The organism is Kosakonia sp. MUSA4 (assembly GCF_013085925.1).
Taxonomy (GTDB): Bacteria; Pseudomonadota; Gammaproteobacteria; order Enterobacterales; family Enterobacteriaceae; genus Kosakonia; species Kosakonia sacchari_B.
On the sequence record NZ_CP025697.1, the window covers coordinates 3,237,529 to 3,295,199 of the forward strand.

A 57,671-nucleotide genomic window follows, 5' to 3' on the forward strand; every position below is an offset into this window, starting at 1 on the left:
GAATACTTCTCAGAAGTTAACATATCTCCTTTTGAACGTTTCTTTCTAGTAGAGATAGGTGTGGCTTCCTACGCTCGATACGAACTCAAGAATCTTTTATTTGAGCTTTCAAGGAAGTGGTCAAAATTGTCGAAGCGAGAGCCTTCTCCGTTCTGTCCGTACATTTATGTGCAAGGGGTATCAGACAGTGAGTTACTTGCACTAAAAAATGAACTCAGTAGCGAAGGATTTAAGGTCATTGATGGTCACGACTTCCATGGTGCTGAGTTTAATTGTCAATCGATTATGCTGAAAGCAACGCATGGCAATGGTATCCAACTTAAGATTCTGAATACTCTTCAAAACGTTAGAGATACGATTGATACCATTACTAAAACTCGACGTATTTACCAATTTCACATAGGCCCTAGCTTCTTTGAATACGACAAACCTGCAGTCCAGCACGTCAAAATTCAGATACAACAACTTTCAGACATTGAATCAATAATCTAGTTGAAGGAAAATGAAAATGGATCACAGACAAAAAGAACAGATCAATGCCCAAGTCATTGCCGTTTTCCCAGATAAAGTACGTATTGTTGTAGATGACCTAGAAAACTTTAAGATAGCGGAAGAATCATTGAAAGTTGGCTCTTACGTTAAAATTGCTGACAACGAAAATGCAGTCCTCATCGCAATCATTGAAAACTTCCAGATTGCAGTTAGCGCTGATGGAAAGCGGGATCACATCATTGAAGCTTTTCCTTTAGGTATCTTAAGAAATGGTAAGTTTGAACGAGGTGGTGATTCTCTAGCTATTCCGCCAAAAGAAGTTCAGCCAGCAACCATCGCTGACATAAAGAAAATCTATGAAGATTCAGTCCCGAAAGAGGCGTCTTTCCGTTTTGCTACATTATCCTCAAACATCAGTGTTCCTGTTCCCGTCAACGGAAACAAATTTTTCAATAAGCATATTGCAGTTGTCGGTTCCACCGGTTCCGGAAAATCACATACTTTAGCGACTATTATTCAGAAAGCTGTTTCAGAAAAAGGAGGGAATTTCTCACTAAATAATTCACATATAATTATCTTCGACATTCACTCCGAGTATAAATCAGCATTTCCTTCTGCAAATCACATTGATATATCCAATTTAGCCTTACCATATTGGATGCTGAACAGTGAAGAACTGGAAGAATTTTTCCTCGATACAGAGGCCAATGATCACAATCAGAGAAATATTTTTAAAGAAGCCATAGTAAAAGACCGGCTTGCGAAATTCTCTGGTTCAGATGTTGAAAAACAAAGTATCCACCTTGACACTCCTATTCTGTTCGATATTCGGGAAGTACTTGCGTACACGATCGCAAAAAATGAAGAAATGATTGATACTGGAGAAGTTTACGCGGCAAGCAATAAAGAAAAAGCGGGACAGCCAAAATATACACAGGGGAGTCTCCATGGAAAGTTGACGAACTTTGTGAATCGGCTTGAGAACAAACTTAATGATAGTAGATTAAATTTTTTTCTTGGTGAAAAATCCATGAAAACCACATTTGAAGAAACCCTCCAGCAGCTGCTTGGATATTCTTCAAAAAGTGAATCGAACGTAACCGTCATTGACCTAAGTGGAGTTCCGTTCGAAGTTTTAAGCATAACAGTATCCCTTATTTCACGCCTCGTCTTCGAATACGGTTACATATACAAGCGTATGCGTTGTGCCAGAAACCCTAATGAGAAAATCAATAATGACATCCCGATTCTATTAGTTTATGAAGAAGCACACAAATATGTCCCTAATAGTGACCTGTCGAAATATCGTTCTTCAAAAGTAGCCATAGAGCGAATTGCAAAAGAGGGGAGAAAATACGGTGTGACGCTGCTGCTAGCAAGTCAACGTCCGTCCGAGATATCCGAAACAATCTTTTCACAGTGCAGCAACTTTATTGCTATGCGGTTAACCAACCCGGCGGATCAAGGGTATGTTAAGAAGTTACTTCCAGATTCACTCGGTTCTTTGATCGATAAAATGACATCTTTCCGTCAAGGGGAAGCATTATTAGTTGGTGAATCTATAATTCTCCCCTCAATCGTCCAAATTGAACCATGTAGTCACTCTCCATCTTCAAATGATATTCCTTATTGGCAACTCTGGAAGGAGGAATGGAAATTGATGGACTTTGCTGCCATTAAGGCAGAGTGGTATAAATAATTATAACATGTCCTATTATCATGTTAATTCCATGTGTTTGTAGTTTGAGTCGGTTTGTCCAGAATCGACTCAAACTATAAGTGCTGATGTCTAGTTTTAGTTTAAATAACATCTTTAACCTACTCTCACGTGGTAGAATGTCTGATAGATTTTATTGGTCTATATCCTCTGAGCTCCTCCCCATTGGTTCACATGCAATACTGTTATTAATGCCTACCTAGTTGCAGTGAATGCGTGGAGGATATATAATTTCAGGGCCTGATTACAGGTCTACTTTCAAAACATCACTATTGTTGGATAAAATCACATACATCGGTGCCGAGCATATTAATGACTAGTATTGTAATATCAATAGCAGAGTGTAAAAATGCGTCTAACAAAAAGGGATAGAAATGCGTGATTATTCACTTCTTATTGGAAATGGCATAAACAACATTATAAATGGAAACTCTTGGCTTGATGTGTTAAATAGTCTTGGGGATACATATGAAATCAAAATTGACACAAATGGCAAACCATTTCCACTAGCCTATGAAGAGATTTATTTTAATATTTCAAATAAGAACGCAAATGGGTTTTCAGAAAGTAAGATAAAAGACTCCATTGCATCAAAGATAAAATTAATACAGCCAAATGAAATTCATAAAAAAATAATAGAGTTAGAATGCAATAACATTTTAACAACAAACTATGACTTGGCATTTGAATATTGCTTGGATAACAGCGTCAGGCCTGAGGATTTAAAAAACGAAGGTATAATAAAAGAAAGTAAATATAATATCTTCAGGCATTATAAGATGAAAAACAAAAAAATATGGCATATACATGGAGCTTTGAATAACCCAAGCTCAATAATCCTTGGCTATGAACATTACAGCGGTTATTTGCAAAGCATGCGGGGTTATACAACTACCGGAAGTCAGTATTCCAATGAATCGTTCAACGAACCGCTTACAAAACGGTTGGAAAGAAATGATGTTGGTAATAGTTGGATCGATGATTTTTTTACTAAGAATGTATATATCTTAGGCTTGAACTTGGATTTTGTTGAGATTGATCTTTGGTGGTTGCTTACATTCAGAGAAAGAAATCGAATTACAAAGAAAATAAACTTACAACATGAAGTAATATATTATATCCCTCGTTATTATTATGAAGACCCTGCTTCCAAACCAAAAATCGATCTTTTAAAAAGCGTTGGAGTTATAATCAATCATGAGTTCGGATTAGTGTTCAAAGAGAAGGAGAAAGAGTATTACCTCGATGTAATCAATGACATCCATGATAAAACTAATAGATAATGGTTTCTCTGTAATAAAGCGGTTAAAGAAAAATATTCTTTGACCGCAGGGATAAGTATTTAGTCCGCTCCTCGCTCTTAACTGCCCATTAAGACCTGCACTAGGGTAACTCTGTGCAAGAAGCGAATGTTGCTAGCTAACGTAACTATCGGCTCAATTTTAGCCGCTAACTCTTTTTTTGACGATAGTGAATCCACTTTTTCATCAACTATGTTGATGGGCAATATTAAGCAATCGTTATTAAAGTATATAATGCAAAGTGTTATCATTATGGAGGAATGTGATGAAATTCAATGAACATACTGGTGTCATGGACGATGAGTTCGTTTCCATGGGGCTTGAATGGCTATGCCAAGTGCAAGACGATAGCGATGCATTCCTATCACGCCTTGAAAAGGCACAATGTAAATATATTTCTTCGACAAATGCCCCTACCAATTTTGGCAAGGATTTTGACATCAAGCTTTATGGGCATGATATTGTCGCGAGCTTCTTTGCTCAGGCCAAATCATTACTCGACAATCGGAGAGTTTACGACATCAGTATAGCTTCTAATATTATCCCCTGGGTCAAGCAACTTGGAAGAAACTGCCACCTTATTGAGGCCATACCAGGTGCCAAGGAGCGTGCCAAGAGAATGTTAGAAGACGAAACGGTCTACCCCGACACGGCCTTGTTTGAGCTGGTTGTGGCTGGTAATTATGCTGACAGGGGATTTCAAGTAGAATTTATACCCGAGCAGAAAGGAATTGCTAAAACTCCGGATCTCAAATACAAAAATCAAGACGGTCAGGATTTTTATATTGAGTGTAAAAGGCTACAAAAAGGAAAGTACGAGACTATTGAAAAACAAAATCATCGGGAAATTATAAACCATGAACAAACAATGAGAATCCTCGAGGAATTCAATTTATGGATGGACATTACTTATAAATCCGAGGTGAAAGATATTCCCCATGATTATATATATGAGCACCTCAAACACTATAAAGGAAACCTCTACACTTGGAATGATATTTATGGTCAGGGTGTAGTGAGACCCATAAGCCTTGCCCCTCTGCTTACAGACATTCTGATTAATGGATCCATCATGTTCAATACCAAGTTTGCTCGTTTGATTAAGGGAGATGTGCTGCGCGACGAATATTATAATATCTATGCACGGGGAAAACCAGATGACCGCGACAATCGATTCGTTGAGTTTGTTCACCAAGCAGCGCTTGTGACTTGGCGGTGCGTAAATGAAGCCTCTTTTGAGGGACGTTCGAAACATGTAACTTCACTTCTGAAAACAATCGATGATCAGCTTTTGAATTTTGGACCCGGCATTGCCCACATTGCCATTGATGTGGATGTGCAAGGTGATGTTGCCGACAAGCGTCGCCAGAAAAATATAGAAGCCATCTCTCGCTTTAAGCCTGATTCCAGACTATGCCGAACAATGGTGCATTACATGGTTCCCAGAATTGATGAAGATTCGGCCTGGATGGTCGATGAAACATCAGATGAATTACTGAGTTACCCACCTGAACTTGGTATCACACCTCGAGTTGCTATTTTTACGGACTCCGAAACCCTTGATAATGACCGGCTAGGATGGCGCCAATAACCGCTATCTGAGCAGATATGGCTGACCATTATAGTGAAATATTCACCCGCGTTGTACCCGGTAATAGACACCAATTCACAAGATAATTAACGCGGTGGAAGTGTGCCTCCACCGCATTTAATTAAACCACCGCACTATATCTTGTATCAGTATTTTTAGTTTTTAACTTCCCTTCCTCGCTCGTTGCCGACTGTCAGCTTGAATCGTGCTCTAACATAGAACACAGCCAGATCAAGTCTGAGCCAATACATCTAAAGGATTGACGGGCTCTTTGCCGCCCTGCAGACTGCGAATTTTCCTGACATCCGGTGCCAGGAAAATTCGCAGTGGATTTATACCCCCTAACACCACAGCTACTCCGCCCACGGCTATGGTTAAAGCCACATTCCTTTGCGGCTTCTTGCTCCTGCCCTCAGGCTTTATCCATTAAATAACGATGCGCTTTTGATGCCGCACTTGCAGCTTTGAAAATATAGCGTTTGTCGTTTTTCAGTGCTTTCAGCCAGGAAGCAATATAGCTTTCATGCTGTACCTCTCCGACAATCCCCAAATCCGCCATCAGAAAAGCACTTCCCAGCTCCGCTACTAATTCCTCCTCCGCATAATCAGCACTGCCAAATTTTCCTTTCATTTCACGATTAAGTCGTTTTTTACCACCACTCCAGTGAACCAACTCATGCAGGCCGGTAGCGTAGAAATTAGCTGCATCTGAAAACAGATGGCGCTCCGGTAGCCAGACTTCATCAGTTGAGGGTCTGAAAAAGGCGTTTTGCCCTTTCTCAATGATGTTTGCGCCGCTCTTCTGGAACAGATTTTCAGCCTCCGGCAAAGGGTCAAAGTTTGCTTCTGGGCTAACTGTTTCAGTTGTCAGCGGAAGACCATCAATTTGTTCAAGATTGAACACATTGAAGGTTTTCAGCATCGGGATCTGGTCGATTTTGCCGTCTTCGTTTTCCTTCTCTAAGGTTGTGTAGAAAATGGCTGTCGTGCCGTGCTCGCCTTTGCGAACCAGCCCACCGACTGCCTGTGCTTGTTTGTAGGTCATCCAGCGTGAATCACCGAAGCCCTGTTCTGACGCACTACACCACAACAGCATGATATTCATTCCGCTATACGCGATACCGGTTGCGAAGTTGGAAGGCAACCCAGACATACCCAGCACTCGTTGCCACGGACAAGACCACGGTTTTACACCGGCTTCAAGCGCTGCAATGATGTTGTCGGTGACGGTCTGATAAATATCTGTTCTGGTTTGAGAAAATTTCGTTTTTGAGGAGCCTGACTGCTCCAGCGGGGATACGCTGGTCGCCGCTGAGGTGTTAGGGGCGCTAGTCTGGGTATGCAGGGAAATCGTCATGGTTTTTTCTCCGTCAGTGGTTTGATTTTCGTCTTCGCATCGCCTGACGGTTCGCTTTCCCGGCATCGTTCCGACACGCAAGGGCGCAGAATGCGTGCCATTTACCCTTGCGGGGCGGGTTGTGTTGGGAAACGATTAGCCGGAAGCTGATACGGGAACGGAAATCACGCGGGAGAAAAAACTGACCCTGTATAGGCAGGCGTAGCGCCCTTTACTCAGTAGCGGTGAAATGAATTTGGGGCTACCGCCGTTAAAAACGGTATTTTCAGAGATGATCCTCCTCTCGATTCTCCAATTTTTGGGATATAACGAGCATATCTAAGTCCCCCACTCGAAAGCTCCTCGACCGAGCCTTGTACCACATACGTTAATGGTTATACTAAAACCAACCGTCAGAGAACTGACGATTATCCCGACAAAAAAGTCACAATAGAATTCATTGTTAGATAGGCTTGCGTGCATCATCGTCAACTTCATGGTTTATTAATTTTAATTAAGGCTTTTGACAATGTGGGCAGACAACGAAACAGAAAAGGACTTTCTTAATTTTTCCGGCATCGCTGACACTATTGCTGAAATTATTGCCCAAGCAAATGAACGGCCAATATCAATTGGAGTCTCAGGCTCATGGGGAATTGGCAAGTCGTCATTGATAAAATTGACGAGATCATCACTGAACAAACGCCCGCGCCAAATGGGCGATCGAGAATTTATTTTTGTCGAGTTCAATGCCTGGTTATACCAAGGTTATGATGATGCGCGCGCAGCTCTGATGGATGTCATAGCAAGCAAACTAGAGGATGAAGCCAAGAAACGCGAAACAGCGGTTGACAAAGTATCGAACATTATCAAACGGGTTCGATGGTTACGCGGAGCAAAATTAGTCGCTGGAGATGCCGCAGCTCTTGCCCTGGGGCTTCCGCCTATGGGTTTGCTTGGGAGGTTATTTAGCCTAGGTAACGGTATGCTTGATGGCATCGATCAAGATGAACTAGACGAAGCAAAGAAAACAGCTCTTGAAGCTGGTGAGATAGCAAATGGTCTTATTGCCCCCAAAACAGATAGTTCACCCCCTAAGGAAATTCAGGCCCTACGAGATAATTTCGAAGAAGCCTTAGATGAATTAGGCGTGACTTTAGTCGTCCTAATCGACGATCTGGACCGATGCCTACCCCCTACTACTATCTCAACACTCGAAGCCATCCGGCTTTTTTTATTCCTAAAACATACTGCATTTGTAATCGCTGCCGATGATGAAATGATTAAGCACGCAGTCAGAAAACATTTTGAAGGTGTCAGTGATGACCTCCTTGTAACTAGTTACTTCGATAAACTAATTCAGGTACCAATTCGCGTTCCAGCACTTGGCACTCAGGAAGTCCGCGCTTACATGATGATGCTGTTCATAGACAATAGTAATTTAAGCGATGATATTAAAGAGGTTATACGCGCAGGTATTTGTCAACAACTCAGAAATACTTGGCAGGGGAAACGCGTAGATCGTGCCTTTATACAGTCATTGCACAATGATTTTCCTGACGAATTAATAGGAAAATTAGATACTGCTGAACGACTTGCTCCCCTAATGATTTCAGCTACAGGTATCGCAGGCAACCCCCGTCTGATCAAGAGATTCATGAATGCTCTAGCAATTCGTATGACGATCTCAAAGGCCCAAGGTGTAGGTGTTGATGAGGCAGTCCTTGCAAAACTGCTTCTTTTTGAGCGACTTGCTCAATCCAAAGCCTATGCAGAACTAGTTGCTGCATCAAGTGCAAATGACTCAGGTAAGCCTGCTTTCTTGGCGGAATGGGAAACTCAAGCTGCTTCCGGAATCGACCTTAAACTAGCAGCTCCATGGGAAGACAGTTTTATTATAGAGTGGCTGCGTCTTCCCCCTATGCTAGCCAATGTAGATCTACGTGGCGCATTGTATGTCAGCCGAGAACATGCGCCATTAATTACTCCAGAAGATCGTTTGTCTTCCGAAGCCGCAGATCTTCTTACAGGACTTCTTGAACATCCCGATATGGCAGGGTCGCTTAAAAAACGCCTTGAGCAAATATCTCGAGCAGAAACAACAGTGATGATGGACCGCCTTCTTGATAGGGCTCGCCAGGAACAAGCATGGGGTACCCCTCCAATTTTAGAAGCTTGTCTAGTACTTTCAGAAACGGATCAGATTCAAGGACCTAGATTGGCAGCCTTTCTTCGCGAGCGACCACCCGCACAAATCGAACCGAATATAATACCTAAAATTAGTGATCAGGTTTGGGCTTCTAGCGTATTTAACGCTTGGGAAAATACAAATGTCAGTAAGCCAGTAAAAATTGCCATTAAAAAAAGGATAGGAACTGATAATGGGAACGTCACAATCAAGTAAGGGGGCCGGACCTGGAGTACCAATGGTCCCTCCATGGGTGGATGACCCACCAGCAGAAGCGCCGACTGGTGATGAGCCTCCATCGGATGACACCGAAGCGCCACTTTCGCCAACACCCTCTCCTATTGCCCCTGCACGTAGATGGATTGGGGTAAACAGAAGCTTAGGCGAATATGCTAATTCGGGAGATTCCCGAGCGATGCGCCGTGGTTTTGGTCAATATGTTCGTAATGGCTATGGTGGGAGCTCAACCACAACCCGCAGAATGCATGGGACGGCCTCCACAGCCGGAGCTTTAGGTAGTACGTTAGCTTCATTGGCTAGTGGTCAACTCCAGCCAGGAAGCCCTTTAGATCCTGCTTTGTTGTCTGGTCGCTCTGCCGAACAAATAATGGATGCGGTAGTCGAAGCCGTAAGACCTGTTGATGGTACTCAGGATGCTGAGGCATCCCGGGCGGCTATTCGAGAGGCATTATCGGAATTGCTAACACGGTTTCCCGATGCAGATTTAATTAATCTGACGCCCGAGCAGCGTAATCTAGCAATTGAGCGATTCACAGCTTTTGACGTTTTTCATCGCTTCGATCTTGATGTTGGCCAAACAATACGCGATAAAGCCCCCAATGCGGTCACTGCCCTTTCCAGATTAAAACAAGCCAGAGATTATGTAAGAGAGACTGTGGCTGCTGCATTTCGAAAACTAAAGGATGCTGGTATGCCATTAACATCGGGAAGAATTAGCGAAGTTGTAAAATCAGCTCTACGTGAAACATTTGACGTCTTTGAGGGATATGCAGAATGAGGCTAGTATGCGCACCTGAAAATTTTAATTTTGCCGAAGACGGTGCTTTGAATGTGGTCCTTTACGGACAGCCCGGCGAAATACGAGACGATCGTTCTGCCAGAGCTAGCGCAGGTCAAGCCGCGAAGACTGATTTTATTCGGGCTGGATATAATGCAACCCCTCGTGCATGGGATTTTTTATCGATTGCTCTATCAGTAATCACAGCAGACCTGGCTGGTCAGAGAGAAGAAAGCGCAGATAACTGGACTAGAGAGTTCGATATAAAGATTGCGGTTGCTGATCCTATCTTTTGGAACACACAAGCGACAGCGTTAGAAGCCGCATTGAAATTCCTATCGACTGATCGTTGGCAACTCACTTTTGAATCTGGTGGTCACATACCCAGCCCACCTAAAAAACCAGTGCAACCTGATGAGGATTGTGTTGTTCTGTTATCTGGTGGACTCGATAGCCTGATTGGTGCAATCGACCTTGCTGCCACAAACAAAAAACCTCTTGCTGTTAGCAACATCGTACGGGGCGATGGTGAAAACCAAGAAGAATTTGCAAAAACAATTGGTGGTGGACTTCGGCATATTGCGTTAAATCATAACGCAACCCCTCCCGGGAAGAAGGAGCCTTCTCAACGGGCCCGCTCGTTAATTTTTATTGCATTTGGTGTTCTCGCGGCTACTTCCCTCAAAAAATATCATAATGGTCAAGAAGTTCCTTTTTATATCTGTGAAAACGGTTTTATTGCAATCAATCCACCATTAACGGGGGGACGCATTGGAAGTTTAAGCACCCGAACAGTACATCCAGAATTCTTGAATAGAATTAGGGATATTCTTATCGCAGCAGATCTGCGAGTGCGCATAATCAACCCTTATGAACACTGCACAAAAGGAGAAATGCTTAAGAATTGCCGTGATCAGAAATTACTAAAATCATTAGCAATCAAATCTGTTAGTTGTGGAAGATATAGGGTTTTTAATTATACTCAGTGTGGTCGTTGTGTGCCATGCCAAGTCAGGAGAGCCGCTTTCCTCGCTTGGGGTAATGCGGACTTGACCTCCTATAAATATTCCAATATCGGCCTAAGGAATGATGAACACGCTAACTTTGATGATGTCCGCTCAATTGCAATGGCCATAGCCGACGTCAATACGAATGGGTTAGAATCTTGGCTAGGAGCAGCATTAGCCTACCCCAAAATTGGAATAAAGCCTCCTCTTAAAGATTTGGTATCCCGAGGGTTGAAAGAGTTGGCCGCACTACATTTACAGCAAGGTATCAGATGATAGATTTCCATTGCCATATCGATCTTTATCCCGATCCTCGCAAAGTGATAGAGGAATGTAAAAAACGAGGGTTATACATCCTGTCAGTTACAACAACACCTTCTGCATGGGAAGGAACATCTTCGCTTGCAAACGATGCTCCTCGTATTCGCACTGCGCTTGGATTGCATCCCCAATTAGCTCATCAAAGAAAAACAGAATTGCCGCTATTTGAAAAATATATTGATCAAACTCGCTATGTGGGTGAAATCGGTTTAGACGGCACTCCTGAATTTAAAAAAAATTGGGCCGATCAAATTCAAGTGTTCACACGAATACTTGATATTTGTGAGTCTGCTGGCGGTAAAGTTCTTTCTCTTCATAGCCGGAGAGCTACCAGCTCAGTTCTTGATGAGATAGAACGTCGTCCTAAAGTTGGGACACCTATTCTTCATTGGTTCTCGGGTACTAAGGCCGAACTCAACCGAGCTAAAGATCTCGATTGCTGGTATAGTATTGGACCTGTAATGTTGAATGGGCATAAAGGTCGTCAACTCGCCAGTTTAATGCCAAAAGATCGTGTACTAATTGAGTCCGATGGCCCCTTCGCTCAAATTGACGGTCGGTCTGCATGTCCATGGGATACATACAAAACCCTTTCTCAACTTACTGAAATTTGGGATAAAAGCTTATCTGAAGTTGAGACCCAACTCCTAAACAATCTTAAAATTTTAGGACAAAAGTAGTATCGTTTTCACCCCTTAATCAGACAAAACTTTAACTTAATTAAAGTAATTCAACATAGCTATATTGATCTCATCTTACCTCGAACCAAATTTCATTTTGGAGGATTATTTAATCGTTATGGATTTGTTGGACAAATTAGATGTATCACAGATGAATTTAAAATTAAACCTTGTAATTGGATGATTCAGTTCAATTAGACACTTCCAACTACTCGTGTTGAATAGGACCATCTTATTTATTCTCATCCATTTCGTTGATTATAAAGCATACCTTTATTAGTCTCGTTAAAATCAAATCATTATATTTTTCTTGATGATATTTTTCTCATAGTCTATCAAACTATTATTTTCATATAATTTCTTATTCTTTATTAGTTGGATAACTGACTCATCAGAAAGAGTATTTGGGATGAATTTAGAAATTTTATCAATTGCAGATTTGGGAATCCCATATTCAATTAAAATATTCAAATGGTCAGGAATAAAGTCATTTTCAATGATAGATGAATAATATGAGTAATTACCAGGTACTAGTCCGTAAGCAGTGCAAACATAAGATTGAAGTTCGTTCAGAACTGAAAGTAATTTAGGTAACTTATATTGAAACCAGTGCCTTAGTATATAAAATGTGTCTTTAATAGATTCATCTAATAATTTACTTCTTTTATCTGAATCCAAATTTTTTGCCTGACTTAATTTATAATCATATGTGCTTTTAAGTAATTTAATTATACTTTGAGAAAAACCATAATCAAAAGTAAGTTTAGTCAATTTTTTTGCTGTCATTTGATTTTTTTTCTCATTTTCTTTTAATAAAAAATCCCAGCAAAGTTGCACACAAAACTCTAGTTGTTTGTATTTTGGCGTGGCATTCCATGAAAGGAAAAAGTGAGCGGTATAAATATTTAGCTTTAGATAATCCAAGAGTTTCTTTTGACCTCTAATATTGATTGAATTTTTTTTAAATAAAAGCATTTCTTCATAAGGCAACGAAGTAATAAAGTTATATTCTGCAGAATTTTTATCCTGAACTTCATCAACATCCAAATTTATCAAGATCTCTTCATTGATTGGATTCTGTTCAAAAAAAGGTATATCAATATAAATAGCTTCTTTTTCTGGAGGAGGATTAAAATTAAAGACATTTCCCGAGTAATGTTGCATTAACCTGCCCGCACGCCCCTTTATATTTGAATAGTCGAAAAAATCTATATCTAGACTATCCCCTTTTTTATCATCGAAGTAAATAATATTCTTTGCGCTAGTATTCACACCTTCAATAATTGTTGAAGTACAAAATAAAACATTAATTAAACCTTCATTAAAATAATCAATTACAGATGATGTTATGTGCCGGGGCAAAGCACCATCATGAAACGCCACACCTAACCTTAAAGACTCAATCAAAGACCATGACGTTGAAATGTTTTCCTCAATCCATTCAATTAATGGTAAATTATGAGATCTAAACATATTTTTATTATTAGAAATAAATTTAGAATAATTTTTTGAAAGTTTTCTTGCCTTAGACGGAGATGCACAATAAATAATAGATTGTTCTTTACTCCGTTCTACAAGCAAATCGAACAATACTTTCTCTTTGAATTTTGCTTTGTTACCTAAATTTCCAAATAAGCCATCATATTTCTCATAAACATTGAAGCTATTACACCTGACAAGACTATATTGACTTTCATAGAAGACAGCATTATATTTATCTGAAAATCCGGGAGTTATTCCATCAATATTAGGTCCCAAAAAGTAAAACCTTGGAGCACATTTTTTAAAAATCTTGATAAATGCATTATTTAAAGACTGATGTCTTTCATCGTCTCGTTTCGAGCTAAATTTATAAAACTCATCAACAATAAGAAAATCTATTTCAGGAAATTGCTCATATTCATTTACCCTTTCAGATGTCAATAAAAATATATTCCCTTTCTCTGAGAAACTATACTCCTGATTAGTTCTTATTATTAATTTATATTTTTCAAGATATTTGGAAAGTTTTTTTCTAGTTTCATCCAGCAAGGCCAGCGTTGGCTGAATAATGAGTATATTTTTATATTTCATCGAGGCAACAATTTCTTCAATCAACAGACTCTTACCAAAACTTGTTGGTGCGCTTGCTATAACATTTTTATCTGAATTGATAAGGTCGAGTAAATATTTTTGTTCATCGTGAAAAATCTTACCTTCAATATTTAATGATCGATTATTCGCAAATCTAATTTTTTGTGCAGAAGAAGATAAGTGCAGACTCTCTTTCAAAAGATAGGGATAAAAACCAGCAGACTCGATTAAGTCAGCTAAAACATGATCTAATTCACGAGAATAATCATTTCTATTCTCAATAAGCTGAATAAGAAAATCTCTACCAACCACTTCATTTGTTATGAGTAGATGAGCACATCTCTGATAAGTTTCAAATGTGTAGTCAAAATTATCTTTACATTCAGTACCGTCTTTTTCATCCATAATATTACCCACCAATTTGCTGAATCAAAGACAATTTTTGATGAAGTTTTTTTACTAACTCGATTTTATTACTGACTGGAAATAGCATAAGGATAATGTTTAAATGACTTTTCAATGGGTGTGTGTAGTTATCATCAAAATGTTTTTTCAACATTAATATTTTATTTCTATAGTATTCCGAGAATTCATTGGAAGTCTCATCATCAAATTTTTCAAATGCATCACAGGTATAAGTACATAATAATGGTATATTTATCTTATGAAGTTTTTCTGATAGTTTTCCACCTGATGATAATGTATTAATCCAATATTCTTGCTCAGAAGTGTTTTGCGTATGACGAATTTTCTTAGATATAAGATTAAACTCAGAATTCAAATAATCCGACTTAAAATGTTCATCAACATCTTTTATTAATTCATTTATGCCTTTCCGCGGATCAATATATAATTTTGATTCACCTAACCAAAGCGTTTTATTTACCGGGTCAATATGTACAGCATCAAATCCATGAACAGTGTGCCCAACTGAATCTTTAAAATAAATTTTAGATAATAATGGAACTGTATTGTGGAAATCCCTTAATATAAGATGAAGTATAAGTTCACCGAATTCACCGCGTCGAAGATATTTATCAGCAACGGCGTCAGTTAAAGAACCAGAATTCAAATAAAGATCTTTGACTTTTTGGTATTCATCGATTTTATAAATTGAACGAGATGCCTCTATCAATTTTGACAATGTTTCAGTATTATCTGTATTCGTTCCTTCATGAAACCCATAAGCAAACTCATGTAATGCAGATAATATTTTCATTACCAAGGGATCTAGTCGATAAAATGATACACCGCTATCATTTATATCGAAACCGACAAGATAGCTACGCAGATCCAGCTCGTTAACTCTTTCTTCTATCACTTCATGTGCTTTAAATGGTCCCATGCTCTATCCATCAACTACGAATAAAAAGTTAAAAATCAATAAGATAAATTATTCTCTACGATGCCTTAGCATCACGTTTCTTGAGGATGTACCTCAAAAAATAGCTTTCAGTGATCAATAACTTATTGAATATTAATACCAAAAGGTAAAACGACCAACACTGTATATTTTTACAGCAATATGATGAGGACTATGAACTGTAGTATCAGATATTAAATATTGTAGGGTGCAATGGAACAGTCAACTGTAGCGTACTAGCAATTATTGTTAATATATCCTCGGCATCAAAGTTGGTTATCCAAAAACATACCTGCTTAAAAAGGTGGTCATTCTGGTGGTCTTGACAGGAAGTGGATTCTGATTTAGCTTACTTATTAGCCAATTACTGGCAAAGGCGATCCCAGTCAGAGGAGCCAATTTCCTGCTTTCATGCCTCTTCGCGAATCTCTATCTTGATACAGATTCAAAAGGTAAGCGTGAGAACCCTTCCCGGTGCCTTTCAGTTTTCCCTCCGCATCGGGAAACATCAGTAGTCCAATCTGACGTCATTTCAGTTCGATTATGAAGTGACTACCAAATACCTTCTTGCAAACCTTATAAAGTCTTTGATTCGCACGATCTGTATCTGCGTGTCAATCCAGGTAGCTCACGTCTAAATCAGGGTTCAGCCGATCAGCGATTGAAAACTGAATGCACTGATCTGCGGGACTCAGTAAACAGCACTTCCCCTATATCAAAGAATGGATTCATTCCCTTTCCTTCAGCCGTGAACTACAGCTGCGAATGGATACGCTGGCAATCGTTAACCCTCGACTCCTTGAATAAAATCACAACGCCTAATATTTTCATTATAACAAGGTAAAACGGCAGTATTTATTAAAAAACAATAAGTAAACTCACTATATTTTTACAAAACCGCTCACTCTTCCGACAAGAAGGTTGACAATTGCAGAGAGGTTAGTATGATCATACTAACCTCTTTCCCAATAAAATTCCCACTGAAATCTTATAAAATAAAACGGCTAAAACCAGGCAAGTAAATGACTAATATAATTTTCATACTCAAAATCATTAATAATGATCATGAAAAAATCAAAAGCTAAAAATTTTTTATTAACATGCTTCTCCATTCTCTTTTGTAGTATGTTAATAATGTTATTATCGTTCTATTTTTCACAACTGACAGAGTATGTGCTATTCAATTATTTGTTTAGATGCAGTATTGTTGGTGTAGCTATGGGACTGGCTGTCATAAATATTGCATGTATATTACTCACAGGTTACCTTATTTACCTTTTATTTAGAAAGTAAAATTCAGGCGATTGTATTTTACAATAGAGTTATTGTTAAGTAATAGCCATAAAAAGAAGCAAAAACTTCCATTATTCTTTAGTAAAGACAGTTGTTATATAATTCGAACGACCACAAATATCTGAAATCCCCTTCTCCCCTAATGCAGCCAGTAGCCGTCTCAGTTAAAAAATATTCTCCATCTTAAATGAAAAATTAATATTACTCTCTCATTTCATTCTGTCGCCTCAGGCTAAAGAGATAAAAGTTAAATGACGGCAATTTGCCGTCATTTCTTGATTCAGGTGCTACGCTTTCCAGCCGCCACCGAGAACTTTATAAAGAGTAACCTGCTGTGTTATTTCACTTAAACGAGTCGAAATTTCAGTTTTCCTTGCCTGAAATAAAGAACGTTCAGCGACAAGGACATTGAGATATCCATCCACACCTTCCTGATATCGACTATTTGCAAGAGTGTAGTAGCGCTGATTTGCCGCAGTATCTTGTACCCGAGCGGCCAGTTCATGCTTATAGGTCGCTTGACCCGCTAAAGCATCTGATACCTCCTTAAATGCCTGCTGTATCGCTTTCTCATAATTCGCTATTTCAATTCTTTTGGAGACTTCTGCAACGTCCAGATTTGCCTTGTTTTTTCCACCATCAAATATTGGCACACTTATGCTGGGAACGAATGACCAGGCAGCGGTGCCCCCTTCAAGCAAATGTCCAAGGCTATCTGAAGCCGATCCTCCGGAAGCAGTAAGGCTGATGGTAGGGAAGAAAGCGGCTCTGGCCGCGCCAATATTCGCATTAGCTGCCTTAAGGGTATGTTCGGCAGCAATGATATCCGGCCTGTTTGTCAGTACTTCTGACGATATTCCATCAGGTAACGCCGGGAAATTCCATGTCTTAAGTAAAGTCGCATTTTCTACAATATTGGCCGGTACATTAGTACCAAGTAATAGCTGTAAAGCATTGGTATCCTGTTTCACCTGACGGGTGTATTGGTAAACTTCAGCCTCAGCACTTCTTAATGAAGTTTCCGCCTGAGCAAGATCCTGTTCATTTGCGATGTCCATCTCATACCGTTGTTTAGTCAGATCATACGTTTTACGCTGACTTGTAGCAGTATCTGTTGCCACATTAAGTAAATCTTTATCTGCACAAAGGGTCAAATAGCCCGATACGACCTCTGATACAAGACTAATTTGTGTGGCGTGAGCAGTAGCCTCAGTCGAAAGATAATTTTCGAGCGCCTGTGCTTTCAAACTTCTAAGTCTGCCAAAGAAGTCAATTTCCCAGGATGTTACACCAAGATTCGCTTCATATTGCTGGTATGACACAGGCCCGGAAGTCTGCGTAGAATACAGATTGCCAGGCAGATGGGCCGAAGTCTGGCTACCATTAGCCTCGATGGTTGGGAATAAAGCGGCTCTTTCAATCCTGTACTGTGCTCTGGCTGACTCTATATTTAAAGCAGCAACTCTGAGATCTCTATTATTTTTAAGGGATAATTCTACCAGTAGTTTTAATGTGTCATCATCGAAAAACTTTTGCCATGCAAGATCTGAAGTTCTATTCGTATGCGCATTACTCGCCCATTTTCCGGAAATAGGTACAGATGGGCGTTCATACTTCGGCTGTAAGTTACAGGCCGTTAGACTGAAGAGTACCGGTATAACAATAAATAAATTTTTCTTCATAACCTACCCTTCTGAGGATAATCATATTGCAATGTCTGAATTTTAAGCCCGGTGACTAGCATAGAAAGCGCGCCTGACTATTTGAAACTATCGCTTTATACACGTATTACATAAATCTGCCTGAAACAGATTTATGTAATACATCCGCACAGGGCACTAAATAGCTACAACTTATAAAACTTGAATGTAATGAATGTCTCTTCGGCCCGGAAAGAAAATAACGTTCTATATCATTACCCTTTCTCCTTGTGATATCTAACCTGGGCAAATGATAACGGTTCACGTCCATAATAAATTGCTGAAATCCGGCTTTTGTACCCGAATAATTAAATTGTGCATAATGACCTTCAGGGATTATTATTTTTTGTACTTTACTCTTCATGGAATATAAATTCTGATAATCTATTGCTGTAAAGTACTTGATAACAACACCTGAATTTATTGCGATGTTCGGTTCAAAATGACTGATACCATAGACGTAAGAAGGTAGCTCCTGGTAGTCCCTGAGATACCGGTTAAAAAAATTCATTCGAACATCTATATTGAACTTAACGATCTCTTCAAAAGCACAAGGAAAAGAGTGTTCTATGCCGAGAAAAATTTGTTCTGGTAATGAAATAATGTCCGGTTCGGGTACCGGATGTATTATCCTCTGATATGGCGGATAGAGCTGTGAACAATCCCATTCATTGTTATTTCTATACTTTGCAGGGGTCTGATGAAAATAACTTTTGAATGAGCGGGTGAAAGCCTGCTGCGTAGTAAAACCATACTTCAAAGAAATATCGAGAATATGTGTTTTAGTTATCTGTAATTCAGCAGCAGCGGCGGATAATTTTCTAAGCCGGATATACCTGCTTAGAGTAACTCCCGTTAACGCATGATAAACCCGCTGTAAATACCATTTCGAATATCCTGACTTAGCCGCCACAATATCCAGGGATAATTTTGATGCGAGTTGAGATTCTATCCATTCGGTAAGATCATAAATAAAATCATTTTTCATTACACACCGCCTTATTCCCAATAGCCATATCAAAAGCGAAATCCAGCGCTGATTGAGAGTAACGATAAAGTAACGTATCGTTTGGCATCATAACTATCGACCTGAGCGCCCCCATAAAAACATAGAAAATCATCGAGCTGAGTATTGTTGTCGAAATATCAGCATGAATCCTTCCATTTTTTTGGGCTTCGGATAAAACAGAATCTATCATGACGAATAATTTATCCATTTTATCCCCCACCAGAATATCATGATCATTGACTTCGTCAGGATATTCACAGCGGAAGACAGTCATCTCGATAACATTTCGAAGATGTTTATTTCTCTTAACGCATTCAATTTCCCTTAACAAACAGTGGCGTAACGCTATAACAGATTCTGCACGCATTACCAGATCTTCAACTTCCGTAAAAAGTAAGAGCGGCGTACGCTCAATAACCTGTTTAAAAAGATCGTTCTTTTCCCTGAAATGCCAATAAATAGCGCCTCGCGTACAGCCAGCTTTCATTGCTATCATCTGTAACGTTGTGCGATAAATACCTGAATCCCGGAAGCATTGCTCAGCCGCATCCAGAATATGCTCGCGGGTTTCTTCAGCATCTTGCTTGGTTCGTCTGGCCATTTTCAAGCCTCCAGAATAAATTAAAATTTATCGTATAAACATTACTGCTCAGATTGAGGATTTTAGTATTGGTATCTCTGATGGATACCAATACCTTACATACGGCTATTTTTCTTCAGCAATAGTTAATGCTTCTTTTTTGCTTCTGTTCCTGGTAAAAAAACCAGCAACAAGAACATAAAACAGCGGGATATAAAAAATAGCTAATACGGTCGCTGTAAGCATCCCGCCAACAACGCCAGTACCAATGGCATGCTTGCTTCCAGAGCTGGCTCCCGAAGCAATAGCGAGAGGAATAACACCAACAATAAATGCCAGTGATGTCATAATAATGGGTCGTAAGCGGACTCTGGCTGCCTCAATAGCTGCCTGCGAAAATGACATTCCATTTTTTTCATGAAGATCGCGCGCAAATTCAACAATTAATATCGCATTCTTTGCAGACAGACCAATCGTCGTTAATAACCCAACCTGGAAGAAAACATCGTTCCCCAATCCTCGTAAAAGAGTCGCACTGACAGCGCCAATAACACCCAGCGGTATGACTAACATTACTGAGAAAGGAATACTCCAGCTTTCATAAAGGCCTGCCAGACAGAGGAATACAATGATTAGCGACAGAGCATAAAGCGCTGGTGCTTGCGAGCCTGAAAGGCGTTCTTCAAATGAAAGACCTGTCCAGGCAACATTTAAACCTGGTGGCAATTTTGCCGCGATCTCTTCCACCGCCTTCATCGCATCCCCGGAGCTATACCCCGGTGCGGGTTCGCCAAGAAGTTCAACTGCCGGTAAACCGTTATAACGCTCCAGTTTCGGTGAACCATAAGTCCATTTCCCACTGGCGAACGACGAGAATGAGACCATCTCTCCGTCACTATTACGTACGTACCATTTATCGAAATCTTGCGGAGAAATACGTGAGCTGGCTTCCCCCTGGATATAAACTTTTTTAACACGTCCGCGATCATTGAAGTCATTAACATACGTTGAACCCCAGGCTGCGGACATCGTGTTATTTACGTCAGAGAGACTGAGTTTCAGAGCCTGGACTTTCTCGTCATCAATCAGAATTTGATATTGTGGCTCATCATTCATACCGTTGGGTCGAACCATTTTCAGTGCGGGATTTTGGGCAGCCATCCCAAGAAACATATTCCGCGCCTGCATTAATTTTTCATGTCCGCCTCCGGTTGTATCCTGAATAAACAGGTTAAAACCAGTGGCATTACCCAATTCCATTACCGCCGGGGGGGCGAAAGAAATAACCGTTCCCTCTTTTATTGTGCTGAAATATCCCATTGACCTGCCAGCCAGTTCAAATACCGAACCTTTCCTTTCATTCCATGGCTTAAGTCCCACAAACACCATAGCGGAACCCTGGCCACGCCCTGCGAAGTTAAATCCATTGACCAGCATTGTCGTGGCAACCATGTCTTTTTCCTGGGTCAGAAAATACTCCGATATTTTGGTTAATACTTTCTGAGTCTGCTCCGCACTGCTGTTTGGGGGCATCTGTACCTGCACAAAGAGATTTCCCTGATCTTCATCAGGCAGGAATGACGTTGGTATTTGTGGGAATAGCGCAATAAGTAAAGCGATGATTGCCAGAAAGAAAAGCATCGCTCGTTTTCTGGCCCTCAATGTACGTTCGACGCCATTGCGATAAAGCGAAGTGCCGCGTTCAAATTTACGGTTAAACCAGCCGAAAAATCCCTTTTTAGCCTGCGCACCATGATGCGTTTGTTTCAGGATCGTTGCGCATAATGCCGGAGTAAAAATTAGCGCAACGAGCACCGACAACGCCATCGCAGAAACAATAGTGATAGAGAATTGGCGATAAATCACACCCGTTGAACCACCGAAAAACGCCATCGGAAGAAATACAGCGGAAAGAACCAAACCAATGCCAACCAGAGCACCAGAAATCTGTTCCATCGATTTTCGGGTCGCTTCGAGCGGCGGAAGCTTCTCTTCTTCCATCAGTCGCTCGACGTTCTCCACAACAACGATGGCATCGTCGACGAGAAGTCCGATAGCGAGTACCAGGCCAAACATGGTTAATATATTAATTGTAAAACCAAATGCGGCCATAATGCCGAATGTGCCCAGCAAAACGACCGGAATAGCGAGTGTAGGAATAAGTGTTGCTCTCCAGTTTTGCAAAAAAAGCAGCATCACGACAAAAACGAGGACTATCGCTTCAATAAGGGTATGCACCACTCCCTCTATTGAGGCACTTATAACAGGAGACGTATCGTAAGGATAAATAATTTCCACGCCTTCCGGTAAACCCGGTTTAAGCTCATCCAGCTTTGCTTTGACAGCTTTAATGGTGTCCAGCGCATTGGCACCGGTTGCCAGGCGTAACGCAATAGCTGAACTGGGAAGATCTTTGCCATATTTTGATTGTATTGAGAAACTCTCAGATCCCAGTTTTACTTTGGCCACATCCTTAAGTAACACACGGGATCCATCGGGCTGAACCTTCAGAAGTATATTTTCAAATTGTTCAGGAGTTGTGAATCTGGTCTTGCCAATGACAGTTGCACTCAGTTCAATATTTTCATTGGTTGGTAAACCGCCTAACTGGCCCGCGGATACCTGTACGTTTTGCGCCTGAATAGCAGAGCTGACATCCAACGGGGTAAGTTTATATCCATTCAGCTTATTCGGATCCATCCAGATACGCATCGCATACTGGGACCCCAACATAGTGAAATCACCCACCCCGGTAATACGGGTTAACGGATCCTGGATGTGAGAAACCAGATAATCACCGAGGTCAAAGCTGCTCATACGACCATCAGTGGAAACAAGTCCGGCAAGAATTAAAAAGTTAATCTGATATTTAGCAACCCGGATCCCTTGATTCTGAACTTCATCCGGTATTAGAGGCGTTGCCAGCGATAGTTTATTTTGTACCTGAACCTGAGCAATATCCGGGTCTGTTCCTTGATTAAAGGTGACTGTAATGGTGAATGAGCCATCCGAATTACTCTCAGATTTTAGATAGCGCAAATTATCGAGACCATTCAGTTGCTGTTCGATAACTTGCACCACAGTATCCTGAACGGTATCTGCCGATGCTCCCGGATAAGATCCCGTCACGGCAATCGCAGGAGCAGCAATATTAGGATACTGGTTAATAGGTAATTTGATTATAGAAAGCACGCCAGCCAGCATAATAATAATGGCTACAACCCATGCAAGTACGGGGCGGTCAATAAAAAAACGTGACATTACGGCTCCTTACTTAGGCTGATTAGCGACTTCAAGCGCGGGAGACGTCGCCTGAACAATCTTGACTTCACTACCTGGCTGGGCTTTTTGCGTTCCATCCACAATGACACGATCGCCACTTTGCAACCCGTCTCGTATTAGCCACTGATTACCTACAACGCGATCGGTAACAACCGTTTTGCGGATCACCTTGCTATCTTTGCCAACGACAAGAGCCGAGGCCTGCCCAGTCGGATCACGGGTGATTCCTCTTTGTGGAACAAGCAGGGCATTCTCGTTCACCCCTTCTTGTAATTTGGCGCGGACGAACATACCCGGCAGCAGCCGTCCGTCCGGATTAGGAAACTCGGCGCGTATAATTACAGAGTCCGTACTTTCATCTACTGTTACTTCTGAAAGTTTTATTCGGCCCGGATGCGAATATTCAGTGCCATTGTCGAGGGTGAGTTTGACTTCAGCCTGTTGGTCGCCATTTCGTTTCAGGCGGCCTGCGGCAAATTCATCCTGCAATTTAAGAAGTGCCGTTGAAGATTGCGGAATATCAACATAGATAGGATCAAGCTGCTGGATGGTTGCAAGAGCAGTAGTCTGATTGGCGGTCAGCAACGCTCCCTGAGTCACGGAAGAGCGCCCGATGCGGCCAGATATTGGAGCGATTATTTGTGTATAACCTAAATCAATGCGAGCGGAGTCAACATCAGCCTGCGCCTGTAACCAGGTTGAACGTGCATCATCCCGATCCTGCTGGCTTATTGCTCCTGTTTTCACCAGGCGATCGTATCGTCGAGCTAAAAGTTTTGATGATTCAAGGTTAGCTTCTGCTTTAGCAAGCGTCGCCCGATAAGGAGCAGGATCAATCTGATACAATGCCTGACCGGCTTCAACAAGGGTTCCTTCATCGAACAATCTTTTTTGAAGTATACCGCCAACCTGAGGACGTACTTCAGCAGTCCTGAAAGACGAGGTACGACCAGGGAGTTCAGTGGTCAACGTGACATTTGCTGCGTTTACCGTCACAACTCCCACTTCAGGAATCGAATTTTGAACTGGCCGCTGTGGCTGATCACATCCGAGAAGTGTAAGCGACAAGAGAACTGACAGCGCCGGATATGCAGGACGAAAAGGCACAAACATCATGAACGATCTCTCTGTAGTTTGAATATTCATTCTAGTATATTCATACTAAAATGTGACTTGCAAGAGATATTAAAGAGGCTAATAAATGAGCAATGTACAGGACGAAGAAATTGGCGTGAAAAGCAAAGACAGGAGAAAGCAAGTACTCGATGCGGCGGCCAAATGTTTCCGTGACCAGGGGTTTCATGGATGCAGTATTGCTAAAATTTCGAAAGAGGCCGGTATGAGCCCCGGGCACATTTATTATCATTTTGCGAACAAAGAAGCCATCGTGGAAGCCCTGGTAGCGCAACAGGAAAGCACCATATTTGAACTGATTAATGATATTGCCTTGTCTCCAGCCGATGAGAAATTAGCCGTGGCGCTTAAAAGGCAAACGGCACGCATGGTTGAGCTTCATACCTCTCCAGAGTTTATTAGTTTATGGCTTGAAATTGCTGCCGAAGCGGTACGCAACCCTAACGTTTCACAAGTACTTCAGGAGTCCCATAACGCCATTAGCAGCAGTTTCAATGAGCAATTACTTAAAAGAACTAAAAAAAATGATGAGCATGAAATTAAGCAGCTACACACACGTATGGAAATCATTGCATCCATCTTTGCAGGATTATCGCAACGCACTGCATTACAATCTCTTGATGAGAACGGAAATAAAGAAATGCTTATTGAAATGATAAATAACGTTATCGATCTCCTCTTTAAAGAATATTAAACCTTACTCGTTCATGCAGCAATTTTGAATAAAATACCCTGCCCTCATTTTAGAGGGCAAAGCATAACGTATTAATACTAATCAAAAAATTAACTCATCCAATAAATCATAAAAAATCCCGCCATTAAAAATAACAATGGCGGGATGAGTCAGTAAGAGAATGAAGAACTTGCTCACCATCAGCATAACGCAAGTGCGAATTATGCTGATGAATATTTTGTGCTCTCGCAATGCAGTAATAAGCTCTGAATTAAACTTGAATTAATGCTCTCCACCAGTATGGCGGAGAGCAGAGCGTTTTCCGGCGCTGCGGAAAATCAGAACACCACTTCCGCCTGTACGCCAAAGCTTATCTGATAGTCTTTACCATCATTGAAGGTAGTGCTGTCGATCTCATTTTCAAGCGCTTTCAGATACGTAGAATATAAACGGATTTCCGGGCGTGAATTGAGAATGCTGGTATCCACCTTAAACACCTGCGCCAGCGTCACTTTATAACCTGATTCATCAAATGTGAGATTATTTGCGCGGTTCTGCTGGTTAAAATAGCCCAGCTCCAGCGCGGTTTGCATATTGCGGCTCCAAATCCATGACGGACGGATCACCGCACGTACGGTTTCAAAATCGGTGTGCGCGCCGGTATAGGTGGAATAGAGATCGTGGCCACGACCGTACACCAGGGCGTGCGCCATAATAATCTTATCGCTCAGGTAAAATTCCCCCTGGCTCACCAGCCGCCAGCCGATGCCGCCGCTGTGAATGCCATAATACGAACTGTTGTAATCGAAATCCGGATTGGCGCTGGAGATATTCATAAACTGGCTGGCCAGCGAATTATCGGCCACCTGAAGCGTCAGTTCATTGGTGCCGTTGAGAATCGGATTACGCAAAATCGCCTGACCCAGCCAGGAGGATTTTACCTGGTAGTAATCGTTATTCGCCTGCGCTTCTTTCTGTTCATCAGTCTGATTGGCGAAGGCATATTTCGCGCCCAGCTCCAGCGTAACGTTGTCGGTTATCGGCAGATTCTTGTAGCGAACTTCGGCGATATTCACGTTAACCTGGGTGGTGTCGCTGCAGGTTGAAGAACCCGCCGCACACACCGTGCTGTAGTTATCAATGTCGTTGCGGGTGAGTGCCATGCTCAGCGCCCCCAACGGCAGCGTCCAGTTTTCTATCCCGATGCCAGCGCCGGAAAGCGTACGGTTGCTTTTCCAGTCCAGCAACTGGATTTCATACTGCGGCAACGTGTGTTTACCGATCCACAGCGAGGCCTCCGGCGCGAATGGCAGCAGGCCGTTACCTTCAACATACAGCTTGCTGAGTTTACCCAACCCACCGCCGGATATCCCCTTCTCAAAGGATTCGTTGCTCTGGGTTAAGCCTAAATCTCCCTCAAACTGCACATTAGCCCAGATGGATTTGTCACCTTCTCGCCATGCACGTTTTTTTAGCGACAGGTTATACCAGCCGTCATATTCATTACCGAAGCGGCCCAGGGAACCCACCGCCCAGGATTTCGGCCCGCCGTTGGTCGTGCTTGCCCAACCGGAACGGAAATAGCCAGAGTATTTAAACCCGGTATCATCCTGGACATATTTGCTGATCTTTTTTAGCGTGTCGGGCGACAGTTCCAGCGGTTCAGCGGGAGTCGCAGATGCCGTCATCACCGCAGTCGAGGCAGATGCCGACGGTGCGCCAGAAGCAGTCTGCACCTTAGATGGAGCGGGTGCAGTCGGAGCGGTAGCGGCGAGGGTTTGCTGCTGCGCCTGTTCTTTATCTTCATAAGCCTGCAATTTCTGCTGAGTAGCGCGCAGTTGCGCTTCCAGCATTTCCATGCGCTGCTCCAGCGTGAGCTTTTGCGCTGCAGCTTCGCCACTCGCGGCATAGCAAGATAATAAAGCCGCCGCGATAATGGATTTTTTATAATTCTGTTTGTTCGCTTTCATCATTATTACCCTTAGATATTGTATCCCCCCAAAAAAAAGACCCGCAGCCAGCAGAGTTAATTTCCGCTGGTTGCAGGTCTCGCCTGAATTAAATCAGTTACGTCCTGGAGGAATAGATCAATTTAACTGCCAACATCGTTATATTTACTGTGGCGGCTACCACGCTCGCCGCAACTGACGTTATTTACACAGCGTTATAGATATTTATTTACAGCAACAGCGCCATCACCGGTTCGCCAGAGCGAGAATGCGGTTTATCGCTGATAGACAGTTCACGCCATGCTTCGCTATTGGTCACGATCACAGGCGTCACCGTGTCATAACCCGCCTTCTTAATTTCGTCGAGATCGAAGGTCAATAAGAGTTGACCTTTTTGCACCACATCGCCCTCTTTCACTTGCATCTGAAAATACTGGCCCTCCAGTTGAACGGTATTAATGCCCACATGGATCAATATCTCCGCACCGCCGGTGGAGCTAATGCCAATGGCGTGGCCGCTTTCGAAGGTACTGGCGATATGGCCATCTACCGGTGAATAAACGCGTCCTTCATCCGGCACAATGGCGAAGCCCTGCCCGACAGTACCGGATGAGAAGACTTTGTCATCTACGGCTGTCAGCGGGATCACTTGGCCTGAAATCGGCGCAGCAATCTGCTCGTCCACCACCGGGGCTACGTTTGCCGCCGCCGTTGTTTCAGCGCTGCGTTTTTCCCCTGGTGTGGGCTGCGGTGCAGGGTCGTCAAAGCCAACCAGCAGCGTCAGAACCAGACTGGAGGCAAACGCCACGATGCAGCCGATAATAAAGCCGATGAAGCCTTCGCCGTAGAAGATAGGCAGGGTCAGCAGACCCGGCATACCCATGGAAATCGCCGAGCTTTTGGCATAGCCCACAATGGCGCCGCCGAATCCGGCGGCGATTACCGCGCAGATAAATGGCTTTTTCAGCTTCAGGGTTACACCGTAAACGCCCGGTTCGGTGATGCCGAATAACGAGGCGATAAAGCTACTTCCCGCCAGCGCTTTCAGCTTCTTATCTTTGGTGCGCAGCATCACGGCCAGCAGCGCGCCAGACTGAGCAAATACCGAGGGACTGGATGCCGCCTTCAGGTAGCTGTGCCCCATCACCGAGATGTCATTGATAAATACCGTCACGAAGCCCCAGTGCACACCGAAAATCACCAACACCTGCCAGGCCGCGGCCATCAGCGCACTGGCAATAATCGGGTTTACGCTATAAATGGTGACAAACAACGAAGCAACAGCCTCACTCACCGAGACGCCAACAGGCCCGATGGTCATTAACGTCAGCGGCACCATCAGCGTGAGCAGGAAGAACGGCGTCAGAATATTACGCACGCTTTCGTGAATATGACGGTTAAGGAAGCGCTCAAAAATAGACATTAACCAGACACTGAAAATAATCGGGATGACCGTGCCGGTATATTTCATCATCATTACCGGCAGGCCGAAGAAGGTGACTGGATTGCCCGCGGTAAATAACTGTTGAATGCTGGGATAAATCAACGCCCCGGCAATCGAGACCGCGACAAAAATATTGGTTTCAAATTTACGTGCTGACGTAATCGCCAGCAGCATCGGCAGGAAATAAAACAGGCTGTCGGATGCCGCATGTAAAATAATATAGGTAGTCTCTGCGCTGGTCATCCAGCCTGCCGCCAGCACAATCGCCAGCGCACCTTTTAATACCCCGGCGGCAGCCATTGCGCCCAGCAGTGGAGTAAAAATCCCCGATACCAGATCGATCAGTCTCCCCAGCAGCGAAGCGCTGTTTTTCTGCTCCGGTACCGTCTGTTTGCTTTTATTATCGTCCAGCAGCCCGGAGATCGCGCCAATGGCGCGAAATACGTCCGGCACGCGGTTACCGATAACCACCTGCAGTTGGCCGGAGCCTTTAACCACGGTAATAACCCCGTCCAGCGCCTCCAGTTCCGGCTGGTTGACCTTGCTGTTGTCGATAATTTTAAAGCGCAACCGCGTGGCGCAATGCACCAGCGTGGCAACGTTGTTCTCTCCCCCCACCAGCTTAAGAATATTTCCTGCCAGCACTTCAGTATTCATAATGATAATTCCCGTTTTACATACGACAGTAATTGCCAGTGCATTATGCGTTCGTTGCCTGTATCCGCTGGCCAGCAGGAAAAAAAGCAAAAAAAAACCTGGATAAAATAGTGTGAGAAACACACTGCTTTACCCAGGTTTCGCCCAGAGAATTCTGGTCACGTCCTGACGAACGCCCTTCTTTTAACAATACTGACGGGGAAACGCCACTGACATATTCAATTTTGTGAAAATTATCACTAAATTTTCATTCCGCTGCGGGAAGCGAAACGTTAAATAAAGTGCCTGCATCACATTTATCAACAATAATGATTGCACCTGCTTCCCCCCTGTTCTTATAAATACGCCCTCAGGACGTTACATGATTTATCGGCGAAACCTGCTTTCTGTTGCTACCCGGCAACGGAAAGCAGGTTTTTTTGTTTTTGGCGATCCCATCAGAGAAAATATTATGCCCTCATTAAACCGAAAACTCAGCGCGCTACTCGCCTGCACCCTGACCAGCATTTGCGCCTTCGCCGCACCGGCACAGGCGGAGCAGGAGAAAACGCGTATTCTGATTTTATCCGACATTGGCAATGAGCCAGACGACTCGCAGTCGCTGGTGCGCTTCCTGGTGTACAGCAATGAATTTAACGTTGAGGGGCTGATTGCCACGACCTCCACCTGGCTACGGGATCGGGTTAACCCGGAAATGATGCTCAAACGCATTGACGCTTATGAACTCGCCCTGCCCAATCTGCGCCAGCATGCGGAGGGTTACCCGAGTGCCGCTGCGCTGCGGTCGGTGGTACGTGCCGGGCGCGCAGGCTACGGTATGGATTATGTCGGCGCGGGAAAATCCACCGCCGCCTCGGCGCTGATTATTCAGTCTGTCGATAAGCAAGATACACGCCCGCTGTGGATCAATGTCTGGGGCGGCGCGGTGGATCTCGCGCAGGCGCTATACGATGTGCGCGCCACGCGCAGTGCGCAAGAGGTTGAGGCGTTCGTCAGCAAAATCCGCGTTTATGCGATTTCCGATCAGGATAATACCGGCGAATGGATCCGCGCGCAGTTCCCGACGCTGCGCTATATCACCAGCATTCACGCCTGGAATGACTACTTCATCGCTACCTGGAGCGGTATGTCGTCGCGCTTTGCCGAGGGGGGAGATATGAGCCAGGTAAACAATAGCTGGCTCGATCAGCACATCCGTAATCAGGGCCCGCTGGGTGCGGCCTATCCGGCCATTGAATACACGATGGAAGGCGATACCCCTTCGTTCCTCTACCTGCTGCAGAACGGGCTGAACGCCCCGGAGCACCCGGAATATGGTGGTTGGGGCGGGCGCTATGCTGCGGTAACGCCCGACAGCCGCAGCGGGTTGCGTACGAGCACCTCCGATACGGTAACGGGCATTGATGGGAAAAGTCACCGCACCGCCAGTGCAACCATCTGGCGCTGGCGCGAAGCGTACCAGAATGATTTTGCCGCACGCATGCAGTGGAGCGTGACTCCCGACGTGAAAAAGGCCAACCATAATCCACAACTGGTTCTTAACGGAGAGCCGGGTCAGAGGATCGTTGGGCTACAGGTGAAAGCGGGCGAGGAGGTGAAGCTGTCAGCGCGGGGATCCCACGATGTCGATAACAACCACCTCAGCTACCACTGGTGGCAGTATAAAGAACCAACGGCTACCACCATGAATATTCACTTCGGCCCGGATCTTAAGCTGGAAAATAACCAACGCGAGGAGCTGAACTTCACCGCCCCTGCGGTGAAAACACCAACGCCGTTCCATATCATCCTGCAGGTGCAGGACGACGGCAAACCGTCGCTGGTCGCTTATCGCCGCGCCATCGTTACGGTAACGCCATAACCGCAGTACGCCCGGGCACCCTGTGCGCCGGGCGTACTGCCATGCGGCTATCAGACTGGATCGTTCAGGCTGGCGCCGTTGCTGCCAATCACATCGCGATACCAGAAGAAGCTTTTTTTACGGCGGCGTTCCAGCGTGCCGTTACCTTCATCATCACGATCAACATAGATAAAACCATACCGTTTGGACATCTGCGCGGTACCGGCGCTGACCAGATCGATCGGGCCCCAGCTGGTGTAGCCTAACAGCTCAACACCATCTTCGATGGCTTCTCTGACCTGCACCAGATGCGCCTGCAGATACTGGATGCGGTAATCGTCCTGAATCGAGCCGTCTTCCGCCGGAACGTCTTTCGCACCGAGGCCGTTTTCAACGATAAACAGCGGTTTCCGGTAGCGATCGTGCAGTTCGTTAAGCAGGAAGCGCAGCCCCTGCGGGTCAATCTGCCAGCCCCACTCGGAACTTTGTAGATGCGGATTGGGGATCATACGCATGATATTGGCACGCGAACTTTGATACAGCGCCGGTTGCGCCGCTGCACAGCCGCTCATGTAGTAGCTGAATGAGATGAAATCCACCGTCTCTTTCAGATCGGCCGCATCCTGCGTGGTGACATGCAACGCAATATTGTTTTCGCGGAAAAAACGCTGGATCCACGCAGGGTAAGCTCCCCGCGCCTGCACGTCGCCAAAGAACAACCACTCTCGATTCGCGCTTTGCGCCTTCAGCACGTCCTCCGGTTTGCAAGTAATCGGATAGCGAACGCCTCCCAGCAGCATGTTGCCGATTTTGGCATCCGGGATAATCTCATGGCAGGCCTTCACCGCGCGGGCGCTGGCAACCAGCTGATGATGAATCGCCTGGTAGATCTCCTGCTTGCTTCTGTCACCCGTCAGCCCGACGCCGGTAAACGGGGCATGCAGCGCCATGTTGATCTCGTTGAAGGTCAGCCAGTACTTCACTTTATCGCGATAGCGGGTAAACACCGTACGCGCATAGCGCTCAAACAGCGCAATCACTTCGCGACCGCCCCAGCCGTCGTATTTCTTCACCAGGCCATACGGCATTTCATAGTGGGACAACGTGATCAGCGGCTGAATACCGTAGCGCGCCATTTCATCGAACAGGCGGTCGTAAAACGCCAGCCCCGCGTCATTCGGCTGCGTTTCATCGCCCTCGGGATAGATACGCGTCCAGGCGATGGAAGTGCGCAGTACTTTGAACCCCATTTCAGCGAACAGCTTCACATCTTCCGGATAGCGGTGATAAAAATCGATAGCCACATCTTTCACGCCGCTACTAACGCCATCGCGCTCCACCACCTTACCGTGAATGCCCTGCGGCTGCAGATCGGAGGTGGAAACCCCTTTCCCCGCTTCGTTCCACGCCCCCTCGACCTGGTTAGCCGCCACCGAACCGCCCCACAAAAATCCTTCCGGGAATACCCTGTTCATCCTTACGCTCTCCTTCTATCGTCAATTCACCTGCGCTTTCAGCGGAGGCCTGAAAAACAAAAAACCTGCTTTACACCGGCATAGTCGCATGCGGTGCTAAAGCAGGTTTCGCCTGATGGGTTCAGTTACGCCCTGGAGTGTGACCTGATAGTCGCATTAACCGCCGCTAAGGCGATTAATATGGATGGTCAGAAACATCACCTCATCGGTGGTGAGCTGGCAGCCATAGTTTTTATCCACGTAGTGACAGATTTTCTTCGCACAGGCCCAGGCGGTCGGCATCATTTCAGTGATACCCTGGTAGATGCTGTCGTCGCCGTGCATCACGTTTTTTCGGTTCAGCAGCCGCAGGGCGAAAAATTTCAGATGCGTGACAAAACGCTGGTAATCCAGCGACTCTTCATCATAGGTCAGCTTCAGATCGTACTGCAGGATACTCAGTACATCCTTAATGATGGTCGCACTGTGCATGGTGCTTTGCATATCGCTGTTATTTTTTGCATTAGCCAGATGCAAAGCAATAAATCCGGCTTCATCCTGTGGCAAAGAGATACTCAGCGCCTGCTCGATTAGCCCCAGCGCTTCCAGCCCGACGGCAAACTCTTCAGCATAAAAGCGTTTAATATCCCACAGCAAAAAGTTCTTGATCACCAGCCCGTTAGTCTGGCGTTGAATGGCGAAATTAATATGGTCGCTAAGCGCCAGAAACAGCGAGTCCTGTACGGTGATCGCCAGCCGTTGCTGCGCCAGATTGATGATGCGCTGCGTGATAGCCAGGTGCGCCGGAGGGATCTCAGCCAGCAGTTGCGAAAAGACATCCGCCAGCCCCTCGGATTTTTTCACAAACTGGCTCTCAATTTCGCTGGCATCCACCCTATCGCCCGGTTTTTTGCCAAAGCCAATACCGCGCCCTATCGCCACCACCTCTTCGTGCTTTGCGTTGGTGAGCAGGACCGCATTATTGCTGAGTATTTTACCTACTATCATTGCAGCCATCTTTCTACGCGACCTTTTTCACAAAATTTATCGCCTGAACCACGCATCCATAGCACCTGGCCGTTACCTGTAATCTGCAATTTGAGTACAGCGCCAGTCCCGGCATCATAACAAGGCAAAAAAAAACCTGATTGCGTTGAAGCTGTTATGGCTTCAACGCAATCAGGTTTCGCTCAGGGTTATCTGATAACGTCCAGGCGTTGTTATAACCAACCGCACCAGCAGGCTCAAGCTCTCTGTTAAGGAACTGTGATGATAATCATGTACTCATCTCGCCGTGCGGGAAAATCCTCTTTATCGACCGGAGCAACCGGATAATCTTCTGCGCAGCCAGCTTCCCTGAGTTAAATTCCCCTTTCATGCATCCTGCTTTCCAAAAAGGTTTTCACCTGGCGACGGGCGCTGTAGTCTCATTAGCGGCTTTTACTTTGCTGCATGCGATGTGAGTAACCTTTTCCCTATACAAAAAACTAGAAAAATTTGGAAATTTGAGGAACGGACAGAACAATTATGGATTCCACGCTCATTACAACCCGCCCCGATGAGGAAGCCCCTTCTCTCAACCGTGCCCGTCGTGCTGCCTGGGGTAGCTTTGCCGGTGCGGTCGTCGACTGGTATGACTTTTTACTCTATGGCATTACTGCGGCGCTGGTGTTTAACAAAGAGTTTTTCCCACAGATCGATCCGACAATGGGCACGCTTGCTGCCTTCGCAACCTTCGGCGTCGGCTTTTTATTCCGCCCGCTGGGCGGCATCATCTTCGGCCATTTTGGCGATCGTCTGGGCCGTAAACGTATGCTGATGATGACCGTCTGGATGATGGGTATCGCCACGGCGTGCATTGGTATTTTGCCTTCGTTCGCCACCATTGGCTGGTGGGCGCCCGCTTTACTGGTTACCCTGCGCGCACTCCAGGGCTTTGCCGTTGGCGGCGAATGGGGCGGCGCGGCGCTGCTCGCCGTTGAGAGCGCGCCCGCAGGCAAAAAAGCGTTTTACAGCAGCGGCGTGCAGGTGGGATATGGCGTTGGTTTGCTGCTCTCCACCGGGCTGGTGTCGCTGATCAGCAGCATGACCAGCAACGCACAGTTCCTCAGTTGGGGCTGGCGTCTGCCTTTCCTGTTCAGCATTGTGCTGGTGCTCGGCGCATTGTGGGTGCGTAACGGCATGGAAGAGTCCAGCGAATTCGAACACGCGCAGGCTCAATCCGCAAACGCAAAACAGCAGAAAAAACGGCTGCCGGTGTTTGAAGCACTGGTTCGCCATCCGGGCGCGTTTTTGAAGATTATCGCCCTGCGCCTGTGCGAACTGTTGACCATGTATATCGTGACCGCTTTCGCGCTGAACTACTCCACGCAAAACCTGGGTCTGCCGCGCGAGCTGTTTTTAAATATCGGCCTGCTGGTCGGCGGTATCAGTTGTCTGACAATCCCGCTGTTCGCGTTGCTGGCGGATCGCTACGGACGACGTCGCATCTATATTACCGGCGCGTTACTCGGCGCCCTGAGCGCATTCCCGTTCTTTATGGCGCTGGAAGCACGTTCGATTTTCGGCGTGGTGCTCTTTTCACTGATGCTGGCGAATATCGCCCACGATATGGTGGTCTGCGTACAGCAGCCGATGTTCACCGAAATGTTCGGTGCAGGATACCGCTATAGCGGCGCGGGAGTGGGCTATCAGGTTGCGAGCGTGGTGGGCGGCGGCTTTACGCCATTTATCGCAGCCATGCTGGTGACGTTCTCCGGAGGCGAATGGCATTCGGTGGCGATGTATCTGACGGCAGGTTGCCTGCTTTCGGCGCTCACCGCGATGTTGATGAAAACACCGCAACGGCATAAATAATAAGGAAAAAGACGCAGCCGTTTATGCGCTGCGTCTTTTTTTTAAATCTGGTAATCAATCACCGCTTCATCCGGCTCCATCACCTGACGTTTAATATCATCTACGGACAGCCCGGCATTACACAGCTCGATAAACCGCCACACGTAATTGCGCTGTAGCTGACCGCGTTTCAGCCCCAGCCACACGGTGTTGGCGTCAAACAGATGCTGCGTATCCAGCCGCACCAGCTTACCCTCTTCGTTCTCGCCGCTCGATTGTTCCGCCACCAGCCCGACGCCCAGCCCCAGCTCGACATAGGTTTTAATCACGTCCGAGTCCTGCGCGCTGAGCACCACATCAGGGATTAACCCCTTGCGGCCAAACGCTTCATCGATACGTGAACGCCCGGTGATCCCCTGGCGGTAGGTAATCAACGGCCAGCGGCTGATATCTTCCAGCGTCAGCGGTGAGCACTGCACCAGCGGGTGATCCTCCGGGACCAGTAAGCTGTGATGCCAGCGGAACCACGGGAAAGCCGCCAGCGAACTGTCGTTGCTTAAGCGTTCACTGGCGATACCGATATCCGCTCCGCCGTTATGCAGCAGCGACTCGATTTCCTGCGGCGTTCCCTGAATCAATTCCAGACGGACTTCCGGGAACAGCGCGCGGAACGCTTTGATCACCGACGGCAAGCTGTAACGCGCCTGCGTATGCGTGGTGGCGATGGTTAACACGCCGGAGGTGTCATTGGTGAAGAGATCGGCGAGCCGACGGACGTTGCTCGCCTCATTGAGGATGCGCTCGGCAATCACCAGCAGTGCTTTACCCGGTTCGGTCATTCCCAGCAGCCGTTTGCCACGGCGGATGAAAATCTCAATCCCCAGCTCTTCTTCAAGCTCGCGGATATGACGGCTGACGCCTGACTGCGACGTGTAAAGCATGTTGGCGACCTCGGTCAGGTTGTAATCCCGCCGCGCCGCCTCGCGGATTATTTTTAGTTGCTGGAAATTCACCCTTTCCTCCAGGCCGATCAGACATAACGCTATTGTTAAAGTCTGTGGCCTGGCAGAACAAATAATAAAAACCAGCATCTTATTCCATTAAGGAATAATCACTAACTCACCAACTGCAACTCATGGCTTTCCATGGCCGGACGGCTGACTAAAGACATTAAAATATCTTTTACCGCCTGCGCTTGTGGTGACAACGAGCCGCGGGCCGAAACATTCAGCGACAGCGGCAGGTTCATTGATGGTGTGGTAATACGCGCCATCCAGCCGTTGGTTGCGCTACACAGCGAACGCGCGGCAGATTCCGGCAATACGGTAACGCCCATTCCGCTGGCGATGGCTGCGGTCAGCGTGGCAATGGATTCGATTTCGCCAATGATTTTTGCCGTCAGACGGCGCAGAGAGAACGCTTCGTCCACACGCAGACGCACAGCGCTATAGTCACGCGGCAGGAACAGATTCATTTCAGCGACTGCGGTTAAGTCCACGCTCTGCCCCGGACAATCACGGGTACCGACCAGATAGAGGTCTTCTTTCAGCAGCGGCAGGCTATTGATTCCCGCACCCGGCGCGCGCTCATACAGCACCGCCATATCCAGTTGACCACTCAGCAATTTATCATTCAGCACCGCGCCGCTGTTTTCATGCAGATAGACCGCCACTTCAGGCAGCTCGGTACGCACAGCCTGTAATAATGGCATGGTGACCGAAGACGCTGCCGTGCCCGGCGCAAGGCCGATGGAAACCTGGCCGCGCAAACACTGACCAACGTTGTTCACCGCCAGTTGTGCCTGTTCGCACTGACGCAAAATCATGCGCGCATGGGTATAGAGAATTTTGCCTGCTTCCGTGGGCGTTACGCCCCGTTTAGTACGGATCAACAATTGCTGATCCAGCTCACCTTCCAGAGTGGCGACTTGCTGACTCAGCGCGGGCTGCGCAATATGCAATACTTCGGCTGCCTGAGTCAGGCTTCCAATATCGACGATTTTTACGAAGTATTTCAGTCGTCTTAAGTTCATTTTGCCTCCTGTAAGGGATACCAATGCCAACGCCGGTTGTTATGATGTCGGAGGAGTTGCAATATGCTTGCCAGTTTTAGTTAGGGAGGAAATTAACGCTTAACAGGCTGGATAATAAGAGTTTCTAATTACAACACAGGGTATTATCACTGAAACAACAGTTTGCGATCTGCCCCATTAGGGGTATTTTGCACCATACTAGTGCAAACGCGGGTTTATTGAGCAGACATACGCACAGGTTGCCGAAATTGTCAGCAAACGATCGCGCTCAGGCGATCCACCCTTTGACAAGCCCGGACGTGACCGATAATATGCGCCCCGTTCACACGATTCCTCTGTAGTTCAGTCGGTAGAACGGCGGACTGTTAATCCGTATGTCACTGGTTCGAGTCCAGTCAGAGGAGCCAAATTCTTGTTCTTATGCCTCTTTGCGAATTTCTATCTTTTATATATTCAATAAGTTAGCGTAAAAACGTTTCCCGATGCATTCGCAGTTCCCCTCCGCATCGGGAAAAATTAGTGGTCTGATCTGGGGTCATTTCAGTTCGATAATGGAGTGACCACCCTATGTCTCTTTCCGACACGAAAATCCACAGCCTCAAGCCCGCAGTCAAACCCTTCAAAACACCCGATTCTCACGGTCTGTATCTATAGGTTAATCCAAATGGATCCCGACTCTGGTATTTCACGTACCGTATCAATGGTAAAGAATCCCGTCCTGGCTTAGGTGCTTCCCCTGTTGTGTCTCTGGCTGATGCCCGACAGCAACGCGAGGGAATCCCGCTCAACAACGCATTGCTGAAACCCTACCCGGCGCCACATCATCTGGCGGGTGTCAGTCCGGGTGCCCTCAAACAGGCCCCGTTGTGAGGACAGAAACTGTCTACCGGGACGTGGGCACTCCAATAGGTGAAAAAATGGAGATTGCTGTATCGCCCTGCCTGCCATGTCTGGCGTGCATCTGCGCATTTTCACACGCTGGTAACAAATAATATTGCACAAGATAATGCGACTCTCTTCAACTCCGAAACGGTTCAATAGTGTTATTTATGCTTAATCGATTCTGGCTGAAGTAATTAAATAATGAACGCATATGAATTACAGGCATTACGCCATATTTTCGCCATGAGTATTGAGGAGTGCGTTATCTGGATTGCACCACAGCATAATGCACAAACCTGGCAGGAATGGGAAAACGGTGAAAGCGAGATCCCGGCAGATATTGTTGAAAAACTGCTGGAGATGAGAAAAAAAAGACAATCACACCTCAACGCCCTCATTAAACGAATAAATAATCGCATTGGTAATAATACCATGCGTTTTTTCGCCGACTTAACCGCATTTCAGACGGTATATCATGATGGCAATTATCTGGACTGGAAGGTTTATCAGTCGGTTGCAGCCGAACTCTATGCTCACGATCTCGAGCATCTGTGTTAACACGGTTGGTCACCCCACCGACGATTTATTTTACCGTCACGCAGCACACAAACAATGAAAAACACCTATCTCACAACCGCATTAGGCCTCTATTTTAATTACCTGGTGCATGGCATGGGGGTCATTCTGATGAGCCTCAATATGTCCTCACTCGAACTGCAATGGCAGACCAATGCCGCCGGTGTTTCGGTGGTGATCTCCTCGCTGGGCATTGGCCGATTAAGCGTCCTGTTTTTTTCCGGAATGTTATCCGACCGCTTTGGCCGCCGACCTTTTGTGATACTCGGCATGCTCTGCTACCTGGTCTTTTTTATCGGCATTATTCATACCCACAGTATTATGCTGGCCTACGCGTTCGGCTTTTTAGCCGGTATCGCCAACAGCTTTCTTGATGCCGGAACCTACCCCAGCCTGATGGAGGCGTTTCCACGCTCGCCCGGCACGGCAAATGTACTGATCAAAGCGTTTATCTCTGCGGGGCAGTTTTTATTGCCGATGATCATCAGCCTGCTGGTGTGGGCGGAACTGTGGTTTGGCTGGTCGTTTCTGATTGCTGCCGCCATCATGCTGGTCAACGGCGTGTTTCTACTGCGCTGCACATTTCCGCCCCATCGCGGTCATAAATCTCCTGGCGCGCAGGCGGCAAATGATATGGCGCAAGAGAAACACCGCTGCTCTGTTATCGATCTGGCCAGTTACACGCTGTACGGTTACATATCGATGACCACATTTTACCTTATCAGCCAATGGCTTGCGCAATATGGTCAGTTTGTTGTCGGCATGTCCTACACCGAGTCCATCAAGCTGCTCAGCGTCTACACCTGCGGTTCGCTGCTGTGTGTCTTTATCACTGCCCCACTGGTGCGTAAGCTTGCCATGACCATGAAATTGCTGGTGATTTATACCTTTATCTCCTTTATTGCGCTGCTAACGGTCTGCCTGCATCCCAGCATACCGGTGGTGATCGCGTTCTCCTTTGTGATTGGTTTCTCTTCAGCGGGTGGCGTGGTACAGATTGGCCTGACGCTGATGGCTGCGCGCTTCCCCCATGCTAAAGGAAAAGCCACCGGTATTTATTACAGCTCGGGCAGTATTGCCACCTTTACCATTCCGCTTATCACTGCGCATCTCGCGGAAAGCAACATTGCCGATATTATGTGGTTCGATACGGCCATTGCCGCCGTCGGCTTCCTACTGGCGCTATTTATTGGCCTGCGCAATCGCATCGAGTCCCGACGTTTAATGAATATGTCGCCGTTAGCGGAATAACCCGAAAAGCATCGTATGCAATATTATTGACGGCCTCATGCAAAATACGATGGCGATTTATTAACGCCGCTGAAGATATCGCTAAAAAGGGCATAAAAACAATTTCTCCTCACATTTTAGCCTGCAATAAACCTGGCAAATTAAGCGCCATGCTATGTATGCCCGCCCGCCGTGAGCAAGTAAATTAATCACTAAACTCGCCACCTGGAATCACGACCGGCGCGAGCAGAATAAATTTAAAAAATCAGCACGGAGCGGTGAATAAAATGTCTCAGAAAAAGGCTTTCAATACGCCATTTTTGCTGGCTGTTATCTGTATCTATCTTAGTTATTTTTTACATGGCATCAGCGTCATTACGCTGGCGCAAAACATGACATCGCTGGCAGCGAAATTTTCTACCGATAATGCCGGCATCGCATATTTAATTTCCGGCATCGGTCTTGGTCGGCTGGTCAGTATTCTGTTCTTTGGTGTGATTTCCGACAAGTTTGGCCGCCGCACCGTTATTCTGCTGGGCGTCATACTGTATATGCTGTTTTTCTTCGGTATTCCGTCAAGCCCGAATCTGATGGTGGCCTTTATACTGGCAGTGTGTGTCGGCGTGGCGAATTCGGCGCTGGATACCGGCGGTTACCCGGCACTGATGGAGTGTTTCCCGAAAGCCTCCGGCTCGGCGGTGATCCTGGTGAAAGCGATGGTCTCCTTCGGCCAGATGCTCTACCCGATGATCGTCGGCTACATGCTGCTTAATAACATCTGGTACGGCTACGGCGTTATCATTCCCGGCGCGCTGTTTGTCATTATCACGCTGATGTTGCTGAAAAGCACCTTCCCCGGTCAGCAAGTGGACGCCAGTGTCGCCAAAGAGTTGCCGCAGATGAACAGCAAACCGTTACCGTGGCTGGAAGGCGTGGCCTCGGTGCTGTTTGGCGTCGCTGCTTTCTCCACCTTCTATGTGATTGTGGTCTGGATGCCGAAGTATGCCATGGCGTTTACCGGAATGGCGGAAGCCGACGCCCTGAAAACCATCTCTTACTACAGTATGGGCTCGCTGGTGTGCGTATTTATTTTCGCCGTACTACTGAAAAAAATGGTGCGCCCAATCTGGGCTAACGTTTTCAACGCCGGACTTGCCACCCTCACCGCGGCGGTTATCTATCTCTATCCGTCGCCGCTGGTGTGTAACGGTGGGGCTTTTGTTATCGGCTTCTCCGCCGCGGGGGGCATCCTGCAACTGGGCGTATCGGTGATGTCGGAGTTCTTCCCAAAAAGCAAAGCCAAAGTCACCAGCGTATATATGATGATGGGCGGGCTGGCGAACTTTATTATTCCACTCATTACCGGTTATCTCTCTAATATCGGCCTGCAATACATCATCCTGCTGGACTTTATATTTGCACTACTGGCCTTTATCACCTCCGTTATTGTCTTCGTCCGTTACTACCGAGTATTTAATATTCCCAAAAATGATTTGCGGCTAGGCGAGCGTTATTTTCAGTGAACAATTCTGATTCATTATAAGGGTTCAAGGAGTTTATTATGGATGTAACAGCAAAATATGAACTGATTGGCCTTATGGCCTACCCCATCAGACACAGTCTGTCTCCTGAAATGCAAAATAAAGCGTTAGAAAAAGCAGGATTGCCCTTTACCTATATGGCCTTTGAAGTCGACAACACGACCTTTGCTAACGCTATTGCCGGACTGAAAGCGTTAAAAATGCGTGGCACCGGGGTCTCCATGCCCAATAAACAACTGGCATGCGAATATGTCGATGAACTCACCCCAGCGGCGAAACTGGTGGGCGCCATCAACACTATCGTCAATGACGACGGCTATCTGCGCGGCTACAACACCGACGGGACCGGCCATATTCGCGCCATTAAAGAGAGCGGCTTCAACATCAAAGGCAAAACCATGGTGCTGCTGGGTTCAGGCGGCGCATCCACGGCGATTGGCGCGCAGGCGGCAATTGAAGGGATGAAAGAGATCAAGCTGTTTAACCGCAAAGATGATTTCTTTGAAAAAGCGGTCGCTTTTGCCAAACGGGTCAATGAAAACACCGATTGCGTGGTCACGGTGACCGACCTCGCCGACCAGAAATCCTTTGCTGCCGCGCTCGCCACGGCGGACATTCTCACCAACGGAACCAAAGTCGGCATGAAGCCGCTGGATAACGAATCCCTTATCAGTGACGTGAGCCTGCTACGCCCGGATCTGCTGGTCACCGAAAGTGTCTATAACCCACATATCACGAAGTTATTGCAGCAGGCACAACAAGCGGGCTGCAAAACAATTGATGGTTACGGCATGTTGTTATGGCAAGGCGCTGAGCAGTTCAAACTGTGGACCGGTAAAGAGTTCCCGCTGGAATACGTGAAACAGGTCATGGGCTTTGAAGCCTGACAGGTTGGTGAATAAAAGGTACTCAATGAAAACCATAACCGTAAAAAATCTGGTGATTGGCGAAGGCGCGCCAAAGATCATCGTCTCACTGATGGGCAAAGATATTGCCAGCGTCAAAGCAGAAGCGCTGGCCTATCGCGACGCCGATTTCGACATTCTGGAATGGCGCGTTGACCATTTTGCCGATGTGGCGTCTATCGATACCGTACTGGAAGCTGCCGCCATCATCCGCAGCACGCTGGCGGATAAACCGCTGCTGTTTACCTTCCGCAGTGCGAAAGAAGGCGGCGAACAGGCGTTGTCCGCCGATGACTACATCACGCTCAACCGTGCAGCGGTAGACAGCGGTCTGGTGGATATGATTGATCTGGAGCTGTTTACCGGCGACGAGCTGATCAAAACCACGGTGGCACACGCGCAAGCGAAAAACGTGCGGGTGGTGATGTCCAACCATGATTTCCATAAAACACCGCCAGCGGAAGAGATTGTCGGGCGTCTGCGCAAAATGCAGGAACTGGGGGCGGATATCCCCAAAATCGCGCTGATGCCACAAAGCAAAACCGATGTGTTGACGCTGCTTAGCGCCACGCTGACGATACAGGAGCAGTATGCCGACCGTCCGCTGATCACGATGTCGATGGCCAAAACCGGGGTGATTTCACGCCTCGCGGGCGAAGTCTTTGGTTCTGCGGCCACCTTTGGCGCAGTGAAAAAGGCGTCGGCACCTGGTCAAATATCCGTTGGCGATCTGCGTACGGTATTAACGATATTGCATCAGGCCTGATAACCTGAATTCAGGCGGGAATCAACCTTCCAGCCACAAATTAAAAAATAATGACCTGAATGAATATTTATCATCAATATTCAGTGGACGCGTGCGGCTTTTTTTGCCCATCACCATGGCGAAATAAGGCCAGCGTTGTACCAGGCATTATTGCCAGGAGTTATTATGAAACCTGAAAGACCATCACGTATTAACGGGCGTGTGACTGTGCTATCGGCACAGGATGCGGTGAGCTATATTCCGGATGAGGCCACGCTGTGTATTTTAGGGGCGGGCGGCGGCATCCTCGAAGCCACCACCTTAATTAACGCCTTAGCCGATAAATATAAACAGACGCAAACCCCGCGTAATTTATCCCTTATCAGCCCGACCGGGCTGGGCGACCGGGCCGATCGCGGTATCAGCCCGCTGGCGCAAGAAGGGCTGGTCAAATGGGCGCTGTGCGGCCACTGGGGGCAGTCACCGCGCATTTCCGATCTCGCCGAACAAGGGAAAATTGCCGCCTACAACTATCCGCAAGGTGTACTGACCCAAACGCTGCGTGCCGCTGCGGCCCACCAGCCGGGTATTCTGAGCGATATCGGCATCGGGACGTTTGTCGACCCCCGTCTGCAGGGCGGTAAGCTCAACGAGGTCACCAAAGAAGACCTGATCAAGCTGGTCGAGATCGACAACAAAGAGTACCTCTACTACAAAGCCATTGCGCCCAATATCGCCTTTATACGTGCCACCACCTGCGACAGCGAAGGCTACGCCTCGTTTGAAGATGAAGTGATGTATCTGGATGCGCTGGTGCTCGCCCAGGCGGTGCATAACAACGGCGGCATTGTCATGATGCAGGTGCAGAAAATGGTCAAAAAGGCCACGCTGCATCCAAAATCGGTACGTATTCCGGGTTATCTCGTGGATATCGTCGTCGTGGACCCTGACCAGACGCAACTGTACGGCGGCGCACCGGTAAACCGTTTTATCTCTGGCGACTTCACACTGGATGACAGCACGCAACTCACCCTGCCCCTCAACCAGCGCAAACTGGTGGCACGCCGCGCACTGTTTGAAATGCGCAAAGGCGCGGTCGGCAACGTCGGCGTCGGCATTGCCGACGGCATCGGACTGGTGGCGCGGGAAGAAGGCTGTGCGGACGACTTTGTCCTGACGGTGGAAACCGGGCCGGTCGGTGGCATTACCTCACAGGGGGTGGCATTTGGCGCGAACGTCAATACCCGTGCCATTCTCGATATGACGTCGCAATTTGATTTTTACCACGGCGGCGGACTGGATGTGTGTTACCTGAGCTTTGCCGAAGTGGATCAGCACGGCAACGTTGGCGTGCATAAATTCAACGGCAAAATCATGGGCACGGGCGGGTTTATTGATATCAGCGCCACCTCACGAAAAATTGTCTTCTGCGGCACCCTCACCGCAGCCGGTCTGAAAACCGACATTACCGACGGCAAACTGAACATTGTGCAGGAAGGTCGGGTGCAAAAATTCGTCGACACCCTGCCGGAGATCACCTTCAGCGGAAAAATCGCCCTCGAACGCGGGCTGGATGTCCGCTACATCACTGAACGCGCCGTCTTCACACTGAAAGAAGATGGTCTGCATTTAATCGAGATAGCCCCTGGGGTCGACCTGCAAAAAGATATCCTCGCTCAGATGGCGTTCGCACCGGTGGTGTCACCGGATGTGAAACTGATGGACAGCAGATTATTTATCGACGCCACCATGGGTTTTGTGTTGCCCGAAGCGGCTAATTAAAGGAGTACGCTAATGGACTTTTCTTTAACCGAAGAGCAGGAACTGCTGCTTACCAGCATCCGGGAACTGATCACCACAAACTTTCCGGAAGAGTATTTTCGCACCTGCGACCAGAACGGGACCTACCCGAAAGAGTTTATGCGCGCCCTTGCCGACAACGGCATTTCGATGCTGGGCGTACCGGAAGAGTTTGGGGGGATCCCTGCTGATTATGTCACCCAGATGCTGGCGCTGATGGAAGTCTCCAAATGCGGCGCACCTGCATTTCTAATCACCAACGGCCAGTGTATTCACAGCATGCGCCGCTTTGGCTCGGCCGAGCAGTTGCGTAAAACAGCGGAAAGCACACTGGAGACAGGCGACCCGGCCTATGCCCTGGCGTTAACCGAACCAGGTGCGGGCTCTGACAATAACAGTGCCACTACCAGCTATACGCGCGAAAACGGCAAGGTCTATCTTAACGGGCAAAAAACCTTTATCACCGGCGCAAAAGAGTATCCATACATGCTGGTGCTGGCGCGCGATCCGCAGCCTAAAGACCCGAAAAAAGCCTTTACGCTGTGGTGGGTAGACGCCAAAAAACCGGGGATCAAAGTCAACCCGCTGCACAAAATCGGCTGGCATATGCTAAGCACCTGCGAAGTCTATCTCGACAATGTTGAGGTGGAAGAAAGCGACATGGTCGGCGAAGAAGGAATGGGTTTTCTCAATGTGATGTACAACTTTGAGATGGAACGTCTGATCAATGCCGCCCGCAGCACCGGTTTTGCCGAATGCGCCTTTAAAGACGCCGCGCGTTACGCCAACCAGCGCATTGCCTTTGGCAAACCGATTGGCCACAACCAGATGATCCAGGAAAAGCTGGCATTAATGGCGGTTAAAGTCGAAAACATGCGCAATATGGTGTTGAAAGTGGCCTGGCAGGCGGACCAGCAACAGTCACTGCGCACCAGCGCCGCGCTGGCGAAACTGCACTGTGCCCGCACGGCAATGGAAGTGATCGACGATGCCATCCAGATTATGGGCGGACTGGGCTATACCGATGAAGCGCGTGTCTCCCGGTTCTGGCGTGATGTGCGCTGCGAACGTATTGGCGGTGGCACGGATGAGATAATGATCTACGTGGCCGGGCGGCAGATTTTGAAAGAGTACCAGGATTAACAGGCCGGCAAAGCAGTTCCCGGCCAGACCGGGAACTGCACAAAACAAAATCAATACAGCACGCTTTCCCGCTTATAAAACTCGTGCAGACACTCCTGCTCTGCAACGTTGTTTTTAAACTGCTGGCGATAGTCGCTGGGAGAGCAGCCGCCGTGGCGCAAAAACAGCTTGGTGAAGTGATCAACATTTTCGTAGCCAACCCGCCAGGAGATTTCTGCCAGCGAATTATCCGTGTTGGTCAGGGCGAATTTTGCCTCGGTCACACGCCGCTGGATCACGTAGTTGATCGGCGAAATACGGTACTCTTTGGTAAATTCGTGACAAATATAACTGACGCTGGCGCGAAACTGTTTTGACAACTGATCGAGGGTTATTTTTTTACGGTAATTGTTATTAAGATAAACCAGAATATCTTTAATTAAAGCATCTTTTTTAATATATCCCTGTTCGGAACGGTAGGCATTTTTAAAGTTTTCGAAGTACAACACCGTCAGCGCATAAGCAAAAGCATCATAGACAGAGGATGTTAATGTGCTTTTACTTTGCGGCAACATTAAACTCAACTCATTAAAAATACCTTTAATCACCTCTTTCCCCTGACCGGCGGAAATCACCGGGCACGAGTGAGGCTGCAACAGTTGATTCTCCTCCCAATCGCGAAAACGAAAACCGCGCAGCGCGCAGGTATAAGTGGTGGCGGGCGAGTTCACATCAGAGGCAACGGCATGTAGCCGACCGCGTTCAATCACAACAATATCATCAGCATGCGCGACATACAGCGACGAGTCGATGACTAAGCGGGCAACCCCTTTTTTGACATAGATAAGTTCAGTTTCATTATCATGAACATGATGTCCGGATTCCCAGGCCGGATCATCGCTGATGACAAAGCGTGAGAATCGGGGCGTTTCCCCCTCGGCAAAAAGGGGCTCCATGGCATTATCAAAGCATCGTTGATACATGACAACCTCACATTTAGAGAATAAGCCTAAACAAAATAATAAGGATAAAATAGAACCAGAATGGCGGTTATTCAACTACCGTTATCAGAGGCAGAACAAGATTATTTGCGCAGCGTGCAAGATAATATGTTTATGCCCGGAATTTATTTTCCCTTACTTTTTTTTGCACAAGCGATCTCACTTTTTTTTGCAAGATTGTTAGCAATGAAAACAGCTTGCCCCGTCGAAAATAGCCATTGGCTACCGCACACTATTTCAAGTTAATTCCGTCGATGTTAGTTACCTACGCCAACATTCGCCCGCGACTTACAGGAGATGCCATGAAAATAATAACCTGCTTCAAACTGGTGCCTGAGGAACAGGATATCGTCATCACGCCCGAACACGCGCTCAGCTTTGACTATGCAGATGCAAAAATCAGCCAGTTCGACCTCAATGCAATAGAAGCCGCCTCACAGCTCGCCAGTGAGGGCGATGAAATCGCTGCGCTCACCGTCGGCGGCTCGCTGCTGCAAAATTCGAAGGTCCGCAAAGACGTGCTTTCCCGTGGCCCGCACAGTCTGTACATGGTGCAGGATATGCAGTTGGAACACGCATTACCAAGAGAAACAGCGCAAGCACTGGCCGCCGCCGCGGAAAAAATCGGCTTCGACCTGATGTTGTTTGGTGAGGGATCTGGCGATCTCTACGCGCAGCAGGTCGGTCTGCTGGTGGGTGAGATCCTGCAACTGCCGGTGATTAATGCCGTGAACAATATCCAGCGTGAAGGTGACCGTCTGGTCGTAGAACGCACCCTTGAAGACGATGTGGAAGTGATCGAACTGACGCTGCCCGCCGTGCTCTGTGTCACCTCTGACATTAATACGCCACACATTCCCTCGATGAAAGCCATCCTTAGCGCCGGCAAAAAACCTGTAAACCAGTGGCAGGCCAGCGACATTGCCTGGAGCCCAACATCGCCGCTGGCGGAACTGCTGGAGATCACCGTGCCCCCAGCGACTCCCCGTAAGCACATCATCCTCGACAACGATTCGCCGGAAGCGATCGCAGAACTGGCAGAACACCTGAAAAGAGCCCTGATTTAAGCCCAACGGAGAAGAACATCATGAGTCAATTAACCCACGTCTGGGTATTAAGCGATAACACGCAACGCTACGCGGAATTACTGACCGGCGCACGGCAATGGGGCCAACAGGTGCATGCCATTGCCTGGGGCGCGGGACAGGCAAACGCCCTGCAAGCGCTCGGCGCAGACAGCATCACCGTCCTGGAAGCGAACTCTGAATTGCAACGCCTGGAAAACTACGCCGAAACCATCGCCGCCTTTATCACACAGGAGAGCGCAGGCCAGCCAGCGCTGCTGTTGATGGCCGCCACGAAACGCTGCAAAGCGCTGGGCGCGCGATTGAGCGTGCAACTGGATGCCGCGCTGGTCAACGACGCCACGGCGGTCAGCGTTGATGCCAATGGCGTCTGCGCGCAACACCGTATGTATGGTGGGCTGGCCTTTGGTAAAGAGAAGCTTAACGGCGCGCTGGCCATTATTACCCTTACCCCCGGTGTGCTGGAGCCTGCCGCCGCAGAGGCCACCCACACCTGCCCTGTCGTTGCAGCGACCTATATTACGCCGCGCCACGAAATTCGCTGCCAGCAGCGCCGGGCGAAAACCCTCCGCAACGTGGATCTGAGTAAAGCGAAACGCGTGGTCGGCGTAGGGCGTGGTCTTGCAGCGCAGGACGATCTGAAGATGGTACGCGAACTGGCCGCCCTACTCGGTGCCGAAGTGGGTTGCTCACGCCCGATTGCCGAAGGCGAAAACTGGATGGAGCGGGAGCGCTATGTTGGGGTATCCGGTGTGCTGCTGAAATCGGATCTCTACCTGACGCTGGGTATATCCGGGCAGATTCAGCATATGGTCGGCGGCAACGGTGCCAAAATCATCGTCGCCGTGAACAAAGATAAAAACGCGCCGATTTTCAATTACGCCGATTACGGCCTGGTGGGCGACATCTACAAAGTTGTCCCTGCGCTGATCGGCCAGTTAAGCCACTAACCCATTGCCAGGCAACAATCCCGCTGTTCACGCAGCGGGAAGGGAGCATAAAGCATGTCGGATGAAAAATTTGACGCCATCGTGGTCGGCGCGGGCGTGGCGGGCACCGTTGCCGCGTATGTGATGGCAAAAGCCGGGCTGGATGTGCTGGTCATTGAACGCGGTAACAGCGCGGGCAGTAAGAATATGACCGGCGGTCGCCTTTACGCCCACAGTATTGAACGCATTATGCCAGGGTTCGCGCAGCACGCGCCGATTGAGCGCACAGTAACCCGTGAGAAGATCTCCTTTTTGACCGAGGAAAGCGCGGTCACCCTCGACTTCCACCGTGAACAACCCGACGTTCCAACGCAGGCCTCTTACACCGTACTGCGCAACCGCCTCGATCCGTGGCTGATGGAGCAGGCCGAAGAGGCTGGTGCGCAGTTTATTCCGGGCGTACGCGTGGATGCCCTGATCCGGGAAGGTAACCGGGTCACTGGCGTGCAGGCCGGTGACGACATTCTCGAAGCCAGTGTGGTGATCCTCGCCGACGGGGTGAACTCCCTGTTGGGGCGTTCGCTGGGGATGGTGCCGGCCCCCTCACCACACCATTACGCCGTGGGCGTGAAAGAGCTGATTGGCTTATCGACCACGCAAATTAATGACCGGTTTAATCTCTCCGCCGACGAAGGTGCCGCCTGGCTCTTTGCCGGGTCGCCCTCGAACGGGCTGATGGGCGGGGGGTTCCTTTATACCAATCGCGACTCGGTGTCTATCGGGCTGGTCTGCGGTCTGGGAGAGATCGGCCAGGCAGGGAAAAGCGTGCCGCAGATGCTGGAAGATTTTAAACAGCATCCGTCGATTCGCCCGCTAATCGAAGGCGGAAAATTGCTGGAATACTCCGCACATATGGTACCGGAGGGCGGTCTGGCCATGGTGCCGCAACTGGTCGGCGACGGTGTGATGATTGTTGGCGATGCTGCGGGCTTTTGCCTGAACCTGGGTTATACCGTTCGCGGTATGGATTTAGCCATCGCCTCGGCAGAAGCGGCAGCCAACACCACCATCAGAGCAAAACAGCAACAGGATTTCTCCGTCCATGCGCTGGCCGATTACAAACGCACGCTGGAGCAGAGCTTTGTGATGCGCGATATGCAGCATTTTCGCAAGCTCCCTGCCCTGATGGAAAACCCGCGACTGTTTACGCAGTACCCGCAGATGGTGGCGGGCATCATGCGCGATATGTTCACCGTGGATGGCAGCCCGAACCAACCGGTGCGCAAAATGATGATGTCGCATATGAAAAAAATTGGCCTGATGAACCTACTGAAAGACGGCATTAAAGGGGCGACAGCATTATGACTGAGGAAACCCGCGTTAACGTTGACGTCAAACTGGGCGTGAATAAATTCCATGTCGATGAGGGTCATCCGCACATTATTCTGACCCGCGATCCCAACATTGATGAGTTTCGCAAACTGCTGATGGCCTGCCCCGCCAATCTCTACAAACAGGATGCGCAGGGCAACATTCATTTCGACTCTGCCGGGTGTCTTGAGTGCGGTACCTGCCGGGTACTGTGCGGCGAAACCATTCTTGAAAAATGGGAGTATCCGGCCGGTACGTTTGGTATCGACTTCCGTTACGGTTAACGCCACATCGCCTGCAATGCGCACAAGGACATCGCCGGGCGGTGTCCTTCTTTTTCACTATTGCCAGTTTATTGAACGAGAAGGTTCCATGGGTATCGCGATAACATTTAATGCCGAACGCCGGAAAGCGTACCGGCAACAGGGTTTTTGGGGAGACGCGACGCTGGGGGATTACTGGCACCAGACCCTGCGCGCCGTACCGGACAAAATTGCCGTGGTGGATAATCACGGGGCGTCGTACAGCTATGCTGCGCTCGATCATGCGTCAAGTTGCCTGGCGAGCTGGTTGCTGAGCAGCGGCATCCAGCCCGGCGATCGCGTCGCGTTTCAACTGCCGGGCTGGTGTGAGTTTACAGTGATTTATCTGGCCTGCCTGAAAACCGGTGCCGTGTCCGTACCGCTGCTGCCCGCCTGGCGCGAGGCAGAACTGGTGTGGGTGCTCAACAAGTGTCAGGCGAAGATCTTCTTCGCCCCCACGCTGTTTAAGCAAACGCACCCGGTGGAACTGATCCAGCCGTTGCAAAACCAGCTTCCCTGGCTGCAACGCATTGTCGGGGTCGACAAACTGGCACCAGCCACAACCACACTCAGTTTCCGCCAGTTGCTCAAAGAGAATACGCCGCTGGACCGGCCTGTGAAGGTGCACGGCGATGAACTGGCGGCAGTGCTGTTTACCTCCGGCACCGAAGGGATGCCGAAAGGCGTGATGCTGACCCACAACAATATTCTCGCCAGCGAACGCGCCTACTGCGCGCGGCTTAATCTCACCTGGCAGGATGTGTTTCTGATGCCCGCACCCCTCGGCCACGCGACCGGCTTTTTACACGGCGTGACGGCCCCGTTCCTGATTGGCGCGCGCAGCGTACTGCTGGATATTTTTACCCCTGCCGCCTGCCTTGCGCTGCTGGAGCAACAGCGCTGCACCTGCATGCTGGGCGCCACGCCGTTTGTCTATGACATTCTCTGTTCGGTTGAAAAGCAGCCTGCGGATCTCTCTTCGTTACGTTTCTTTTTGTGCGGCGGCACCACCATCCCGAAAAAGGTGGCACGGGGTTGCCAGCAACTGGGGATCAAACTGCTCAGCATTTATGGTTCAACCGAGAGTTCCCCACACGCGGTGGTGAATCTCGACGACCCGCAGTCAAAGATGATGAATACCGACGGTTATGCCGCTGCCGGGGTGCAAATCAAGGTGGTGGATGAGTCGCGAAGAACGCTACCGCGTGGCATGGAAGGCGAAGAGGCTTCACGCGGGCCGAATGTGTTTATGGGTTATCTGGGCGAACCGGAGTTGACCGCCCGGGCGCTGGACAAGGACGGCTGGTACTACAGCGGCGATCTCTGCCGGATGGATGAAGAGGGCTATATCACCATCACCGGGCGCAAGAAAGACATCATTGTGCGCGGTGGCGAAAACATCAGCAGTCGCGAAGTGGAAGATGTGCTGTTGCAGCACCCGGACATTGAGGATGCCTGCGTCGTCGCGATGCCGGATGAACGTTTAGGCGAGCGCTCATGTGCATATGTGGTGTTAAAAACGCGCAAGGCGCTGCCGCTCGAAGAGGTGGTGACCTTTTTTAGCCGTAAACGGATGGCGAAGTATAAGTACCCGGAACGGATCGTGATTATCGATAAGTTGCCCAGAACATCGTCCGGTAAGATCCAGAAATTCCTGTTACGCCAGGACATTATCCAGCGGTTGAGCAAAGAGGAAGCATGTAACGCTCCGGTACGGCGCTATTCGCATTCGTAATGTACAGGCGCGGTAAAACCCCGAACGGGCGCAGAGAGGTGTTAACGTCGCACCATATTGATTTGCTGCGTCACGAATGCGCTGCGGAAATACTCGCGCAGCGCCGCCATCGCCGGGGTGAAGTGGGCATCATGACGCCATGCCAGGCCGACGCTCATCGGGTGCACATGGTTAACCAGCGAACGGGTCTCGATGCGCCGCCCTTCCAGCGACCACGGGCGATAAACCAGGTCCGATAAGATGGCGATCCCCGAACCATTAGCCACCATGCTGCGCACCGCCTCGACCGAACTGGTGCGCAGGATAACGCTGGGGCTGGCTCCGGCCTCTTCCCAGTAGCGCATGGCACTGTCTGCGGCTTCATCCACCGTGAGCATAATGAAAGGTTCCCCGGCCACATCCTCCAGCGTCACGTGCGATTTTTCACATAACGGATGCCGTGATGGCAGCCACAAGCGGCGCGTAGAATTAAACAGGGTTTCGGCAGAAATCGACTGATGGCGTAAATTGCCAGTCAGCACCAGCGCCATATCCAGCGTCTGGTCAACCAATCCTTGCTCAATATCCTGCCGCTCATACTCAAACAACTGGATATCAATGTGCGGATAATCCTGCGCCAGCCGTTGCAGATGGAACGGCAGAAAATAGCCAATCACCGTGTAACTTGCCGCCAGACGCAGCGTGCCTCGCACACCCGTGTCATTAACCGGCATGCTACGCACGGCATTATCCACGGTCTGTAACACGGTATAGGCATGGTTAAGAAAATGGTTCCCGTAGTCGGTCAGCATCATGCCGTGCACCGAGCGGGTAAACAGCTTCTTGCCCAATAGCTGCTCCAGTTCCTGAATCGCCCCGGTGACCGCCGACTGCGAAATATTGAGATGCAAGGCCGCCAGCGAGATCTGCCCCATTTCGGCGGTGGCAACAAAATAACGAACCTGGCGTAATGTCAGCATCTCTGCCCCTCTTTTTATTTAAGCAAAAATGTTTGTCGATGAGCGTTCTGTTTTTCTGATATCAGACTATCTAAAAATAACACTTTTCGGATACAAATAAATCTTCATATAGTGAATTAACGCCCCCCAACGGAAATAAGAAATTATTATGATGAAAACGGTCGATATCAACTCCGATATAGGAGAAAGTTTTGGCTCATGGATAATTGGCGATGATGTTGATAATGAACTTATGACGATAATCAGCTCCGCCAATATTGCCACCGGGTTTCACGCTGGCGATCCCAATATTATGCGAAAAACTGTCGAGTCGGCCAGAAAAAATGGCGTGGCCATTGGCGCACATCCGGGATTTAATGATTTACAAGGGTTTGGTCGCCGCCATTTATCTATTCCGATGGACGAACTGGTTAACGACATTATTTACCAACTGGGTGCATTGCGGGAATTCGCACGTTTATACTCCTTGCCATTGCAGCATATTAAACCGCACGGCGCGTTATATATGCACCTGGCGCGGGATGAAACGGCAGCGCAATGTTTTGTTGCCGCCCTGCATCAACTCGACGCCGGCCTCTATCTTTACTGCATGGCGGGTTCCGCCGTCTGGCAGGCAGCGCAGCGGCTGGAGCATCCGGTAGTCACCGAGTTTTACGCCGACAGAGAGTATGACGATCAAGGGCTTATTGTCTTCACCCGCAGTACCGGGCGTCTTAATGTGCAGGCGATCACCGAGAAAGTGTTAATGGCCTGTCTGGAGGGGAAAGTCAAAACCGTTACCGGCAATACTATCCCGATTCGTTTCGATTCTATTTGTATCCACAGTGATACGCCCGGCGCACTGGAAATTATCAGCTCGGTAAAAATGGCGCTCATTAATGCAGGTATAAACGTCTGCTCACCGGGTATGGTTTAATCATTCCCGCTTATCTGGAGAGAAATACGATGTCTGATATTGAAATTATTTCGCCATTGCCGGGTGTTTTTTACCGGCAACCCTCACCAGAGGCTACACCTTTTGTTAAGGAGGGCGATAAAGTCGAACCCGACACCATTATTGGTTTAATTGAAGTGATGAAACAGTTCAGTGAAATATTCGCCGAGACTCGCGGCGTAATAAGCACCATCACCATACAAAATGGTGATGCCGTCGAACCCGGACAGGTGATAGCCATAATAAAAACCGATAACGAATAATCACTGCGGAGGATTTATGACGGGGAAAATAAAAAAATTATTGATCGCTAACCGTGGGGAAATAGCGGTGCGTATTATTCGTGCTGCGCAAACACTGGGGATCCCAACGGTGGCGGCATGCAGCGAGGCAGACAGTGAAAGCCTCGCGGCAAAACTGGCCGATGAGGTGTGCATTATCGGCCCGGCGCAAGCCGCGCGCAGTTATCTCAACATTAATGCCTTGCTGGATGCCGCCGCGCAAACCGGTGCAAATGCGATCCACCCTGGCTACGGTTTTCTGTCGGAAAATGCCCAGTTCGCCGAGCGGGTTGAACAGGCCGGGTATATTTTCGTCGGCCCGGACGCGCAAACCATTCGCGTGATGGGCGATAAAGCCGCAGCCCGCCGCACGGCAGCAGAAGCCGGTGTGCCAGTCGTTCCCGGCTCCCGGGTGCTGGAAACGGTGCAGGCAGCGCAAGTTCGCGCCAGCGAGATCGGTTATCCCTGCCTGATTAAAGCCGCAGCCGGTGGCGGTGGTCGTGGTATCCGCGTGGTAGAAAATGATGAGGCGCTGGCGCGGGAATTCCCCGTTGCCCAGAGCGAATCGAAAGCCGCTTTTGGCTCCAGCGCAGTCTACCTCGAGCGTTTTATCGCCCGCGCCCGCCATGTTGAAGTGCAGATCCTCGGCGATGGCGAGCGGGTGATCCACCTGTTCGACCGCGAGTGCTCGTTACAGCGCCGTCGGCAGAAAATCTTTGAGGAAGCGCCCTCGCCTGCCCTGAGCCCTGCCCAGCGGACCGCGCTCTGCGACAGCGCAGTGCAACTGGCGCGGCACCTACGCTATCGCGGGGCAGGCACGCTGGAATACCTGTTTGATGAAACGCGCGGCGAGTTCTGGTTCATTGAGATGAATACCCGTATCCAGGTGGAACATCCGGTAACCGAGATGGTCACGGGTATCGATCTGGTGCAGTGGATGTTACGCATTGCCAACGGTGAACCGCTAACGCTGGCGCAGTCGGATGTGCACCTGAGCGGCAGCGCTTGCGAAATGCGCATTAACGCCGAAGACCCCGACAAGAACTTCTTCCCCTGCCCTGGCCGGATAGACGCAGTGGTGTGGCCGGGTGGCGAAGGGATCCGTGTCGACAGCCATGTCTTCAGCGGTTACACCGTTCCCCCGTGGTATGACTCCTTGCTGGCGAAAGTGATTGCCTGGGGCGCCGATCGCGCCGACGCGCTGGCCCGCGCCCGCCAGGCACTCGGAGGGCTTGAACTGCGCGGTATCAAAACCACCGCCCCGCTGCATCAATGGCTGCTGCAACACCCGCAATTGCAGGCGGGAGAATTCACCACCACCACCCTCGAGCAGTGGCTGGCGGAGCGCGACAGTGCAGCAACGCCCCCGCTACAGGAGATCCGTCGCTATGGCCAATGATCCGATTCGCTACTCTTTTGGCGGAGATGAGCATCTGTTTGCCGAAATTGACCAGTCAATGTCGTTAAATGCTTTTTTTCACGGCCTGACGCTGACGCGGGCACTGGAAGCATGCCAGCTCCCCGGTGTGCTGGATATTTGCCTGGCAAACGCCTCTTTCCAGGTACGCTTTAACCCGGACGTGCTGGCACCGCAAACGCTGCTCGACAAGCTGCAGGCGCTGGAAGCCGATAGCGAAGGCGACACCACGCTGGCGACACGCATTATTGAGGTGCCAGTGCTGTACAACGATCCGTGGACACACGAGACGTTAATGCGTTTTCGCGATCGCCACCAGGCACCGGAAGGCAGCGACCTCGACTATGCCGCACACATCAATGGTTATGCGGATAAAGACGACTTTATTGCCGCCCACAGCGGTACGCCGTGGTTCGTGTCGATGGTGGGTTTTGTCGCCGGATTGCCGTTTATGTACCAGATGGTCGGGCATGACAAACAGCTCCAGGTACCGAAATACCTGCGCCCGCGTACCGATACGCCCGGGTTATCTCTCGGTCATGGCGGCTGCTTCGGCTGTATCTACTCGGTGCGTGGCGCTGGCGGTTATCAGCTGTTTGGCATCACGCCAATGCCAATCTATGACCCGGCGCAACGTCTGCCGTATCTGCAAAGCGAAATGGTGTTCTTCAAAGCGGGCGACATTGTGCAGTTCCGCGCCATCGATCGCCAGACTTACGACGACATCAGCGAACAGGTAAAAAAAGGCATGTTTTCCCCACGTATTCGCGATGTGACATTTGTGCTTGCAGACTTTGTCGCCGATCCGCAGGGCTATCCTCAGTTGTTGAAAAGGGGGTTGTATGACCATCAATGTGATTAAGCCTGGCCTTGCCACCACGGTTCAGGATGCAGGGCGTGAAGGCTATTACCACCTGGGCATTCCCCCCTCCGGCGCGTTGGATCCGTATTCAATGCAGATGGCGAACCTGCTGGTGGGTAACGCAGCCGATGATGCAGTGCTGGAGATGACGCTGCTCGGCCCGGAGTTACATTTTTCCACCGATGCGCTGATCGCGGTGTGCGGCGCGGCGATGACGCCGATTGTCGACAATCAACCTGCTGCTGCGCACAGCGCGCTGTATATCCGCGCCGGGCAACATCTGCGCTTTGCCCCTGCCCGCCAGGGATGTCGTGGCTATCTGGCGATTGCTGGCGGCCTTGATGTGCCGCGCGTACTGGGAAGCCGCTCGACCTATACGCTGGGGGCGCTGGGGGGCTTTCAGGGGCGGCGGCTGGCAGCGGGTGATGTGTTGAACGTGCAGCCAGCAAACGCAGATTGCTTCCGCCGCGAGGGGAACACGGTTCCTGAAACATTACTGCCGGTGCTGGAGACATCCGTCACTCTGCGACTGGTGCCGGGCCTCTATATCCACCGACTGACGGATGCCGCGGTCGATACCTTCTTTGCCGACGACTGGCATGTCAGTACCGAAGCCGACCGCACGGGCTACCGTCTGAAAGGCGGGCAGCCGCTGACGTTTAACCCACGGACGCCGCCGTTTGGCGCAGGCTCCGATCCCTCCAATATTGTCGATGCCTGCTACCCCATTGGTTCCGTTCAGGCACCGGGTGGGCTTGAGCCGATTGTCCTGCTGCGCGATGCGGTATCGGGCGGCGGCTATATGACGCTGGGGACCGTTATCAGCCCCGATCTGGCCATTCTTGGTCAGTTACAACCGAATCAACACGTCCGCTTTATGCCGGTGACGCTGGAAGAGGCGCTGGTTGCGCGCCGCCAGTCTCAACAGCGACTGGCGCAACTGGCGAACGTGTTGCGTTAACCCTGCCCGGGGCTTCGCCCCATGGCATCACTTTGATTGCCTGTTTCAGGAGGTTGCTATGGCT

45 protein-coding genes, 1 tRNA gene and 2 pseudogenes (2 of these 48 only partly in view) are annotated in these 57,671 nt (G+C 48.3%); 32 read left to right on the forward strand and 16 right to left on the reverse strand.

From position 1 onward, the window contains the following. From C0557_RS15415 to C0557_RS15430, 4 genes are all read left to right on the forward strand, one after another. A protein-coding gene (locus C0557_RS15415) for a DUF4297 family anti-phage-associated protein (protein WP_208659245.1) crosses the window boundary here: on the forward strand, positions 1-492 show its final stretch. Its footprint begins 720 nt before the window's first position; only the last 492 of its 1,212 coding nucleotides appear in the window; its start codon lies beyond the left edge, outside the window; its stop codon occupies positions 490-492. 16 nt (positions 493-508) lie between these two features. Further along, the gene (locus C0557_RS15420; protein ID WP_208659247.1) at positions 509-2,191 is read left to right on the forward strand and encodes an ATP-binding protein; all 1,683 of its coding nucleotides are present in this window, start codon (positions 509-511) and stop codon (positions 2,189-2,191) included. A 392-nt stretch (positions 2,192-2,583) separates the two neighbouring features. Next, positions 2,584-3,492, forward strand: coding sequence for an SIR2 family protein (locus C0557_RS15425; RefSeq protein WP_208659249.1), 909 nt, complete (start codon positions 2,584-2,586; stop codon positions 3,490-3,492). A 283-nt stretch (positions 3,493-3,775) separates the two neighbouring features. Further along, positions 3,776-5,101 carry a hypothetical protein gene (locus C0557_RS15430; protein ID WP_253073725.1) on the forward strand — a complete coding sequence of 442 codons (1,326 nt, stop codon included), beginning with the start codon at positions 3,776-3,778 and terminating at the stop codon, positions 5,099-5,101. A 412-nt stretch (positions 5,102-5,513) separates the two neighbouring features. On the opposite strand, the gene C0557_RS15435 is transcribed toward C0557_RS15430, so the two are convergent. After that, the gene (locus tag C0557_RS15435; RefSeq protein WP_208659251.1) at positions 5,514-6,458 is read right to left on the reverse strand and encodes an ArdC family protein; all 945 of its coding nucleotides are present in this window, start codon (positions 6,456-6,458) and stop codon (positions 5,514-5,516) included. Between the two features lie 508 nt (positions 6,459-6,966). Between C0557_RS15435 and C0557_RS15440 the strand changes: the two genes are divergently transcribed. From C0557_RS15440 to qatD, 4 genes are all read left to right on the forward strand, one after another. Beyond that, positions 6,967-8,841 (forward strand): P-loop NTPase fold protein, encoded by a 1,875-nt coding sequence (locus C0557_RS15440; RefSeq protein WP_208659254.1) that lies wholly within the window; start codon positions 6,967-6,969, stop codon positions 8,839-8,841. A 199-nt stretch (positions 8,842-9,040) separates the two neighbouring features. Continuing rightward, positions 9,041-9,643, forward strand: coding sequence for a Qat anti-phage system associated protein QatB (gene qatB, locus C0557_RS27290; protein WP_253073726.1), 603 nt, complete (start codon positions 9,041-9,043; stop codon positions 9,641-9,643). Continuing rightward, positions 9,640-10,926: a Qat anti-phage system QueC-like protein QatC gene (gene qatC / locus C0557_RS15450; protein WP_208659259.1), complete on the forward strand. Its 1,287-nt coding sequence runs from the start codon at positions 9,640-9,642 to the stop codon at positions 10,924-10,926. Before qatB ends, qatC begins: the two co-directional genes overlap by 4 nt. Then, positions 10,923-11,651 carry a Qat anti-phage system TatD family nuclease QatD gene (gene qatD, locus C0557_RS15455; protein WP_208659261.1) on the forward strand — a complete coding sequence of 243 codons (729 nt, stop codon included), beginning with the start codon at positions 10,923-10,925 and terminating at the stop codon, positions 11,649-11,651. The genes qatC and qatD overlap by 4 nt, the downstream gene beginning before the upstream one ends. 291 nt (positions 11,652-11,942) lie before the next feature. Here the strand turns inward: qatD and C0557_RS15460 are convergent, their stop codons facing one another. Next, positions 11,943-14,129, reverse strand: a complete 2,187-nt coding sequence (locus tag C0557_RS15460; RefSeq protein ID WP_208659263.1) for a DEAD/DEAH box helicase — start codon at positions 14,127-14,129, stop codon at positions 11,943-11,945. Between the two features lie 4 nt (positions 14,130-14,133). Beyond that, entirely contained in the window at positions 14,134-15,069 is a 936-nt protein-coding gene (locus C0557_RS15465; protein WP_208659265.1) for a DUF1837 domain-containing protein, read from the reverse strand. A gap of 274 nt (positions 15,070-15,343) precedes the next feature. On the opposite strand from C0557_RS15465, the pseudogene C0557_RS27690 reads away from it, so the two are divergent. Then, positions 15,344-15,526, forward strand: a pseudogene (locus C0557_RS27690) (hypothetical protein); the annotation flags it as partial. Between the two features lie 1,141 nt (positions 15,527-16,667). Here the strand turns inward: C0557_RS27690 and C0557_RS15470 are convergent. The 5 genes from C0557_RS15470 to C0557_RS15490 all read right to left on the reverse strand — a co-directional run bounded on the left by C0557_RS15470 (position 16,668) and on the right by C0557_RS15490 (position 24,097). Beyond that, complete coding sequence (locus C0557_RS15470) at positions 16,668-18,062, reverse strand: efflux transporter outer membrane subunit (protein ID WP_208659267.1); 1,395 nt, start codon at positions 18,060-18,062, stop codon at positions 16,668-16,670. A 106-nt stretch (positions 18,063-18,168) separates the two neighbouring features. Then, positions 18,169-19,068 (reverse strand): helix-turn-helix domain-containing protein, encoded by a 900-nt coding sequence (locus C0557_RS15475; protein ID WP_208659269.1) that lies wholly within the window; start codon positions 19,066-19,068, stop codon positions 18,169-18,171. Continuing rightward, the gene (locus tag C0557_RS15480) at positions 19,058-19,690 is read right to left on the reverse strand and encodes a TetR family transcriptional regulator (RefSeq protein WP_208659271.1); all 633 of its coding nucleotides are present in this window, start codon (positions 19,688-19,690) and stop codon (positions 19,058-19,060) included. The genes C0557_RS15475 and C0557_RS15480 overlap by 11 nt, the downstream gene beginning before the upstream one ends. A gap of 105 nt (positions 19,691-19,795) precedes the next feature. Continuing rightward, positions 19,796-22,930, reverse strand: a complete 3,135-nt coding sequence (locus C0557_RS15485) for an efflux RND transporter permease subunit (RefSeq protein WP_208659273.1) — start codon at positions 22,928-22,930, stop codon at positions 19,796-19,798. Positions 22,931-22,939: 9 nt separating this feature from the next. Further along, entirely contained in the window at positions 22,940-24,097 is a 1,158-nt protein-coding gene (locus C0557_RS15490) for an efflux RND transporter periplasmic adaptor subunit (RefSeq protein ID WP_305798043.1), read from the reverse strand. A 55-nt stretch (positions 24,098-24,152) separates the two neighbouring features. Here C0557_RS15490 and C0557_RS15495 point away from each other — a divergent pair, with 55 nt between their 5' ends. Beyond that, entirely contained in the window at positions 24,153-24,779 is a 627-nt protein-coding gene (locus C0557_RS15495) for a TetR/AcrR family transcriptional regulator (protein ID WP_074780926.1), read from the forward strand. A gap of 317 nt (positions 24,780-25,096) precedes the next feature. Here C0557_RS15495 and C0557_RS15500 read toward each other — a convergent pair whose 3' ends face one another. Both C0557_RS15500 and C0557_RS15505 read right to left on the reverse strand, forming a co-directional pair. Then, positions 25,097-26,731, reverse strand: coding sequence for a carbohydrate porin (locus C0557_RS15500; protein ID WP_253073727.1), 1,635 nt, complete (start codon positions 26,729-26,731; stop codon positions 25,097-25,099). Positions 26,732-26,936: 205 nt separating this feature from the next. Further along, the gene (locus C0557_RS15505) at positions 26,937-28,808 is read right to left on the reverse strand and encodes a beta-glucoside-specific PTS transporter subunit IIABC (RefSeq protein WP_208659275.1); all 1,872 of its coding nucleotides are present in this window, start codon (positions 28,806-28,808) and stop codon (positions 26,937-26,939) included. A gap of 451 nt (positions 28,809-29,259) precedes the next feature. Between C0557_RS15505 and C0557_RS15510 the strand changes: the two genes are divergently transcribed. Next, positions 29,260-30,669 carry a DUF1593 domain-containing protein gene (locus C0557_RS15510; protein ID WP_208659277.1) on the forward strand — a complete coding sequence of 470 codons (1,410 nt, stop codon included), beginning with the start codon at positions 29,260-29,262 and terminating at the stop codon, positions 30,667-30,669. 50 nt (positions 30,670-30,719) lie between these two features. Here the strand turns inward: C0557_RS15510 and C0557_RS15515 are convergent, their stop codons facing one another. Both C0557_RS15515 and licT read right to left on the reverse strand, forming a co-directional pair. Beyond that, the gene (locus C0557_RS15515; RefSeq protein ID WP_208659279.1) at positions 30,720-32,123 is read right to left on the reverse strand and encodes a glycoside hydrolase family 1 protein; all 1,404 of its coding nucleotides are present in this window, start codon (positions 32,121-32,123) and stop codon (positions 30,720-30,722) included. A 156-nt stretch (positions 32,124-32,279) separates the two neighbouring features. Continuing rightward, the gene (gene licT, locus C0557_RS15520) at positions 32,280-33,110 is read right to left on the reverse strand and encodes a BglG family transcription antiterminator LicT (RefSeq protein WP_208662977.1); all 831 of its coding nucleotides are present in this window, start codon (positions 33,108-33,110) and stop codon (positions 32,280-32,282) included. Between the two features lie 519 nt (positions 33,111-33,629). On the opposite strand from licT, the gene shiA reads away from it, so the two are divergent. Beyond that, on the forward strand, positions 33,630-34,958 hold the full coding sequence (gene shiA / locus C0557_RS15525; RefSeq protein ID WP_208659282.1) for a shikimate transporter: 1,329 nt from the start codon (positions 33,630-33,632) through the stop codon (positions 34,956-34,958). A 41-nt stretch (positions 34,959-34,999) separates the two neighbouring features. On the opposite strand, the gene cbl is transcribed toward shiA, so the two are convergent. Next, entirely contained in the window at positions 35,000-35,950 is a 951-nt protein-coding gene (gene cbl / locus C0557_RS15530; protein ID WP_074779742.1) for an HTH-type transcriptional regulator Cbl, read from the reverse strand. 101 nt (positions 35,951-36,051) lie between these two features. Continuing rightward, positions 36,052-36,969, reverse strand: a complete 918-nt coding sequence (gene nac / locus C0557_RS15535; protein ID WP_007371389.1) for a nitrogen assimilation transcriptional regulator NAC — start codon at positions 36,967-36,969, stop codon at positions 36,052-36,054. A 331-nt stretch (positions 36,970-37,300) separates the two neighbouring features. On the opposite strand from nac, the gene C0557_RS15540 reads away from it, so the two are divergent. The 9 genes and pseudogenes from C0557_RS15540 (at position 37,301) to C0557_RS15575 (ending at position 45,791) form a co-directional block, all read left to right on the forward strand. Then, positions 37,301-37,376: transfer RNA gene (locus C0557_RS15540), tRNA-Asn, on the forward strand. A gap of 160 nt (positions 37,377-37,536) precedes the next feature. Next, positions 37,537-37,749 (forward strand): annotated as a pseudogene (locus C0557_RS27485) (Arm DNA-binding domain-containing protein); the annotation flags it as partial. A gap of 303 nt (positions 37,750-38,052) precedes the next feature. Continuing rightward, positions 38,053-38,409, forward strand: coding sequence for a YdiL family protein (locus tag C0557_RS15545; protein WP_208659284.1), 357 nt, complete (start codon positions 38,053-38,055; stop codon positions 38,407-38,409). Between the two features lie 54 nt (positions 38,410-38,463). Further along, a complete protein-coding gene (locus C0557_RS15550) occupies positions 38,464-39,678 on the forward strand; it encodes an MFS transporter (protein WP_208659286.1) in 1,215 nt (404 codons plus the stop codon). A 266-nt stretch (positions 39,679-39,944) separates the two neighbouring features. Next, positions 39,945-41,180, forward strand: coding sequence for an MFS transporter (locus tag C0557_RS15555; RefSeq protein WP_208659288.1), 1,236 nt, complete (start codon positions 39,945-39,947; stop codon positions 41,178-41,180). Between the two features lie 38 nt (positions 41,181-41,218). Next, positions 41,219-42,085: a quinate/shikimate dehydrogenase gene (gene ydiB, locus C0557_RS15560; RefSeq protein ID WP_208659290.1), complete on the forward strand. Its 867-nt coding sequence runs from the start codon at positions 41,219-41,221 to the stop codon at positions 42,083-42,085. Between the two features lie 25 nt (positions 42,086-42,110). Next, a complete protein-coding gene (gene aroD, locus C0557_RS15565; RefSeq protein WP_208659292.1) occupies positions 42,111-42,869 on the forward strand; it encodes a type I 3-dehydroquinate dehydratase in 759 nt (252 codons plus the stop codon). A 165-nt stretch (positions 42,870-43,034) separates the two neighbouring features. Continuing rightward, positions 43,035-44,630 carry an acyl CoA:acetate/3-ketoacid CoA transferase gene (locus tag C0557_RS15570; protein WP_208659295.1) on the forward strand — a complete coding sequence of 532 codons (1,596 nt, stop codon included), beginning with the start codon at positions 43,035-43,037 and terminating at the stop codon, positions 44,628-44,630. 12 nt (positions 44,631-44,642) lie between these two features. Beyond that, on the forward strand, positions 44,643-45,791 hold the full coding sequence (locus C0557_RS15575) for an acyl-CoA dehydrogenase (protein ID WP_208659297.1): 1,149 nt from the start codon (positions 44,643-44,645) through the stop codon (positions 45,789-45,791). Between the two features lie 50 nt (positions 45,792-45,841). Here C0557_RS15575 and C0557_RS15580 read toward each other — a convergent pair whose 3' ends face one another. After that, positions 45,842-46,753 (reverse strand): AraC family transcriptional regulator, encoded by a 912-nt coding sequence (locus C0557_RS15580; RefSeq protein WP_208662979.1) that lies wholly within the window; start codon positions 46,751-46,753, stop codon positions 45,842-45,844. Between the two features lie 320 nt (positions 46,754-47,073). Between C0557_RS15580 and C0557_RS15585 the strand changes: the two genes are divergently transcribed. The 5 genes from C0557_RS15585 to fadK all read left to right on the forward strand — a co-directional run bounded on the left by C0557_RS15585 (position 47,074) and on the right by fadK (position 52,193). Continuing rightward, the gene (locus C0557_RS15585; RefSeq protein ID WP_074779725.1) at positions 47,074-47,838 is read left to right on the forward strand and encodes an electron transfer flavoprotein; all 765 of its coding nucleotides are present in this window, start codon (positions 47,074-47,076) and stop codon (positions 47,836-47,838) included. A gap of 20 nt (positions 47,839-47,858) precedes the next feature. Continuing rightward, the gene (locus C0557_RS15590) at positions 47,859-48,806 is read left to right on the forward strand and encodes an electron transfer flavoprotein subunit alpha (RefSeq protein ID WP_208659300.1); all 948 of its coding nucleotides are present in this window, start codon (positions 47,859-47,861) and stop codon (positions 48,804-48,806) included. A 54-nt stretch (positions 48,807-48,860) separates the two neighbouring features. After that, a complete protein-coding gene (locus tag C0557_RS15595) occupies positions 48,861-50,150 on the forward strand; it encodes an FAD-dependent oxidoreductase (protein WP_208659302.1) in 1,290 nt (429 codons plus the stop codon). Further along, on the forward strand, positions 50,147-50,440 hold the full coding sequence (locus tag C0557_RS15600) for a ferredoxin family protein (protein WP_208659304.1): 294 nt from the start codon (positions 50,147-50,149) through the stop codon (positions 50,438-50,440). Before C0557_RS15595 ends, C0557_RS15600 begins: the two co-directional genes overlap by 4 nt. An 88-nt stretch (positions 50,441-50,528) precedes the next feature. Then, positions 50,529-52,193: a medium-chain fatty-acid--CoA ligase gene (gene fadK / locus C0557_RS15605; protein ID WP_208659306.1), complete on the forward strand. Its 1,665-nt coding sequence runs from the start codon at positions 50,529-50,531 to the stop codon at positions 52,191-52,193. Between the two features lie 41 nt (positions 52,194-52,234). On the opposite strand, the gene C0557_RS15610 is transcribed toward fadK, so the two are convergent. Further along, on the reverse strand, positions 52,235-53,152 hold the full coding sequence (locus C0557_RS15610; RefSeq protein WP_074779715.1) for a LysR family transcriptional regulator: 918 nt from the start codon (positions 53,150-53,152) through the stop codon (positions 52,235-52,237). Positions 53,153-53,300: 148 nt separating this feature from the next. On the opposite strand from C0557_RS15610, the gene C0557_RS15615 reads away from it, so the two are divergent. The 6 genes in view from C0557_RS15615 to C0557_RS15640 are tightly spaced (at most 58 nt apart) and all read left to right on the forward strand, a layout consistent with a single transcriptional unit that may run on beyond the window. Beyond that, positions 53,301-54,068 carry a 5-oxoprolinase subunit PxpA gene (locus C0557_RS15615; RefSeq protein WP_217273264.1) on the forward strand — a complete coding sequence of 256 codons (768 nt, stop codon included), beginning with the start codon at positions 53,301-53,303 and terminating at the stop codon, positions 54,066-54,068. A 29-nt stretch (positions 54,069-54,097) separates the two neighbouring features. Beyond that, positions 54,098-54,349 (forward strand): acetyl-CoA carboxylase, encoded by a 252-nt coding sequence (locus C0557_RS15620; RefSeq protein WP_208659308.1) that lies wholly within the window; start codon positions 54,098-54,100, stop codon positions 54,347-54,349. A 16-nt stretch (positions 54,350-54,365) separates the two neighbouring features. After that, complete coding sequence (locus C0557_RS15625; RefSeq protein ID WP_208659310.1) at positions 54,366-55,766, forward strand: acetyl-CoA carboxylase biotin carboxylase subunit; 1,401 nt, start codon at positions 54,366-54,368, stop codon at positions 55,764-55,766. After that, a complete protein-coding gene (locus tag C0557_RS15630) occupies positions 55,756-56,646 on the forward strand; it encodes an allophanate hydrolase subunit 1 (RefSeq protein ID WP_208659313.1) in 891 nt (296 codons plus the stop codon). Before C0557_RS15625 ends, C0557_RS15630 begins: the two co-directional genes overlap by 11 nt. Continuing rightward, positions 56,627-57,607 (forward strand): biotin-dependent carboxyltransferase family protein, encoded by a 981-nt coding sequence (locus tag C0557_RS15635; protein WP_208659315.1) that lies wholly within the window; start codon positions 56,627-56,629, stop codon positions 57,605-57,607. Before C0557_RS15630 ends, C0557_RS15635 begins: the two co-directional genes overlap by 20 nt. 58 nt (positions 57,608-57,665) lie before the next feature. Then, a protein-coding gene (locus C0557_RS15640) for a cytosine permease (protein WP_208659317.1) crosses the window boundary here: on the forward strand, positions 57,666-57,671 show its beginning. It continues 1,338 nt past the right edge of the window; the window shows 6 of its 1,344 coding nt (coding positions 1-6); it begins with the start codon at positions 57,666-57,668; its stop codon lies off the right edge, out of view.

Coding starts and splice junctions, on each gene's coding strand:
- C0557_RS15420 (WP_208659247.1), top strand. CDS start 509: ATGGATCACAGACAAAAAGAACAGATCAATGCCCAAGTCATTGCCGTT.
- C0557_RS15425 (WP_208659249.1), top strand. CDS start 2,584: ATGCGTGATTATTCACTTCTTATTGGAAATGGCATAAACAACATTATA.
- C0557_RS15430 (WP_253073725.1), top strand. CDS start 3,776: ATGAAATTCAATGAACATACTGGTGTCATGGACGATGAGTTCGTTTCC.
- C0557_RS15435 (WP_208659251.1), bottom strand. CDS start 6,458: ATGACGATTTCCCTGCATACCCAGACTAGCGCCCCTAACACCTCAGCG.
- C0557_RS15440 (WP_208659254.1), top strand. CDS start 6,967: ATGTGGGCAGACAACGAAACAGAAAAGGACTTTCTTAATTTTTCCGGC.
- qatB (WP_253073726.1), top strand. CDS start 9,041: ATGCGCCGTGGTTTTGGTCAATATGTTCGTAATGGCTATGGTGGGAGC.
- qatC (WP_208659259.1), top strand. CDS start 9,640: ATGAGGCTAGTATGCGCACCTGAAAATTTTAATTTTGCCGAAGACGGT.
- qatD (WP_208659261.1), top strand. CDS start 10,923: ATGATAGATTTCCATTGCCATATCGATCTTTATCCCGATCCTCGCAAA.
- C0557_RS15460 (WP_208659263.1), bottom strand. CDS start 14,129: ATGGATGAAAAAGACGGTACTGAATGTAAAGATAATTTTGACTACACA.
- C0557_RS15465 (WP_208659265.1), bottom strand. CDS start 15,069: ATGGGACCATTTAAAGCACATGAAGTGATAGAAGAAAGAGTTAACGAG.
- C0557_RS15470 (WP_208659267.1), bottom strand. CDS start 18,062: ATGAAGAAAAATTTATTTATTGTTATACCGGTACTCTTCAGTCTAACG.
- C0557_RS15475 (WP_208659269.1), bottom strand. CDS start 19,068: ATGAAAAATGATTTTATTTATGATCTTACCGAATGGATAGAATCTCAA.
- C0557_RS15480 (WP_208659271.1), bottom strand. CDS start 19,690: ATGGCCAGACGAACCAAGCAAGATGCTGAAGAAACCCGCGAGCATATT.
- C0557_RS15485 (WP_208659273.1), bottom strand. CDS start 22,930: ATGTCACGTTTTTTTATTGACCGCCCCGTACTTGCATGGGTTGTAGCC.
- C0557_RS15490 (WP_305798043.1), bottom strand. CDS start 24,097: ATGAATATTCAAACTACAGAGAGATCGTTCATGATGTTTGTGCCTTTT.
- C0557_RS15495 (WP_074780926.1), top strand. CDS start 24,153: ATGAGCAATGTACAGGACGAAGAAATTGGCGTGAAAAGCAAAGACAGG.
- C0557_RS15500 (WP_253073727.1), bottom strand. CDS start 26,731: ATGATGAAAGCGAACAAACAGAATTATAAAAAATCCATTATCGCGGCG.
- C0557_RS15505 (WP_208659275.1), bottom strand. CDS start 28,808: ATGAATACTGAAGTGCTGGCAGGAAATATTCTTAAGCTGGTGGGGGGA.
- C0557_RS15510 (WP_208659277.1), top strand. CDS start 29,260: ATGCCCTCATTAAACCGAAAACTCAGCGCGCTACTCGCCTGCACCCTG.
- C0557_RS15515 (WP_208659279.1), bottom strand. CDS start 32,123: ATGAACAGGGTATTCCCGGAAGGATTTTTGTGGGGCGGTTCGGTGGCG.
- licT (WP_208662977.1), bottom strand. CDS start 33,110: ATGATAGTAGGTAAAATACTCAGCAATAATGCGGTCCTGCTCACCAAC.
- shiA (WP_208659282.1), top strand. CDS start 33,630: ATGGATTCCACGCTCATTACAACCCGCCCCGATGAGGAAGCCCCTTCT.
- nac (WP_007371389.1), bottom strand. CDS start 36,969: ATGAACTTAAGACGACTGAAATACTTCGTAAAAATCGTCGATATTGGA.
- C0557_RS15545 (WP_208659284.1), top strand. CDS start 38,053: ATGAACGCATATGAATTACAGGCATTACGCCATATTTTCGCCATGAGT.
- C0557_RS15550 (WP_208659286.1), top strand. CDS start 38,464: ATGAAAAACACCTATCTCACAACCGCATTAGGCCTCTATTTTAATTAC.
- C0557_RS15555 (WP_208659288.1), top strand. CDS start 39,945: ATGTCTCAGAAAAAGGCTTTCAATACGCCATTTTTGCTGGCTGTTATC.
- ydiB (WP_208659290.1), top strand. CDS start 41,219: ATGGATGTAACAGCAAAATATGAACTGATTGGCCTTATGGCCTACCCC.
- aroD (WP_208659292.1), top strand. CDS start 42,111: ATGAAAACCATAACCGTAAAAAATCTGGTGATTGGCGAAGGCGCGCCA.
- C0557_RS15570 (WP_208659295.1), top strand. CDS start 43,035: ATGAAACCTGAAAGACCATCACGTATTAACGGGCGTGTGACTGTGCTA.
- C0557_RS15575 (WP_208659297.1), top strand. CDS start 44,643: ATGGACTTTTCTTTAACCGAAGAGCAGGAACTGCTGCTTACCAGCATC.
- C0557_RS15580 (WP_208662979.1), bottom strand. CDS start 46,753: ATGTATCAACGATGCTTTGATAATGCCATGGAGCCCCTTTTTGCCGAG.
- C0557_RS15585 (WP_074779725.1), top strand. CDS start 47,074: ATGAAAATAATAACCTGCTTCAAACTGGTGCCTGAGGAACAGGATATC.
- C0557_RS15590 (WP_208659300.1), top strand. CDS start 47,859: ATGAGTCAATTAACCCACGTCTGGGTATTAAGCGATAACACGCAACGC.
- C0557_RS15595 (WP_208659302.1), top strand. CDS start 48,861: ATGTCGGATGAAAAATTTGACGCCATCGTGGTCGGCGCGGGCGTGGCG.
- C0557_RS15600 (WP_208659304.1), top strand. CDS start 50,147: ATGACTGAGGAAACCCGCGTTAACGTTGACGTCAAACTGGGCGTGAAT.
- fadK (WP_208659306.1), top strand. CDS start 50,529: ATGGGTATCGCGATAACATTTAATGCCGAACGCCGGAAAGCGTACCGG.
- C0557_RS15610 (WP_074779715.1), bottom strand. CDS start 53,152: ATGCTGACATTACGCCAGGTTCGTTATTTTGTTGCCACCGCCGAAATG.
- C0557_RS15615 (WP_217273264.1), top strand. CDS start 53,301: ATGATGAAAACGGTCGATATCAACTCCGATATAGGAGAAAGTTTTGGC.
- C0557_RS15620 (WP_208659308.1), top strand. CDS start 54,098: ATGTCTGATATTGAAATTATTTCGCCATTGCCGGGTGTTTTTTACCGG.
- C0557_RS15625 (WP_208659310.1), top strand. CDS start 54,366: ATGACGGGGAAAATAAAAAAATTATTGATCGCTAACCGTGGGGAAATA.
- C0557_RS15630 (WP_208659313.1), top strand. CDS start 55,756: ATGGCCAATGATCCGATTCGCTACTCTTTTGGCGGAGATGAGCATCTG.
- C0557_RS15635 (WP_208659315.1), top strand. CDS start 56,627: ATGACCATCAATGTGATTAAGCCTGGCCTTGCCACCACGGTTCAGGAT.